Here is a 56,022-nt window from a genome sequence, read left to right as displayed (position 1 = left end):
TCGCAGCGGCCTTGAGGAACTGGCAGGGCGGCTGGCCGCGCAAGGCTGCGAGGTGCTGGCGCAGGTCACCGACGTGAGCCGCGAGCAGGACCTGATGGCCCTTCGCGACGCCACCCTGGCGCGCTTCGGTGCTGTCGACCTGCTGTTCAACAATGCCGGCGTCATGCAGACAGGTGCCAGCTGGGAACTGAGCGAGGCTCAGTGGCGGCGCATGTTGGACATCAACCTGCTGGGCGTCACCCATGGCCTGCGGGCCTTCGTACCGACGCTACTGGCCCAGGGCACGCCCGCCCATATCGTCAACACCGCTTCCCTGGCCGGGCTGCTTCCCAGCCCGTTCCTGGCCGCCTACACGGTCACCAAGCAGGCGGTGGTGGCACTGTCCGAAGTGCTGCACCAGGAACTGACGTCCCTCGGAGCGCCCATCACCGTGTCGGTGCTCTGCCCGGGGCCGGTGGCCACCAGCATCATGGCTTCCGACCAGACCGGCAGCGGCGCCGGTTCCGCCCTTGGTACGCAGTTGGAGCAGAGCATCCGCCGTGACGGCATGCCAGCCGACGAACTGGCCGAACTGGTGTTCGACGCCATCGAGCAGAAGCGCTTCTGGATTCTCCCTCACCCGGCGTTCAAGCCGGCGCTGCAGGCTCGCACGCAAAGCATCCTCGACGAGACCACCCCGGTCACCCCGGACTACATGATGGTCGACCTATAAGGAGCGAACATGGCACTCGATCCTCACATGCGGGCGTTGCTGGAACAGTTCGCCGGGGCGTTCGCCCTGGACTTCCAGGGGCTCGACGCCGCCACCTACCGCAGCATCGCCGACCAGGGGCTGGCTGCCGGCGAACAGTTGGCGATGGCCGAAGTGCGCGAACTGCGCGTGGTCGCCGACCTGCCGGCGCGGCTGTATCGTCCGAGCGCCGAGAATGGCCTGCCGCTGCTGGTGTTCTTCCACGGCGGCGGGTTCGTTGCCGGCAACATCGAGACCCACGACGACCTGTGCCGGCGTATCGCCCTGGGCAGTGGCGCCACGGTGGTGTCGGTGGGGTATCGGCTGGCGCCGGAAGCTCCTTTCCCGGCAGCACCCAATGACTGCTGCCAGGCCGTGGGCGAACTGGTGGCGCGCGCCGCCGAACTGGGCGTGGATGCCTCGCGCCTGGCCCTGGCTGGCGACAGCGCCGGCGGCAACCTGGCCATCGCCGCTGCGCGTCTGTTGCAGCACCGCGGCGGACCGTTGCCCAGCGCGCTGTGCCTGCTCTATCCGGTGACTGACCAGACCTGCGGCAGCGCTTCATACCGCGAGTTCGCCAACGGGCACTTCCTCGAGGCGGCGATGATGCACTGGTTCTGGCGCCAGTATCTGGGGCAGTGGCCGGCGCCGCTGGACGTGCTGGCCTCGCCACTGCACGCCGACGATCTTGGCGCTCTGCCGCCGACCCTGCTGATGAGCGCCGAGTGCGATCCGCTGCGCGACGAAGGCGAAGCCTTCGCCGAACGCGCACGCGCAGCGGGTGCGGAGGTCGAGCTGGTGCGCGCCGAAGGCATGCTGCACGGCTTTGCCAGCTTCGCTCCGTTCGCGCCACGCGCGCAGGCCTATCTCGATGACGCCGCGGCCTGGCTGCGCGAAGTGCTGCGCTGAGGAGCCGGACATGACACTGGACAGCCCGCTGCAACTGATCGAAGCGCTGCGCCGGGGACGGCCGGTGGTGCTGGTCGATGGCGAAGAGGAGGGCGGCGACGGCATGCTGGTACAAGCCGCTGAATTCATTGACGACGCGGCGCTGAACTTCTTCGCCGTCGAGGCACGCGGGCTGGTTTGCCTGGCGCTGACCAACGAGCGCTGCGCGGCGCTCGGCCTGCGTCCGATGACCGACAGCCCGCGTGGCGATAGCCTCGACTTCACGGTCTCCATCGAAGCTGCGCAGGGCATCAGCACCGGTATCTCCGCCGCTGACCGCGCGCGCACTGTGCAGGTTGCAGTGGACCCGGCCAGCGCCCCGGCCGACCTGGTCAGCCCCGGCCACATTTTCCCCTTGCGAGCAATGCCTGGCGGCGTGATGAGCCGTGCCGGGCATGCCGAAGCGGCCTGCGACCTGGCGCGGCTGGCCGGCCTGCAACCGGCGGCGCTGCTCGCCGGCATCCTCGACGAGAGCGGCGAGAATGCCCGTGGTGACGTTCTGCGCGACTTCGCCCGGCGCCACGGCCTGCCCATCGGCGGCATCGCCGAGCTCATCCACCACCGCATCCTCCACGAAGGCACCATCGCCCGTGGCGCCGAGTACCGCATCGATACGCGCCACGGGCCGTTCCGTGTGTGCACCTATCACGATGCCTTCAAGGACGTGCTGCATCTCGCCCTGGTGCGTGGCCAGATCGATCCGGCCAGCCCTGCGCTGGTCCGCGTGCAGGCGGTGGAGACCCTGCGCGACTTGCTCGCCGGCGAGCCGCCGCGTGGGCCGCAGCAGTGGAACCTCGAGCGCTCCCTGGCGCGCATCGCCGCCGAAGGCAGCGGCGTGCTGGTGCTGCTGGCCCAGCAGGAAAGCGCGGGCGCCGTCCTCGACCAGTTGGCGCGCGGGCCGGGAGTACAGGCGCCGAAATTTCCCCAGCGCACCCTCGGCGTCGGTGCGCAGATCCTGCGCGACCAGGGCGTGCGCAAGATGCGCCTGATGAGCTTCCCGGTACCGTACAAGGCGGTTTCGGGCTTCGAGCTGGAAGTCGCTGAGTTCGTCCCCTTCACCCAGCCCGAGGAGGCCTGAGATGACCCCGCAGGAAGCATTGGACAAGGTCCTGTCTCCAACCCGCCTAGCCGGCATGGCGCTGCGCAACCGGGTGATCAAGACCGCTACCTTCGAAGGCATGTGCCCCGGCGGCATCCCCGGAACCGAGCTGGCCGCGCACCATGCACGGATGGCGCGCGGAGGCGTAGGCCTGACCACCGTGGCCTATTGCGGCGTGTCGCCGGACGGCCTGACCTTCGCCGACCAGATGTGGATGCACGAAGGCATCTTCGATCAGCTGCGCGCGCTGGCCGATGCGGTGCACCGTGAGGGCGGCGCCATCTCCGCGCAATTGGCGCACTGCGGCTTCTTCAGCCGCACCCGACCCAAGAATATCCCGCGCCCGCGCGGGCCCAGCGCCGGCATCAACCAGTACGGGCTGTTCACGGGCGTGCCCTTCGCTGGCGCCATGGGCGAGGCGGACATCCGCAAGACCCTGGCCGAATATGCCGCTGCGGCGGCGCTGGTCAAGCGCGCGGGCTTCGACACCGTGGAAATCCATATGGGCCACGGCTACCTGCTCAGCCAGTTCCTCTCGCCGGCCACCAACCGCCGCAGCGATGCCTACGGCGGCAGCCTGGACAACCGCCTGCGTTTGCCGCTGGATGTGCTGGCGGCAGTGCGCGACGCGGTGGGCGAGGACTTCCCGATCCTCGCCAAGCTCAACCTCAGCGATGGTTTCACCGGCGGCCTGGAAATCGACGAGTCCTGCCGTGCTGCGCAGCGGCTGGCCGAACACGGCCTCGATGCGCTGGTCATGAGCGGCGGCTTCACCAGCAGCTCGCCGATGTACCTGTTCCGCGGCGAGAGCCCGCTCCGGCAGATGATCCCGCTGGAGCCCAATCCGCTGCAGCGCACGGCGATGAAATGGTTTGGCGGGCGACTGTTCTTGAGCCTGCCGTACTCCGAGATGTACTTCCTCGACCAGGCCCGTCGCATGCGCCAGGCCACCGACATGCCGCTGGTTTATCTGGGGGGCGTCAGCCAGCGCGACAGCCTGCAGCGTGCCATGGCCGAAGGCTTCGATTTTGTCGCGCTGGGGCGTGCGCTGCTGCGTGATCCGGACCTGGTCAAGCATGTTGGCAGCCAGGGCGAGGCCTATGAGAATGGTTGCAACCACTGTAACCAGTGCGTGGCGAGCATGGCGTTGCCGGGCGGTATCCGCTGCGTGCTCAATCAGCCGGACAGCTTCACGGCGGCTCGCTGATCCGCTGAAGCCAAAGGGAAAAAAGGCCTGCACCTTCTTCAGGTGCAGGCATTTTTCGTTTGGCCCGGTAGATGGAATCAGAAGTCGATAGCCAGGCTGACGCTGCCGCCCAGACCGTGGCTGTCCGCGCCTTGCAGGCCTTGCACGTCCGCGCTGATGCTGAGCGAGCCGGTGCGGGCGGTGAGGCCGGCGCCGACCTTGAACAGGTCGCGGTCATCGAAGGCCGAGACCTGCTCTACGGCAAAGCCCTGTACCGTCCCATGGCTCTTCACCTCGGGGTTGCCGATGGCGTGCTCGTAGCCCAGGTTCAAGCCCGGAGTGAGCGTCCAGTCGCCCAGGCGCGACTCACCGAATTCCAAGCCCAGTCCGCCGACCAGGCTGGTGACGGTCTTGTCGATGGCATCGACGTCCAGCGCCAGTTCGCTGCCTTTCTCGCTGAACGAGTCGAGGCGCACGTGAGTGACGCGCAGACCCAGGGTCGGCTCCAGCGTCAGGTCGCCGCCGCGGGTGCGATAGCCAAGGCTGGCCAGCGCGCTGTACAGCCCGCCGTCGGTATCGCCCTTGGCCCGGCCCAGGTTTTCTCCGAGGTCGCGGCGGCTTTCGTAGTCGACGTAGCCGGCGTCCAGGCGCAGGTCGGCGTAGGCGCCCTGGTCCAGGCTGTCGAAGGCGTAGCGCCCGCCCAGGGTGATGAAGGTGAGGTCGGCGTCGGCATCGGCACCGGAGCTGGCGACGTCGCCCTTGGCGTAGCCGAAGCCGGCACGCCCGCTGGTCTGACTGTCGAAACGGTGGGTCAGGCCGACCAGCATGCCCTGGGCGTGTTCGTTGCTGCTGGATGCGTGGGCGGAACCATCGGTACCGACGTAGCTGGCCAGGGTGCTCATCCATGGCTGGCTTTCGCCATCGCGCAATCCGCGGCCGCTGACATAGGGGGCGAGGGCGCTACCGATCTGCTGGGGTTGGCGCAGCAGGAAACTGGCGGAGTCGGCGTGGACCTGCCCGCCGACGCGTTGTTCCAGGCCGCCCAGGCTGCCGGCGTCGATGGCCGATTGCAGGTAGTAGTTGTACTGGCTGTAGGTGCCGGACAAGTCGCTGTCCTGCAGGTTGGCCAGCAGGCCGGCGCCGGCAGCGGCGTTGCCCGCGAGCGAGGCCTGGCCGGGCAGGCTGGAGAATCGCACCAGCTTGCCACGCAGTACGTAGAGGGTTTCCTGGCTCAGGCCGAGACCTTCTTTCAGATAGTTGTCGACCGAGCCGTAGCTGGCTTCGATCTGGTCCAGTCCTGCTTGCAGGAAGCTGGCTTCCACGCCCAGTAATGGCTTATAGGCTGCCGCCTGAGTCGGTGCGGCGGCACTGAGCTTGGCCAGCGTGGCGGCAATGCTGCGGGCACTGTAGGTATTGGTGGCCAGGTAGTCCTGCATGATGGTCGTCGAGTCGACGCCGGCGATGGATTGCAGCATGGCGGCCGTCCAGCCGGTGCGGTCCTTGCCGGAGGTGCAGTGGAAGAGCGCCGGGTCGTCGGCTGCCGCCAGCTCCATGAACAGCTCGCGGAAGCGCGAGCGCTGACCGGCGTCGGTGACGAAGGCACGGTTCATGTCGCGCATCCAGTTCTTCGCGGCTTCGGCGCTGCTGAGCGGCGGATTGACCTGGTCGCTGCCCATGATGTTGACGTTGCGGTAGCTGGCGCCAGCAGGAAGGGTGTCCGGCGCCTGGGCGATTTCCCCGGTGGTGCGCAGGTCGAAGACCGGGCCGATGCCCAGGCCTTCGAGAGTGGCCTTGTCGTTGCCTTCCAGCGTGAGGGCGTTGGAGCGGTAGAACACGCCCGGGCGCATGACTCCGTCATGGATGGTGGCGTAGGCATGGTCGGTGCCGGCGACGTCGCGGAAGTTGTCTGCACCGCTGAGATGCGGGGTATCGAGAGCGAGAGCATTGGCGTGCGGCAGGCAAAGCAGGGCCGCGGGGAGGAGCAATCGCGTGTTCACGTTGTGATGATCCTTATCTGGAATGCGGGCAGGACACGGGTGCGGCGGTCCGGGAGATGTCGGCGCCGATTGCGTCGTCGTTGAGTGATGCGTGATCCCCGCGCCGGGGGAGGGATGGTGAGCCGGCGCCCCGGACGGGCACCGGCTCGCCTGGCCTTATTGGCCGAGCTTGCGCAAGTTGCTGGCGGTGAAGTAGCTGGTGTCGAAGCTGGCGTCGTTGAGGCGGGCAGTGCCGCCCATGCCGTTGACCAGACGGTCGGCCAGATAGGAGCCGGCGATCAGATCGTGGTAGACGGCCACGCGGGCATGGAAGGCCTGAACCTCATAGGCATACACCGAAGTCTGTATGTTGGTGCGCCAGAGCTCGCCCTTGGCGTCGTAGTTGTCGGCAAGCACAGCGGCCCAGCTGTCCTCGTCCAGGTACAGGCGGCGCTTGGCGTAGATGTGCCGGCTGCCCGGACGCAGGGTGGCCTCGAGCACCCATACGCGGTGCAGTTCATAGCGCACGGCGTCGGGGTTGAGGTGGCCGTTCCCGGTGAGCAGCGAGTTCAGATCGACGTCCGGATCATCGAGTTTGTAGTTGTCGTAGGGGATGTACATCTCCTGCTTGCCAACCAGTTTCCACTCGTAGCGGTCCGGCGCGCCGTTGAACAGGCGGTCCTCGTCCATCACGCGGAAGCCGCCAACACCGTAGGGCGTGTCGTAGGCGATCGTTGGCGCGCGGCGTACTCGACGGGTGCCGGGCATGTACTGCCAGGACTGGGACGGATGCGCCACCGGGTTGCTGAATGTCATGTTGAGGATGATCTCGCCCTTCTTGCGCACGGGCTCCAGCGTACTGACCATCGCGTAGGCCTGGGTACCGTCGTAGGTTGCAAGGGAGCCCTTGGGGTTATCCCAGAGCGAGAGGATCTGGTAGTAGACCTTCTCGAACACGCGGTTCTGGTTGGACAGGGTCAGTGCCATCAGGTAGGTGGCCTCTTCCTTCCAGGCGCGGCTGGGCAGGTTGTGGTTCCACATCAGCTCGTAGCCGTTCTTCGGGATCGGGAACGGAGAGGCGCCATAGGCATTGGCGACACCGTAGCCACCGTCGACCAACTGGGCATTGAGGGCGTTGTACTTGATGTTCTTTTCCACTTCTTCCGAGTAGCGGAAGTCGCGGTGGCTGGGGTAGACCACCAGCTTGTAGGTCTTCGGGTAGCGCTTGAACAGGGCCTTCTGGCCTTCGGACAGCTTGCTGGCGTACTGCTCCATGTTCTGCGCGGTGATGGTGAATAGCGGCTTGTCGTCGGGATAGGGATCCGGACGCTTGTGCCCGGTGCCCTCGTATTTCACGTGAGGCGGCGCACCGCGCCATTTGCCGGTCCAGGCGGGAATGCTGCCGTCGGCGTTACCGGCTTTCTCGGCGCCCATCGGGGTCAATTCGTTGCCCAGGCGCGCGGCTTCCTCGGCGCTGACCTGGGCCTGGCTGTGAAGGCTGGCACCGGCGAGGCCGATGGACAGCAGAAAGGGCAGCAGGCGGGTTGTGCGGGTCATTTATTGTTCTCCGGTACGGGATCAGAAGCTGTACTTCGCGCTCAGCGAGACGTTGTCGCGGTCCGCCAGGTAGGTTTCGCTCGGGTTGCCGAGGAACATGTTGTAGCGGGCCTCGATGCTGAAATTGTTCAGGTAGCGCCAGGTGGTGCCGACGGCGAAGCGGTCGTCGCCTTCGCTCAGGCCGAAGCTGCCAGGCATCGAGGAACTGCCGTTCACCGCCTGGCTGTAGATGATCGGAACGCTGAGGTCCCAGCCGTTGAAGATGTTGTTGTAGTCGAGCGTGAGGTTGAGGGTGTAACCCCAGGCAGAGGTGTCGTAGTAGAGCTTGTCGGTGTTGGGTGTCCTGACCAGCGCGACACCTGCTCCGGTGGGTACGAAGATGTCGAAACTGGGCGCCTTGTCGTTGTCCAGCACGCGGTTGTAGCCCACCTCGCCGGTGAGAGTGACGTTGTCGGCGAAGCGTTGGATGCCGTAGGAGTGGATGAACGACAGCAGCGCTTGTGCGGTCTTGGCGCGTACTGCCTGTGGAGCGATACCAGTGTCCACCAGCACCGGCTGGCCGTCGCGGTAGCTCAGCTCGCCGCTGACGTTGGTTTCGCCGATCACGGAGGAGAAGCTCGCGCCGTACAGGTCGATGTTGTCGAAGTAACGCGCGCTGTACTCGGCCTGGTTCCAGTGGCTGAGCATGTCGAGCTGAGGCGACTTGTCGTGGAAGCGCACGTAGTACAGGCCGAACTCGGTGTTGTTCAACTGTTCGACGTTGTAGGTGGTGGCGAAGCCGAACTGGCCAGAGTCGCTGGGCTTGTCGTCGCCGATCCGGTGCGTTGCGCCAAAGGCATCGGTGAAGCCACCGCGGTCCATCTGATCGGAGATCGAGAAGAAACTGCCGACGCCGTCGGTCTCGGTCTTGCGCCACTGGTACTGGTAGTAGGCCTGTATGCCGAGATTGTCGGTGAGGTTGTACTGGACGAACGCCTGACCCACCGGGAGGAACTGTTCCTTGACCTCGATGCCGGGGATGTTGGATTTGGTCGCATCTACCGGACTCATCGCACCGGAGATACCGAAGCCGTTGAACAGGCTTTCGCCCCAACTCACGACCTGTTTGCCGACGCGGGCGTTGAGCGCGTGGCCGTCAATATCCCAGGTGCCATAGGCATAGGTGTCGAGGAAGCGCATGTTGTCGCCGTGCTGGTCGACAGTGTCATTGGGGAACTCGTCGGGCCTGGCGCAGCGGCCGCCAGCATAGCAGTTGGAGGTGCCGGTATCGTTGTCGTTACCGCGGTGGTAGACATCGTCGTAGAAGCCGCTGGCGCGGACGAACAGGCCATAGTCTTCGCGGAACTTGAAGTTGGCCTCGGTGAGGAAGCCGATGCGGTTGTTGATCAGCGCGCCGCGATCGAAGGCGTTGTCACCGTCGTCGCCGTTGGCGATGGCGGCGTTGCTGCCACCGTTGGACAGGGCATGGGCGCGCTTCTCGGTACGCCAGGCCAGGCTATAGCTGACGGTGGTATCCCAGTTGACCTCGAGGTCGTCGTTGAGCTGGTAGGACAGCGCCTGCGCCTCACTGGCGAGCAACAGGCCGCCCGTGCTGATCGCAAGGGCAAGGGGCAACGGCTGGAAGGCGATTCTTATTCTTGTCATCTCGTCCTCTGCTTGGGCAGGCACGTTTGTCCATACCCGGTTCTGTGTTGGCGGGAATGTGGCGAGGCTGACTATGTGGTCACCCGAATGAGCCAACATCGTCCGAAGGGACTAAGCCGGCGGGGCAGGGAGCAACCGCTCTGGCGCTAGTCTCAACGGACGATGCCGGGTGTTCGTGCGGGCGCGAACAATCGCCGGGCGAGCGTGGTTCCCAGCCACGCCAGATCCCCGGAGAACAGGCGCATGAACGCAAGGGCGAGCGACCAGCGGAGCTGCGAGTGGGACCATGAGTGCGACGTCCTGGTGGTGGGCAGCGGCGCCGGCGGCATGACCGCCGCGCTGCGCGCCCGCGACCTGGGCATGGACGTGCTGCTGGTGGAGAAGAGCGACCGCTACGGCGGCACCTCGGCGGTATCCGGCGGTGGCATCTGGATCCCCTGCAACCATCGGATCGCCGCTCTCGGCGGCCAGGATTCGGCGCAGGAAGCGATTCGCTACATCCGTACCGTGACCCAGGAACGGGTGACCGACGGGCGTGTCGAGACCTACGTCGAGCACGGCCGGCGCATGGTCGAATACCTGGAGGCCAACAGCCGGGTGCGCTTCGAGGCGCAGCCCGAGTACGCCGACTATTACCCGGAAGTTCCGGGCGGCAAGCCGGGCTACCGCTCCATGGACCCGTTGCCGTTCGACGCCCGCGAACTGGGCGAGGAATTCGCGCGGATGCGCGAGCCGTCGCCGGGCACCCTGATGATGGGCCGTGTCGCCATGACCATGAAGGAAGCCCGCGTGCTGCTCTGCCGCGGCCCCGGCTGGTTCGGCCTGACCCTGAAGATTCTCTGGCGCTACTGGCGCGATTTGGGCGGGCGCCTGAGCTCCAGGCGCGACCGATTCCTGACCCTGGGCAACGCCTTGGTCGCCGCATTGCGACGTTCCCTGCTCGACCGCCAGGTGCCGCTGTGGCTGGAAGCACCGCTGCAGGGGTTGCTGGAAGAGGGCGGCCGGGTAGTGGGCGCCGAACTGCTGCACCAGGGACGTCCGCTGCGGGTGCATGCCCGGCGGGGGGTGGTCATTGCCGCCGGTGGTTTCGAGCGTAACCAGGCAATGCGCAGCCAGTACCATCCGCAGCCGTCACAGAGCCAGTGGAGCGCCACGCCGCCATACAACCGCGGCGACGGCATCCGCGCCGGCCAGGCATTGGGCGCCGCCACTGCGCTGATGGAGCATGCCTGGTGGGCGCCAACCACCCACGTCGAAGGTGAAGAGAAACAGCGTGCGCTGTTCGTCGAGCGCACCCTGCCGGGCTGCGTGCTGGTGGATGCCGCCGGCCAGCGCTTCGTCAACGAAGCCGCGCCCTACACCGATATCGTCTATGCCATGTATGGCCACAACACCGAGCAGGCGCGCAGCGTGCCCTGCTGGCTGGTGTTCGACGCCGAGTTCCGCCGCAAATACCCCTGCGGCGCCTTGTTGCCCGGCTACGCACAGCCCGACAACCGCCTGCCCAAGCACTTGCAGGGTTACTACTACAAGGCCGACAGCATCGGCGAACTGGCGGCGGCCATCGGCGTCGACGGCGACGGCCTCGCTTGCACCCTGGAGCGTTTCAATCGCTACGCGGCGCTGGGCCAGGATCCGGACTTCCACAAGGGCGAGTCGGCCTTCGACCGCTATTACGGCGACCCTGCCGTGCAGCCCAACCCGTGCCTGGCGCCGCTGCTCAAGGCGCCGTTCTATGCGGTGCAGGTCAATGCCGGCGATATCGGCACCAAGGGCGGCCTGCTCACCGACGTGCATGCCCGCGTGCTGCGCGAAGACGGCAGCGCCATCGACGGCCTGTACGCCATCGGCAACTCCGCCGCTTCGATGATGGGCACCACCTATCCGGGTGCGGGCTCCACCATCGGCCCGGCGATGACCTTCGGTTTCCTCGCCGCCGAGCACATCCAGCAACAGGCCGAGAAGGCTTGCGCCCGCACAACCCAGGAGGCTTCGAACAATGGCTGAAAAAACTCCCCGTATCGCCCTGGTCACGGGCGCCAGTCGTGGTGTCGGCAAAGGCATCGCCCAGGCGCTGGGCGCCGCCGGCATGACCGTCTACGTCACGGGCCGCTCATTGAGCTCCGGTTCCGCCACGCTGCGCGGCCAGGTGATGCATGGTTCCATCCATGAAACCGCGGCGGCTATCGACTCCGCCGGCGGCAAGGGCATCGCCGTGCAGTGTGACCACGGCGACGATGAGCAGGTACGCGTGCTGTTCCAGCGCATCGAGGCCGAGCAGGGCCGGCTGGACCTGCTGGTGAACAACGCCACCTTCATCCACGAGCAACTGATCGAGCCCGGTCCGTTCTGGGAGAAGCCGCTGGAACTGGTGGACATCCTCGACATCGGCCTGCGCTCGTCCTATATCGCCAGTTACTACGCCGCACCGCTGCTGCTGCGTGCGCCAAAGGCACTGGTGGCCTTCGTTTCCTCGTTTGGCGCCGGCTGCTACATGCACGGTCCGGCCTACGGGGCGCAGAAGGCTGGCGTGGACAAGCTGGCGGCAGACATGGCCATCGATTTCGAGAACAGCGCAGTCGCGGCTGTTTCCCTCTGGCTCGGCCCACAGCTGACGGAACGTACCGCCATCGCCGGCCAGGCCAAGGCCGAGCAGTACGAAGCCTTCCTGGCGATGGCCGAGACGCCGCAGTTCAACGGCCGGATCATCCGCGCGCTGCTGGACGACCCCAAGCTGTCGGAGCTTTCCGGGCAGACCCTGGTCAGCGCGGAACTGGCGCTGCGCTACGGCATCAAGGACAGCGACGACCGCCAGCCGCCGTCCTGGCGCGACCAACTCGGCGGACCGCGCATGCAGCATCCGGCGCGGGTGGTCTGAGCCCGTGCGGCGGGGGGGATTGCGCAGATCTTCGCCGGTAGCCGTTAGGCGATGAGCCGAAAGAACCGGACCCGATCTCATCGCGTCTGGTTTTTTCGTGAAGCAGGTTCAGGCGATAGTGCAACACCTTGCGTCCCTTGCAGGAGCGGGTGGGGCGGAACGGGTCCCTGGGATTTTCTCCTTCGACATCCGCACCCCACGGCACCAGGTCGATACGTTGCTGGACCGCCTGCTCTCTCACACAGTGTCTTGCGAGGTAAGCCTCTCCTGCGCGAAGCCGACCGAGTCGAAGATGGCGACTTGCTCAGCGTTGTCGCACCCCGGCATCTACCTGAAGTCCAAGGGCCTGATTACGGCGGTATACCTCGGTCGATAGCGGAGCTGAGCCGGATTCCATAAGTCTTCGTCATGGGAGATTGCCTGTTGTCGATGACTCAACTTTTTCTTTGGAATTACATCCGGGCGACTTCAGAAGCACATAGGCAAGACAAGGCAGCAGGATAAGCGCACCCACCATGTTCCAGACGAACATGAATGCCAGCAGGATGCCCATGTCCGCCTGGAACTTGATAGGCGAGAACGCCCAGGTGGCAACACCAATGCCCAGGGTCAGGCCGGTTAGCACCACGACTCGCCCGGTGAAGCGCAGCGCTTTGCCATAGGCTTGGGTCAGGGTATCGCCCTGGCGCAACCAGGACAGCGTCACCGTCATCACGTAGAGCGCATAGTCCACACCGATGCCTACCCCCAGGGCGATCACCGGCAGGGTCGCCACCTTCACTCCGATGCCCAGCGCCACCATCAGCGCTTCGCAGAGGATCGAGGTCAGCATCAGTGGTAGCAGCGCACAGAGCACCGCCCGCCAGGAGCGGAAGGTCAGCAGCGAAAGCAGGGCCACGGCGGCGTATACCAGCAAGAGCATTTGCCGGTCTGCCTCGCGCACGACCTTATTGGTCGCCGCGGCGATGCCGGCGTTGCCCGCAGCCATGAGGAATTTTGCAGACGCTCCGGCATGCTCGGCGTTAAACCGCCCGACCTCGGCGACCACGCTGTCGAGCGTTTCCGACTTGTGATCCCGCAGGTAAACGTAAAGGCTGAGCAGGTCGCAGTTCTGGTTGAACAGGTCGCGCGGGGCCCGGGTCACCACTGCGCCCAGGGTGCCTGCATTGGGCAGTAGTTCGTACCATTTCAGGCTGCCCTCGTTGTAGCCCGTCGTGGAGCGCTTGGCGAGTGCAGCCAGCGAGGCGGTCGACTCGACCCCGGGTAGCTGGCGCAGGCGCCACTCCAGCGCATCGACCAGGCGCAACGTGCCGTATTCGGCACAGCCGCCGGCGGGCGTGCTGACCATCACCACGAAGATGTCGCTGCTGGCTGCATAGTTGGCCACGATGAACGCGTTGTCGCGGTTGTACACCGAGTCGGCCCGCAACTCGGGCGCTCCGGGGTCCAGGTCACCGGTTTTCAGGTGTTGCCCTACGTACAGACCGCCCAGTCCGAGCGCCGCCGCGAGGAGCAGCGTTGGCAGCGCATAGCGGCGCGTGGTGAAGGCTCCGATCCGGCTCCAGATGTCACCCTCAACAGTCTCGGCGTGGGTGATGCTGCGCCGTGCGGCTGCCGGGTTCACCCCGGTGTAGGACAGCAGGATCGGCAGCAGCACCAGGTTGCTGAAGATCAGCGCCGCCACCCCGATGCTGGCCGTCACCGCCAGGTCCTGGATCACCGGAATGTCGATGACCATCAGAACCGCAAAGCCAACGGCGTCGGCTAATAGTGCGGTCAAGCCGGCGAGGAACAGACGGCGAAAGGTATAGCGCGCGGCTGCCAGGCTCTGCGCACCGCGTCCGATGTCCTGCATGATGCCGTTCATCTTCTGCGCGCCATGGCTGATGCCGATGGCGAACACCAGGAATGGCACCAGGACCGAATAGGGATCCAGTTCGTAGCCCAGAGAGGGCAACAGCCCCAGCAACCAGACCACCGCGATCAGGGAGCAGAGCACTACCAGCAGTGTGCTGCGCAGGCAGCGAGTGAATCCGTAGAGCACCACAGCCGCAATCGCCAGGGACACAGCAAAGAACACCAGCATCTGCTGCAGACCATCGATCAAGTCACCCGCTACCTTGGCGAAGCCGGTCACGTGAATGCGGATATCGTCGCTCTGGTATTTCGCCCGCAAAGCTTCGATCCGCCCGGAGAGCTTGTGGTAGTCCAGCCGTTCCCCTGTCGCAGGATCGTTTTCCAACAGCGGCACCAGCAACGCGCTGGACTTGAAGTTCGTCGCCACCAACTGGCCGATTTCCCCTGAGCGGGCCACGTTCTCCCGCACGCGGGCCAGGCTGGTCGCCGTGCCGTCGTAGTCCCCCGGCATCACCGGGCCGCCATCGAGTCCGTCCTCGGTTACCGCAATCCAGCGTGTGGCTGGCGTCCACAGGGACTTCATGAACGACCGGTCCACGCCAGGCAGCAGGAATACCTCATCGTTGATCGTCTGCAGGGTTCGCAGGTAACCGGCATCGAAAATGGATCCGGCACGGGTCTCGACCACGATGCGCAGCGTATTGCCGAGCCCTTTCAGGTCAGCCTTGTGCTGCAGGTAGTTGACGATCATCAGGTCACTGGTGGGGATGTTGCGTTCAAAGCTCGCCGTCAGGCGTAACTGGCCGGCCTGCCAGGCGAGCACGGCGGTGATCAGGGCGCAGAGCAGCACCACGGCCAGACGATGATTGAACAGCGCGCGCTCGAGCCATGAGCCGGAGTGTGCATCGAAGCCGCCGAGCTCTCGTGCTTGCGGTTGGTCGACAGGCTGGATGAGGGAGGTCATCGTCCGCTCTCCATCGACAGGGTGGCAGGGCCGCCAAAACCGCTCAGCACCAGGGTGTCACCCATCGTCGTCGCACCAGTCAGCGGTCGAGGGGCGGGGGAGGGCACAGGGGTGAAGCTCGCGCCGTCGTCGTGACTGCGCAGCACCTCCCCGGTCTGGCTGACCAGCACCACGCTGGCGTCGGGCAGTACCGCGCCGCCCGCCAGGCTGTTGCTGGTATCCGTGGCAGCCTTGATCCAACTCTGTCCGCCGTCGTCCGAGCGGTAAGCGGCGCCGCGAAGGCCGAAGGCCAACAGGGCATGGGTTGGCGTCTCCAACAGGCCGAAGAACGTCCCCTGGTAAGGCGGGGACAGGCGCTGGAAATGCTCGCCGCCGTCCTCCGAGCGCAGCATCAGACCTTGCTCGCCCACGATGAAGAGCGCCTTGCCCACTGCTTTCATGGCATAGAGATGGAGGCTCTCGGGATTGGCCGTTCGGTGCTGCCACGCTTGCCAGTGGCGACCGCCGTCGTCGGTCTTGAATATCAGGTTGTAGGCACCGACCACGAAGCCGTGTTGCTCATCCCGAAAGTACAGGTCGAGCAGCGGCTTGTCTGGGCCATCCTCGACCAACTGGCGGGCCTCGCGCACCTGCCGAGCGGCTGCATCGGCGTTCACGACCGGCTCGTCCATCAGGCGCTGGGCAGCTTGCAGGGCCAGCCGAGCCGCCTGCACGCCATCGAGTTGCTTGTGCCAGGTCAGGCCGCCGTCAGTGCTGTGCAGTACCACTCCGGCGTGCCCTACTGCCCAACCCGACTTCGGGGTGGCGAATTGCACTGCGACAAGCGACACCTGGACGGGAACCTGAGCCTGGCGCCAACTCGCCCCCTGGTCGTCCGACAGGAGAATGATTCCGCGTTCGCCTACGCTCACGAGTCGGTTGCCCGCCCTGGTCACCGCGAGCATGCCGGCGCCGGTCGCCTGTGGTGCGATGAGGGCTGCCGTTTCGTACGCCGGCAACGTGGTGTCCACCGATGGCGCCGCAAGGGCGGCACCGGTCATGAGGGTAGCCAGTGCCACGGCCAACGGCCTGGTTAGCATGTGTGTCCTGTTCATGTCAGTCAGCGCACCGCATCGCCAACGAGGGCTTCAGGTGTGAACCTGCGGTCGGGCTGTGGCGGGATGACCTTGAACTGCACCGGCATCTCGTTGGGTGCCACGTTGTACACGTAGGCATCGGCCAGCAGGTTGTACACGCCGAACGACATGGTTCCGACCACCCCGGGCAGATCGGGGGCCAGCAGCATCAGCGAGTAGGAAACCTTCCACAGCTTGCCCTGGGCATCCCAGCTGTCGGCCAGCACCGCGTTCCAGCTGTCTTCGTCCAGGTACAGGCGGCGCCGGGGGGCTACATGGCGCTTGCCGGGAGCCAGGGTTGCCTCGACGACCCAGACGCGGTGCTTCTCCCAACGCACCAGATCGGGGTTGAGGAATTTCGCCCCGAGCAGATCATCCAGCTTCGCCGACATGGCCCGGTTGTTGTTGTACGGCACCAGCATTTCCTGCTTGCCGACCAGCTTCCACTGGTAGCGATCGAGCACGCCGGAGAAGACCAACGCATCATCGAAGTTCGCCACCCCCGAGGTCACGAAATCCGGCGTGTCGTAGCCGATGTTGGGGGAGCGGCGGACGCGACGTTGGCCAACCAGATACTGCCAGGAGCGAATGGGGTCCTGCGCGGTTTCGGATACGTGATAGCGGCCCAGCCCGCTTTCCCCGGCCTTGTACGACGGAGCGGTGGGGTTCTGCAGGACCAGCCAGTAGTCGCCCTGGAAGCTCCCCGGGGTCCCGTCCTTGAAGTAGTAGGGGTACTGGTTCCATTCATCACCGCGGGTGGCCAGCACCCGGGAGCCGTCGGCATTGACCACGAAGGTCTGGAACGGCGCATAGGTCGCCTCCCCTTGCCAGGCGAGCTTGTGGTTCCACATGGCCTCGGACCCTGACTTGGGGATTGGGAAGGGTATGCCGCCGTAGGCCCCTTGCAGGCTCACTCCGTCATTGGTGGTCGTGGCGCTGGTGGCGTTACGGAAAGTGTTGGCATAAACCCAGTCCGGCGCCGACGCACTGCGGTGGGTGGGGTACACGTCGAGCCGCAAGCCCGGATACTTCCCCAGCATGGCCTTGACGCCTTCGCTCAGGAGGCTTGAGTACTGATCAAGGTTCTGCGCGGTGACCGCATACAGTGGTTTTTCACCCGCGAAGAAGTCCGGGCGCGGCTGGCCGCTCTGATAGCCTGGTGGCACCTGGGTGAAGCCGCCGTCCCATGCCGGGATGCCGCCGTCCTGGTTCCCCGCGCGCTCGGCCCCCAGCGGCGTGAGGAGGGTCTTGAGGGTTTCGGCTTCCTGGGGGCTCACCGCCGCCGAAGCGCTTGGCGCAAACCCGCCCAGCAATGGCAGGGACAATGCGGCAGCGGTCAGAATCACTTTCCTGTTCATGGCCATCTCCTGTGGGTCAGAACGTGCGCCGCACGCTGAAGGCAACGAAGTCACGGTCCCTGAGCAGTTGCGAGGACTCCGGGCCGTAGTAGTGGGTGTAGTTGCTGGTGAATTTCCAGACCTGCTTGTAGGTAGCGTTGAGCCCCAGACTCAGGTCGCCCCCGCGGTCCGGGCCAAAGGCCGGGTCAACGGCAGAATTGCCATGGGTGAATCCGACGCCCATCGGCACGCTGAGGTCCCAGTTGGGGATGACCCGCAGGTACTGCGGCTCGAACACCGTGCGCATCCCCCACGCGTCGCGATCGCGCGTCGGGTCCAGCGCCGCGCTGTTGCGCGTCACGCTGGTCATGCGATTCCAGGCCAGCTCCGTGGAGAGCATCGCGCTTTGCGAGAGGAAGTTCGGCGGCAGGGAGTAGATCGCCGAGACCTGGGCATGGGCGGAATTGCCTGTGGCGTACGGCACATTCCCATGGCCCACCGGGGGCAGGGGCCCGGCCAGACTGACCAGCGGCGTGTCTCGGCGCACCGACGCCTCGCCGGCAACGTTGGCGCCGAGGAGCACGGTACTGAAGCTCGCGCCGTACATCTTGATACCTTCCCCGTAGAGCAGCCCGTACTCGCCGATCTTGCCGATCCCTGGGTCCAGCAGTTCCGGGGCGATCAGCGCGCCGTTGGCCGCCAAAGCGGGCCGCAGGTACACCTGGGGATTCTTGTCGTGATAACGCAGCGCGTAGAGACCGAACTCGAAATCGCCATCACCCGGGCGGATACGCACCGATACCCCACCTTGCCCGGAATCGCTCGCCTGTTTGTCGGAGCCGCGGTAGAAGGCCGCGCCGGGGCCGACCAGCAAGCGCTCGCCACCGATATCGAGGATGTCTGCCGCGCTGAAATAACTGCCGGCGCCGGGCAGCCGATTGCGGCGCCATTCCAACTGGTAGTAGGCGGCGAGGGTCAGCATGTCGTTGACCTGCAACTGGCCGGACAGCTGATTCACCGGCATGAACAGTTCCTTCGCCGGCGTGTTGGGCACGCTTGCAGCCTTGACCGCGTCGATAGGCGCCTGGCCTGCGGCAATGCCATTACTGGCGTAGAACAAGCTCTCGCCCCATAACAGCGTGTGTCGACCGACGCGTCCAAGGACATCCATATCCCTGAAGGTGCCCTTGCCATAGACGTAGGCATCGAGCAATTCAGCTTTCTGTCCGTGAAGGTCACGGGTCTCGCTGCTGAAATGATCGTGCGGGACCGAGGACGCGTTGTTGGTGGAGGACGCGTTGTTGGTGGAGGGCGAGTTGTTATCGTTGTCGTGCTGGTAGACGTCGTCATACCAGGCTGCTCCGCTGATGCGGAAGCCGACGTTGCGATAGGAGGCGTCCAACTCCGAGAGCAGGTCGAATCGATTCGATATCAGGCCTCGGCTGAAGTTACGGTCGCCATCGTCGCCGTTGATATTGTCCAGCAGTTGGGCATCCGCATGGCGTACTCGAAACGCATTGGAATACTTGACGGTATTGTCCCAGCGCAGCTTGAACTCTTCGTCGCCCGTGTTGAACTCGAAAGCATGGCCAAGGCCGGGCACGAGGCAGAGCATGGCGGCGAGGGGGGCGAGCGTGGCAGTACGTAGGATCGGTAGGGTCATGGTCAGGGCCGTTGCAGGGTCATGACGCGCAAGCGCGTCCCTACCACCTGCGGCAGGTCCGCAGGCGGAGTCAGGAAAACAGGAGCGAGCGTGGGCTGCCGGCGCGACTAGACGCCGTAGCCGCCGTCTACGGACAGCGTTTGCCCAGTGGTGTAAGCCGCCCGATTGGAGGCGAGGAAGGCCACGGCGTCGGCGACTTCGTCTGCCCGACCCCAGCGCTTGAGACACAGACCGTGCTGCACCGCTTTGCGCCATTGCCCATCGAAGGTGCCGTCCTGCTGCAGACGCAGGAAGATGCCGGTTTCGATGACCCCTATCGCGACGCTGTTGGCACGGACGCCGAAGCGTCCTTCTTCCTTGGCGATGCCCTTGAGCAACGAGTCGATGGCGGCCTTGGGGGCGACGGACAGGACATCACCCTCCGGCCAGCGATACTGACCGGCCGAGCTGATGTGCACATAGGAGCCGCCGCCGTTGGCCTTGAGATGCGGCAACGTCGCCTGAACGATGGCGAAGAAACCGTTGAGGTCTGCGTCGACCACCCGGCGCCAGTCAGCCACCTCCAGATCGCGGATCTTCGATTGCGAAATGTCGGACCCGGCGGCGATGACGACCGTGTGGATGCGCCACTCGGCAAGCAGGGCCTGGAGCGTGCACTGGACGTTGGGCAGGTCGCTCATGGACATCTGGCAAGCCCGCGCACGCCGCCCCTGAGCCTCGACACTCGCGACGACCTGCGCGGCACGGGCCTCATTGCGGTGATAGGTCAGGACGACATCGGAACCCAGTTCTGCGAAACGGTTACTGATGGCCTCACCTATTCCACCGCTACCGCCGATAACCAATACCGCTCCTTCAGGAAACTCCTTGCTCATCGTAGACACCGGACACTCCTTATTATTTTTATGTTTGATCGCCGTCCAAAAACTAGCCTTGCCCATATCGCTCTCGCATCATCCGTTCGGACTAAATGGGCCGACACCACTCGGCTGTGTAACGGCTGCTGGAATGGCCGGAGCAAAAAGGGACGGAGTTGCTTTCCCCGAAGCAGCACCGTCTACATCGGACAGCCGATTGCAGCCGCCGAGAAGATGCATTGCAGAGTGGAGCTTCGTAGAGGCGCTACGTTGCTGTCCTAAGACAATCCTGCCCGCAGCAATGGCTCCAGCAGCGCCCGCATGCTGCGCCAGTGCGAGCCCTCCCAGAACACCTGATCGCACTGGTCGCAAACGAGAAAGAACTGGTGTCGCTGGGCAACCTTCGGTGGGACTCGCGGCAGGGCCTGTTCCGCCGACAGTTCACGCAGTGGATGGTTGCAGCGCAGGCAGCGACTGAAGGGCCGGGCGCTGCGGGCCAGGTCCAGCCGCTCGAAGATTTCCACCAGTTGCTCCCGCGGCTTGCGCGCGTGCAGGTAGCAGCCGTGGCTGATGATCCGCCGCTTGAGCAGTTCGCGGTCGCGGGTGAGCACGATGCGCCCCTGATGCGCGCTGATCTCGGCGATCTCGCCGTCGTTGAAGGCATTCTCGTAGAGCGTGTCGAACCCGCTCATGCGCAGCAGGGCCGCGAGACCGCCCAGGTGGGCGTCGGCGACGAAGCGCAGTACCCGCAGGGGGCTGGCCCGTACGCGCAGCAGCGGGCTGATGTCCAGGCGTTCGAACATGGGGTAGACCGCCAGGCGGTCGCCATCGAGGATCGCGCGGTCGAAGTCCACCGACTCGCCATCGAGCAGGATCAGCTCCACCTCGGTGTGGGGTATGCCCAGGGCCTCGATCATGTGCTTGACCGTCGCCCCGTCCGGGCAGGCGCAATCGAACTCGCGCCGGCGTCGGCTGGCGGGCAGGAAGTCGTTGAGCTCCTCGTAGAAGCGGAAGGTGGCGTGGTTCATGCCGATCAGTATGGCAGCCGCGAGAGGGCGGAGCGTGAGTGCCGCCCGGAATGCGGAGCTAGAGTGGGTACTGGCTTGTGAGCACTACTCCCAACTGGTCGAAGTCGATGAAGCGCTGGCAGCTGTCCATCATCACCGCGAGGTTGTGCTGGAACTTCGCTTCGTCACCCGGGGCATCGAAGAAGGCCATCGGGTTGGTCATCGCCGCTGGCGGGAAGCATTCCTCGACAATTGCCGCCAGCGGCGTGGCGCCGGGAGTGAGCACCTGCACCACCAGGTTCTGCACGTAGAGGAAATTGTCCTGGGTGTCGATGGCTACCCGCGTGTGATGGTTCTGCCAGATATCCAGCCACGCTGCGTGGGTCAGGCGCGGCGGCAGCTGCAGGAAAGCCAGTTGGGAGAATCCGTGGGTGCGCTGGCCAGCGTTGACGGGGAAGCGGGTGTTGCGGATCGGCACCGATTCGCAGACCAGGTAGCCGGCTATCCGCGCGCAGGCAGCCTGCAGGGCTTCATCGTACGGGAGGCGGAACTCGGCCACGGCGCTGTCGAGCCAGAAGCTCAACACTGCCTGGGGTAGGGCGCCGGCCTGTTCCTGGCGCAGGCTGTCGGCCGGACGCACGTCGGCGTCATCCAGGTTGAGTTGCAGGTTGCGCGCCCCCAGCTGGGTCAGACGCTCGGCCAGCTCGGTGCGCAACTGCCGGAAGAAGTCCTCGGCGTCGGCGTGACTGTCACGCCAAAGTAGGTAGATGACTTTCTGCATGGCAAAGCTCCTCGTGTTCGACATGACCCGCTTGGGGGAAGAGGTGTCACCATGCATGGGGTGCTGGCCGACGCCATCGTCTGTGTGGACTAGCCGACCGGTGGGGCGCCTCCTACCGGCTGCCGGGTGTGCAGGCCGGGGAGGAAACACCGAGGGCTTCATCGCCAATTCGCAGGGACATCCCCGTTCTTCGTGTGGGCTTTGGGGCTGGACGGGCCGCGGAAGCCGACGGCCGGGTCGTAGGCTGAAAAGCCCAGGTGGGCGTTCGGCATGCCGACCGTGGGGCAGCGGATCAGCGGTCGTGCCGGGGCCCGCGGAGGCTGCTAATCCTGTTCTGTGGAGGTCGTCGGATGAGTGTTGGTCGACGTGGCTCGCGGTGTCGGGGCGCCGCGCGCATGCACGTTGGGAAGGGTGGCGGTCTTCTTCCGGTGCAGTGGCTTCCGCACCATCGACCGTCGCCCATGCATACGACAGGAGCTGAACCATGGCTACCTTCATTTCCCTGGTGAGTTTCACCGACCAGGGCATCCGCAACGTCAAGGACTCGCCGGACCGCTACGCTGCCTTCAGGGCAATGGCCGAGCAACTCGGCATCTCGGTAAAGGCCGCCTACTGGACGACGGGCAGCTACGACATGGTGCTGATCGTGGAAGGCGCGGAGGACGTGGCTACCACGCTGCTGCTACAGGTGGCGTCGCTCGGTAACATCCGGACGCAGACCCTGCGCGGCTTCTCGGAACAGGAGTTCCGCGGGCTGATTGCCGCAATGCGCTGAGGCAAAGCGCAAACGGGGCGACCCGAACTGGCGCCGCCCCGTGCACGCCCTGTCCGACCCGTCATGAACGGGTCGGACATTGACTCAGGCCTTCTGCTGGTTGCGGAAGTACGGAATCACTTTCTCGCCGATGTTCTTCAGCGTTTCCAGTTGCGCCCACTGCGGTACGGTGCCCATCTGGCAGATGAAGAGGATTTCATCGGCGCCGGCGTCGATCAGACGCTGCACGTAACCGATGCAGTCGTTCACGGTGCCGTAGGCATGGTTGGGGTTCATCATCGCCATGGTCGGGTCGGAGAAGTCCACGGTCACTTCCTCGGAGGCAAAGCGCGAATGGATCACGGCCTGGCCATTGCCGTCGATGTAGGTATCGTCCTGCCACTTGGCCGGGTCCGGGCGTTCTCCGCCGGCGTACCAGTAGGCCAGCGATTCCATGAAGTAGCGCTGGCCACGGATGCCGATGGCGCGGGCCTTCTCGTTGTCGTCCAGGACGATGGCCGGGCACAGCGCGGCGATGTGCCGGTTGGGGCGGAAGCCGACCTGGTTGGCTTCGTCACGGCTGTCCCAGGCCTCGTGGTACACGGCGACTTTCTTGGCGATCTCTTCGGGACCGCCGAAGCCTAGCACCAGCGCGCCCATGCCGCGGCCGCCGGCGTTCTTCAGCGATTCGGTGTTGGTGCAGGCCAGGTACATCGGTGGATGCGGGTCCTGGTAAGGCTTAGGGTGGATCGGCCGCTTGGGGATCTTTACGAAGTCGCCGTTATGCTCGATTTCGTCCTGCACGAACATCTTCGGTATCAGGTACATGGCCTCGTCGATCTGCGGCTGCAGGGCGGCCAGGTCGTAGCCGAAGGTGCCGGCTTCCTGTTGGGTGCCGCCCTTGCCGACGCCGAAGTGCACGCGGCCCCTGGACAGCAGGTCGAGGGTGGCGATGCGCTCGGCGACCTTCACCGGGTGGTTCATCGCCGGCGGCAGGCAGACCACGCCGTGGCCGATGCCGATGCGCTCGGTCTTGCCGGCGACGAAGGCCAGCATGGTTTCGGGAGCGGACATGTGCGAGTAGTTGGTCAGCGCGGTGTGCTCGACGCACCAGAAGGTGTCGAAGCCGAGTTTGTCGGCCAGCACGGCCTGTTCGACGGTGTCGTCGAAGACGCGACGGTCGCCGTCACGGGTGCTGTCCAGGGTCTGGGCTTCGTAAATCAGAGAGAATTTCATGGGATGCGTCCCTTGTTGGAGTCGGCGGCTGACGGGTTCAGCCTCGTGGGCCATGTTCGGTGTTCGCCAGCGCCTCGGAATCGCCCGAATGGACTACGCCTAAACGGGTCAGAGGAAGAAGTCCGCGGACTCCATGCCCATGCTCACGCCACCCAGGTTCCAGGCGTACTTGGCCGGACTGTTGGCGACGTGAGCGCGGCCGGTATGGATGTCGCGGAAGACCCGGTTGATCGGATGCTCGCGGAAGATGGTGGAGGCGCCGCTGTTGAACATGAGTGAGCCGGCCGCGCGGGCGCATTTGTCCGCCACCAGGGCCGAGTCGTAGCGCATCTTCACCCGCTCGGGCATGGTCAGCGGCTCGCCGTCGCGGGCGCGCTGCATCATCAGCTCGAAGTTGCGCAGCAGCACGGTGCGGCACTCGTCGGCCACCACCATGGCGTCCGCCAGCGCCTGCTGGGCGCCCGGGTCCTGGCCCATCTTGCGGCCGTCGTTGACGCCGATGCGGGCACGGTTGTGCTCGATGAACAGGTTCACTGCGCCCCGCAGCGCGCCGATCGCCGAGGAGGACACCGCGCGCACGAAGATCTGTCCGAACGGCAGGCGGAACAGCGGCGAGGTGTTCACCGCATTGCCGGGGCTGTTCTGCATGAAACCGTCGAGGGCTCGATGGGTACGGTAGTCGGGGACAAAGGCGTCTTCGACGAGAACATCGTGGGAGCCGGTGGCTTCCAGACCCATCACGTCCCAGTTGTCGACGATCTGGTAGTCGCTGCGCGGTACCAGGAAGGTGCGATAGTCCGGCGCGCCGCCCGGTTCGGCCGGCGGCACCATGGCACCGAGGAAGGCCCACTGGCAGTGCTTGCTGCCGCTGGAGAAGCCCCAACGCCCAGACAGGCGGAAGCCGCCTTCCACTGGAGTGACCTTGCCCACCGGCATATAGGAAGAGGAGATCAGCACGCTGGTGTCGTCGCCCCAGACGTCCTGTGCGGCGCGGTCGTCGAACAGGGCCAGCTGCCAGTTGTGGATGGCCACCACGCCCAGTACCCAGGCGGACGACATGCAACCCTCGGCGAGGGTCATCTGCACCTCAAAGAAGTCCTTGGGCTCCAGCTCGTAGCCACCCCAGCGCGCCGGCTGGAGGATGCGGAAGAAACCGGCGTCGTGGAAATCACGGATGGTTTCCTCCGGCAGCTGGCCCTGGCGCGCGGCATCGGCGGCGCGTTCGCGCAGCACCGGTACCAACTCGCGGGCGCGCTGATGGAGACGCTGGCGGATCAGTTCCTGGTCGAGCATCTTGTTGTTCTCCTGTGATCGCCCCGCAGGGCCTGTGCTCGGCCACCACGCAGCTACGCAGGGGGCCTTCGCAGGCATTTGAACAACGCAAAACCGGCCAGGCATCCCACAAACGGACCATATACGTCCCACCGTTTCGCGCCGGGGTGACTAGTCCCCTCGGACGATGTTACGCCCTTGGCCCGGACACAGAATTCGTCGCACGACAACAGGCCCCAGCGAGGCATCGTGCGATGAGCCAAGACAACCTGAAAGCCGACATGATCCAAGCGATGCGCCGGCTGGCGAAGTCGGTGACCATCATCACCACCAGCGATGGCAGCGAACGTTTCGCCATGTCCGCCACCGCCGTCGATTCGCTGTCCACCGAGCCGCCGTCGCTGCTCATCTGCGTGAACAAGACCGCCTCGCTGCACCGCGTGCTGGATGCCGGCGCGGACTTCTGCGTGAACATCCTCGGTCAGGAGCAGGAGCACCTGTCGCACTTGTGCAGCGGCCCGGTGAAGGGCGAAGGCCGCTTCGCCAGCGGTGACTGGCGCTGTTCCGAGTGCGGCGTACCATACCTGGCCGACGCCCAGTCCAGCGTAATCTGCGACCAGGATGGAAAATTCAGCTACGGCACCCACACGATCTTCATCGGACGCATCCGCGAGATTCGCAACAACCCGCGCATCACCCCCTTGATCTATGTAAACGGCACCTACACCACTGTCGCCGCCGTGCAGCCGGTGAACGTGGCGGCAGCGGGTTGAAGACCATGGGGGCAGCCAGCCGGGCGATCCCGGGGTGCCGATCCCGGGGCTCTACAGTGCCGGCCGAAACGCCGTGGGCGTTGCCTCCAGCCTTTACGTATCCGGCCTGTCGATTGCCGACCGCGTGTATTCCGGCCGTCGCGCCGCTGCCCATACGGCAGCCGGCGTGCAGGTTGCCACCCCCGAAACCGTCTGAAGGAAAACAAGCATGAATCGAGTACAAGGCAAAGTCTGTATCGTTACCGGCGCTGCCAGCGGTATCGGTCGCGAGGATGCTCTACTGCTGGCCGCCGAAGGCGCCCGCGTGGTGATCACCGATCTCAATGAAGAGGCCGGCTGTGCCGTGGCTGCCGAGATTGGCGGTGACGCGCTGTTCATCCGTCATGACATCGCCAGCGAAAGCGACTGGAAGAACGTGATATCGACCACCGTGGAGCGCTTCGGTCGCCTCGATGTGCTGGTCAACAACGCCGCCATATTGGCCATGGCCAGCATCGAGGACACCAGCCTGGAGCTGTGGCGCAAGGTCCAGACCATCAACGGCGACGGCTACTTCCTCGGCTGCAAGTACGCCATTGAAGCGATGAAGGAAACCGGCGGCGGCTCCATCGTCAACATGTCCTCGTTGGCAGCTCTGGGCGGCATGCCCGCATTCTGCGCCTACTCCGCCTCGAAGGGTGCGGTGGCAGCCATGACCCGCTCCATCGCTGTGCACTGCAAGCAGCAGGGCTATCGGATCCGCTGCAACAGCGTGCATCCGGACGGCGTCAACACCCCCATGACCCAGGCCCTTGCCGGCGGCAAGCCGATTCCCCAGGACGTGCTCGATGCCGATCCGAAGAACCGCATGTGCGCACCGCGGGATATTGCCAACGTGGTGCTGTTCCTCGCTTCGGACGAGTCGCGCTTCGTCAACGGCGCCGAGCTCCGCGTGGACAACGCCCAACTGATCAGCGGCGCAGCCTGACGGGGCGTGGCAATGGGCAGTGCGCAGACTCCGGCGCCGCAAGCGCAGCCATCCGCCGCCGGCACCTTCCGCCTGGAAGTGACCGAGGTCATCGAGGAAACCGCCGACGCGTGCTCGCTGGTGCTGCGTGTACCAGCGGAATTGGCTGGGCGCTTCACGTACCGTGCCGGGCAGTTCCTCAGCTTTCGTGTGGTGCTCGATGGCAAGACCCTGACACGCTGCTACTCCATGTCCAGCACGCCAGGGCTGGACGAGACATTGCGGGTCACGGTCAAGCGTGTGGCCGGTGGCCGGGTGTCGAACTGGATGAACGAGCGTGTTCGTCCAGGCGATGAGCTGGAAGTGCTGCCGCCCGCCGGCCATTTCCATCTCGGTGAACAGACCCGCGACCTGCTGCTTTTTGGCGGCGGGTCGGGGATCACCCCGGTGTTCTCCATCCTGCGCGAGGCGCTGGCCCATCGCGATTGCCGCATCCGCCTGGTGTACGCCAACCGCGACGCGGATTCGGTGATCTTCCGTGATGCGCTGCGTCGCCTGGTCTCCGAGCATGGCGAGCGTCTGCAGGTGATCCACATGCTGGACAGCCTCCAGGGCTTCCTCGCCGCCAGCGATGTGCGCCATCTGCTGCGGGGCTGGGAGGGGGCCGAATGCTTCATCTGCGGCCCCGGTCCGTTCATGGACACGGTGGAAAGCACGCTGTTGCGCGAAGGTGTCGATTCCGCGCGTATCCACGTCGAGCGCTTCGTTTCGCCGCCCGATCCGGACGAGCTGGAAAAGGCCAGCGAAGAGGTCCGCAGCGCGGCCGCCGAATCCGGTGCGGAAAGCCTGGTGGTGACGCTCGATGGCGTCGAGCACCAGGTGCCCTGCATCCCCGGTGAAACCCTGCTGGAAAGCTGTCGCCGTGCCGGGCTGGCACCGCCGGCCTCCTGTGAGGAGGGCTTCTGCGGTGCTTGCATGTGCAAGGTGGAGCAGGGCGAGGTGCTGCTGCCGCGCAACGACGTGCTCAGCGCAGCCGAAGTTGCCGAAGGCTGGACCCTGGCCTGCCAGGCCCGCGCCGGTAGTCGCGAAGTACGGGTGCGCTTCCCGGATTGAATCGTTTTATTGAGTGGCCCTCGAGAGTGGGGCTTGTCTCGCCCCATATTTCACCCGGCTTAGGCCGGGTTCTTTTTTGGCGGGGACATGGGCGCTCGCTGGGTGGTTAGTCCCAATGGACGATCTCCCACCGCCGGGGCGCCGCTAGACTCCGGCGCACAGCAAAATAACAAGACCGAGGTGGGCAATGGGTCGACTGCAAGGCAAGGTCGCGGTGATCACTGGCGCGGCATCGGGTATTGGCCTCGCATGCGCGCGCTGCTTCGCCGCGGAAGGCGCGCAGGTGGTCGGGCTGGACGTAGGCACGGCGCCTGCCGAGATCCCCGGCCTGTTCATGGCCCTGGACGTGCGCTGCGAGAGCAACGTCGAGCAGGTGATGGGTGAAGTCGTTTCGCGCTACGGCCGCCTCGATGTGCTGGTCAACGCAGCCGGCGTCGCCAGTCGTGGCAGCGTCACCGGTTCCTCCACCAGCGAATGGCAGCGCGTGCTGGACATCAACCTCACCGGCAGCATGTTCACCAGCAAGCACGCCGTGGCGCAGATGGTTGCCCAGCGCGGTGGCTCGATCATCAACATCGGCTCGATCTTCGGCCTGCAGGGGTGCGACGGCAACGTCGCCTACAACGTCGCGAAGGGCGGCATCAACCAACTGACCCGTTCCATGGCCATCGACTACGGCCACGCCAACGTGCGCGTCAATGGCCTCTGCCCGGGCCTGATCGAAACCCCCATGACCCGGATGGTGCGCGAGCAGGAGGCCTTCCACGCTTTCTTCGCCTCGCAGCACATGCTCGGCCGCGCCGGGCAGCCGGAGGAGGTGGCCAGGGCCGCGCTGTTCCTCGCCTCCGACGACGCCTCCTTCGTCAGTGGGCAGATGATCGCCGTCGACGGCGGCTTCTCCGCCGGCCGCCGTTTCGCGCCTCCGCAGGCCTGAGCCTTGAGGCTACGGGCCGCGCTACGCCGGCCCTTCTTCGGTTTTCGTTCATGAGTTTCCTGCCATGACCAGCCCACAATCCGCCCTGACCATCCCTCAACTGATGAGCGCCGCGGCGATCACCTACGGCGAGCAGCCGGCCATCGAGGACGGTGATGTCCGCCTGAATTACCGCGAGCTCGACCAGTGGCGCCAGCGTGCGGCCCGCGCACTGTTGGCACTGGGCATCGACCACGGCGAGCGGGTCGCGGTGTGGGCGCCGAATCACTGGGAATGGATAGTCGCCGCCACTGCGTTGCACAGCGTGGGTGCCGTGCTGGTGCCGCTGAATACCCGCATGAAGGGCGCCGAAGCCGGCCTGGTGCTGCGCGAGAGCGGTGCCAGTCTGCTGTTCGTCATTGGTGACTTCCTCGGCACCGATTACCCGGCGCTGCTGTCCAGCGAGGACCTGCCGGCGTTGCGCCAGCGGGTGATCCTGCGCGGCGAGCATCCAGGTGCGCTGGGCTGGGACGAGTTCCTGGCACTGGCCGAGACGGTCGATGACGCGCGCCTGGCCGAGCGCCAGTCCCGGGTCGCCGCCGATGACCTGTGCGACCTGCTGTTCACCTCCGGCACCACCGGCAAGCCCAAGGGCGTGATGACCGCCCACGGCCAGAACCTGCGGCTGATACGTGACTGGAGCGAAATGGTCGGCCTGCGCCAGGGCGACCGCTACCTGATCGTCAATCCGTTCTTCCACAGCTTCGGCTACAAGGCCGGCTGGCTGGCGGCGCTGATGTGCGGCTGCTGCATCCTGCCGCAGGCGGTGTTCGACGTGAACGTCCTGCTCGAACGGGTGGCCGCCGAGCGCGTCACCGTGTTGCCCGGCCCGCCGACGCTATATCAGTCGCTTCTCGCCCATCCGCGCCGCAGCGACCATGACCTCAGTTCTTTGCGTGTCGCCGTCACCGGCGCTGCCTCAGTGCCGGTGGAAATGGTCCGGCGCATGCGCAGCGAGCTTGGCTTCGAGACCATCGTCACCGCCTACGGCCTGACCGAGACCTGCGGCTTCGTCACCATCTGCCGTCCCGGCGACGATGCCGAGACTGTCGCCACCACCAGCGGCCGTGCTTTCCCTGAAGTGGAAGTGCGCTGTGTGGACGCCGAGGGCAGGAGCGTGCCGGCCGGTGAGCCGGGTGAAGTGGTGGTGCGCGGCTACAACCTGATGCAGGGCTACTTCGGCAACCCCAAAGCGACCGCCGAGACCATCGACAGCGAGGGCTGGCTGCACACCGGCGACGTCGGCGTGCTGGATGAGCGCGGCTACCTGCGCATTACCGACCGTCTCAAGGACATGTTCATCAACGGCGGTTTCAACGTGTATCCGGCGGAGATCGAGCAGACCATCCTCTGCTACCCGGGCGTGGCCCAGGCGGCGGTGATCGGCATCCCCGACGAGCGCCTGGGGGAGGTGGCCATGGCCTTCCTGCTGCCGGCCGCCGGGCAGTCCATCGACCTCGACGCCTTCCTCGCCTGGTGCCGCGAACGCATGGCCAACTACAAGGCCCCGCGCCGCGCCATGCTGCTCGACGCCCTGCCGCTGAACGCCGCCGGCAAAGTCACCAAGGCCGCCCTGCGGGAGCTGGCGGCGAGCTGATACAACCGAATCCTTTGGTTGGTCATACCCCGCGGGGAAACTTCCCCGCGGGGCTTTTTTTTCCCGAAGGAAGCATCCTGTATCAGCCTGCAGCGCCCGCGACATGCGCCCTTCGGCGCTAGTCCCATTGGACGATGTTGTTAGCCGCTCGCGCTGTTTGAATCCTCATCACCGGCCACTCCGCCAGCGGAGCGGCGATGACGATGAGGAGAACACCCATGGATATCCGCGGACTGGGCTACGTGACCGTCCTGGCCAGTGACCTGGAGCGCTGGCGCAGCTTCGCCAGCGACGTGCTGGGCATGATGGTGGACGCCGCTGCTCCCGAGGGCGCGCTGTACCTGAAGATGGATGAGCGTCAGTTCCGCGTGCTGGTGTTGCGTGACGAGCGCGACGGCTACGGCGCCAGCGGCTGGGAAGTGGCCGGCAAGGCCGCCTTCGAGCAGGCCATCGCCGAGCTCAAGCAGGCCGATGTCGAGGTAACCCGTGGCAGCTCCTCCGACTGCGCGCTGCGCAAGGTCCAGGAGCTGGCGCTGTTCCGCGATCCCGACGGCAACCGTCACGAGCTGTTCTGGGGCCCGTGCCAGGACTTCCGCCCGTTCGTCTCCCCGGCGGGTGTCAGCGGTTTCGTCACCGGCTCCATGGGCATGGGCCACGTGGTGCTGCCGGCGCCGGCCTTCGAGCGCTGCCGGGATTTCTACGAGCAGGTGATGGGCTTCGGTCTCTCCGACCTGATGAGGGTGCGTTTCACTCCCGATCCGCAGGAGCCGGAGAAGCGCATCCACTTCATGCACTGCAACAACGCCCGCCACCATTCCCTGGCGATCTTCGAGTGCCCGATCCCCAGCGGCTGCGTGCACATGATGCTGGAGACCGCCTCGTTCGATGACGTCGGCCGTGCGCTGGACCGCATGCACGCCAGCGGCGTGAAGCTCTCGGCGACCCTCGGCAAGCACACCAACGACCAGATGGTGTCGTTCTACATGCAGAGCCCCGGCGGGTTCGACATCGAGTACGGCCACGGAGGCCTGGAAGTGGACTGGCGGCAGCACACGCCCTTCGAAAGCACCGCGGTCAGCCATTGGGGCCACGACTTCAGCGTTGGCCGTCAGTAAGGAGCGCAGCATGGACAAACGCATGACGGCGGCCGAAATGGTCGCCCAGCTGCGCGATGGCATGACCATCGGTATCGGTGGCTGGGGCCCGCGCCGCAAGCCCATGGCGCTGATCCGCGAGATCGTTCGTTCCGATCTGAAAGACCTCACCATCGTCGCCTACGGCGGCGCGGACGTCGGCATGCTCTGCGCCGCTAGCAAGGTCAGGAAGCTGGTATTCGCCTTCGTCTCGCTGGACTTCATCCCGCTCGAACCCTACTTCCGCAAGGCGCGCCAGGCGGGTGAGCTGGACGTGATGGAGATCGACGAGGGGATGCTGCTGCTGGGCCTGCGCGCGGCCGCCATGAAGGTGCCGTTCATTCCGACGGCCGTGGGCCTGGGCACCGATGTGCTCAAGCACAACCCGCAGATCAAGCTGGTCGCCTCGCCCTACGCCGACGGCCGCGACTGGGTCGCCATGCCGGCGCTGAAGCTGGACGTGGCGCTGGTCCACGTCGACCGTGCCGACGCCCGTGGCGTGTGCCAGATCGACGGGCCGGACCACTACATGGACGACCTGTTCGTCCGCGCCGCAGCGAAGATCTTTGTCAGCTGCGACGAACTGGTGGAGTCCGCGCACTTCCACGCCAACCCGCAGGCGGCACGCACGGTGTTCTGGGAGCGCAATCTCACCGACGGCGTGGTGCACGTTCCCGGCGGCGCCCATCCCAGCTCCTGTGCGCCGCTGTATGGCTTCGACGTGGCGCACTTCCAGCGCTACAACGCCTCGGCCCAGGAAGAGGGCGGCTGGCAACGCTATTACGACGAATTCATCCGCGACGGCGAAGCCGCCTACCTGGACAAGGTGGGTGGCTTCGAGTCTCTCCGCAAGCTGCCACTGCCGGTGTTCTGACCATGACTGACGCAACCGCTTCCTGCAGCCTCGCCGAGCTGCTGATCTGCGCCGCCAGCGAGTGCTGGCGCGGCGACGGCGAAGTGCTCGCCACCGGCATCGGCGTGGTCCCGCGCCTGGCTGCTTCCCTGGCCATGTTGACCAGCAACCCTGACCTGCTGATGACCGATTCCGAGGCCTTCATGGTCGCCGAGCCGGTGCCGCTGGGCGCGCGCAACGGCTATGTGCCGAAGTTCGACAGCTGGATGGGCTTCTCGCGCATCTTCGACAACGTCTGGGGCGGGCGCCGCCACGCGCTGGTCGGCCCGACCCAGATCGACCGCTTCGGCCAGGCCAACATCTCCTGCATCGGCGACTACGCCAAGCCCAAGGCGCAGATGCTCGGCGTGCGCGGCTTCCCGGGTAACTCCATCAGCCACGCCAACTCCTTCTTCGTGCCGGCGCACAGCCGCCGGGTGTTCGTCGAAGGCGAGGTCGACATGGTCGCCTCGGTCGGCTACAACCTCGCGCGCCTGGCCCGTGGCTGGTCTCTGGACGATATCGATATCCGCCTGATCGTCACCAATCTCTGCGTGCTCGACTTCGGCGGCCCGCAGCGGCAGATGCGCGTGCGTTCGCTGCATCCGGGCGTGGAACTGGCGCAGGTGCTGGACAACACCAGCTTTGACCTGGCCCTGCCGGCGCACATTCCGACCACCGCCATGCCCACGGCGGAGCAGCTGGAAATCCTCCAGCGCCTTGACCCGCACAACCTGCGCGCCCGCCAGCTCAAGGACAATCCGCCAGCGCTGCGCTGCACCGAGGGAGTGCGGCCATGAGCCGGTGCGACGAGGTCGTGCTCTACGAGGTGCAGGGCCCGGTGGCCCTGGTCACCATGAACCGCCCCGAGTACCACAACGCACAGAACTCGAAGATGACCTACGCGCTGGACGCGGCCTTCCGCCGCGCCTGCGACGACGATGCGGTCAAGGTCATCGTGCTGCGCGGCGAGGGCAAGCACTTTTCCGCCGGCCACGACATCGGCACCCCGGGCCGCGACGTCAACGAAAGCTTCGACCGCGCGAGCCTGTGGTACGACCACGTGAACAAGCCGGGTGGCGAGTTTCTCTATGCCCGCGAGCAGGAGGTCTACCTGGGTATGTGCCGGCGCTGGCGCGAGATGCCCAAGCCGACCGTGGCCATGGTGCAGGGCGCCTGCATCGCCGGCGGGCTGATGCTGGCCTGGGTCTGCGACCTGATCGTCGCCAGCGACGATGCCTACTTCCGCGACCCGGTGGTGCGCATGGGCATTCCCGGCGTCGAATACTTCGCCCACGTGCATGAACTCAGCCCGCGCATCGCCAAGGAACTCCTCTTCCTCGGCGAGCGCATGCCGGCCGACCGCGCCTGGCAGCTGGGCATGGTCAACAAGGTGGTGCCGCGCGACGTGCTGCTGGACGTGACCCTGGACATGGCCCGGCGCATCGCCGAGATGCCGCGCCTGGGCCTGCAGCTGGCCAAGCAGGCGGTGAACAACGCCGAGGACCTGATGGGCAAGCGCGCCACCATGGACATGGTGTTCGGCCTGCACCACTTCGCCCACGCCCACAACGAACTGGTCAGCGGCGACCGTCTGGGCGGCTATGACGCCCGCGCCATGGCCAGCTCGCAGCGCGAGCCGGCGGAGGGCGACCGATGAGCCCGGACCTGAGCACCCGCATCACCCAGCTGCTTGGTTGCCGCTACCCGATCATCCAGACCGCCATGGGCTGGGTGGCCGACCCGCGCCTGGTGGCGGCGACCTGCAATGCGGGCGGCTTCGGCTTCCTCGCCGGCGCCACGATCGAGCCGCAGCAGATGGAAGCGGCGATCCTCGAAACCAGGTCGCTGACCTCGGCACCGTTCGGCGTCAACTTCCACATGTACCAGCCCAACGCCGCCGAGATCGTCGAGCTGGTGCTGCGCCACGGGGTGAAGGCGGTCAGCTACAGCCGCTCGCCGGGCAAGCAGATGGTCGCCCGGCTGAAAGAGGCCGGGGTGATCTGCATGCCTACCGTCGGAGCGCTCAAGCATGCGCAGAAGGCCGTGGAGCTTGGCGCGGACATCGTCACCGTGCAGGGCGGGGAGGGTGGCGGGCACACCGGCTCGGTGCCCACTTCGCTGCTGCTGGCCCAGGTGCGTGAAGCGGTGCAGGTGCCGGTCGTGGCGGCCGGTGGCTTCCACGATGGCGACGGGCTCGTGGCCGCGCTGGCACTGGGCGCCGAGGGTGTGGCCATGGGCACGCGCTTCCTGATGAGCCAGGAAAGCCCGGTGCCGGACGCCACCCTGGCGCGCTACCTGGGCGTGAAGGACCCGGCGAAGGTTATCGTCAGCCGCGCTCTCGACGGCCTGCCGCATCGGATGATCCGCAACGAATTGCTCGACGCCCTGGAAGCCGCCGGCCCCTGGCGCCGCCTGGGCCTCGCCGTGCAGTGCGCGCTGGCCTACCGTCGCCACTCTGGCATCAGCCTGGCGCAAATGCTCCAGGCCCTGCGCAACCGTGGCGAACTGAGCCTTTCCCAGGCGCTGCTGGCCGCCAACGCACCCATGGTGATCCAGAAGGCCATGGTCGACGGCCACCCCGAAGACGGCGTGCTGCCGGCCGGCCAGGTCGCCGCACTGTTGGGCAGCCGCCCGACGTGCGCCGAGATCATCCAGAACATCGTCACCCAGGCGCAGGCGCGGCTCACCGAGCTGGCCCGCCGGGTGGAGCCGCACCCCAACCAGGAGAGCCTCCATGCAGCCGTTTCGCGTTGAGATCCACGAGCACATCGCCGAGCTGGTGTTCGACCGCCCGCCGGTGAACGCCTTCGATTGCGCCGGCTGGGCGGCCATCGCCGCAGAACTTGAGCGCCTGGGCCGCGACGACGCGGTGCGGGTCATCGTCATCCGCGCCGAAGGGCGGGGCTTCTGCGCCGGTGTCGACATCAAGGAGCTGGCTGCCGACGGCAACCTGATCGTCGCGGTGAACAAGGGCAACTACGACAGTTTCAAGGCCGTGCACCGCAATCCCAAGCCGGTGATCGCCGCCGTGCATGGATTTGTCCTGGGGGGCGGTATCGGTCTGTGTGGCGCGGCGGACATTGTCGTCGCCAGCGAATGCGCGACCTTCGGCGTGCCCGAGGTGGACCGTGGCGCCATGGGCGGCGGCGCGCACTTGCAGCGCCTGTTCCCGGCGCAGAAGGTGCGCCACATGTACTTCACCGGCGAGCCAATCGACGCCTACGAAGCCTACCGCCTGGGCGCGGTGGAGCGCGTGGTTCCGCGCGACAAGCTGCGAGACGCGGCCCTGGACGTGGCGCGCAAGGTCGCCGCCAAGAGCCCGGCCATGATCACCCTGGCCAAGGAAGCGCTGACCGGCATCGAGGACGGCAACCTCGAAGACAAATACCGCTGGGAGCAGGGCTTCACCCTGGAAGCCTACCGCTCGCTGGACTCCCAGGAAGCGCGCGACTCCTTCGTGCAGAAGCGCGAAGCGCAATTCAACTGATCACAGGCGACAGCCCATGGACCTGAACTACAACAACGAACAACGGGCCTTCCGCGAGGAAGTGCGCGCCTGGCTGGCGGCCAACGTGCCGAAGCACCCTTTGCCCTCGTACGACACCGAGGAAGGCTTCCGCTTGCACCGCGAGTGGGAAGCCCGCCTGCACGACGGCCACTGGGGCATGGTGACCTGGCCGCAAATCTACGGTGGCCGCGGCTGCGACCTGATCCAGTGGCTGATCTTCGAAGAAGAGTATTACCGCGCCGGCGCCCCCGGCCGGGTCAACCAGAACGGCATCTTCCTGCTCGGTCCGACGCTGATGGAGTTCGGCACGCAGGAGCAGAAGGCGCGCTTCCTGCCGCGCATGGCGTGTGGCCAGGACGTCTGGGCGCAGGGCTGGTCGGAGCCGGATGCAGGCTCCGACATGGCGGCCATCCGCTCGCGTGCCGAACGAGTCGGCGACCATTACGTGATCAACGGCCAGAAGACCTGGTCGACCCGTGCTGTCTGGGCCGACTGGCTGTTCGGCATGTTCCGCACCGACCCGGCCTCCAGCCGCCACCACGGCCTGACCTTCATCCTGGTGCCGCTGGATTCGCCGGGTATCACCGTCCGCCCGATCGCCCAGCTCGACGGCCTGCCGGGCTTCGCCGAAATCTTCTTCGACGACGTCAAGGTGCCAGTGGAGAACGTGCTGGGTGGCGAAGGGCAGGGCTGGCATGTGGCGATGTCCACCGCCGGCTTCGAGCGCGGGCTGATGCTGCGCTCCCCGGCGCGCTTCCAGGAAACCGCGCGGCGCCTGCTGCAGCTGTACCTGGAAAACCGCGAGGCGGCCAACCGCGATCCGGCCATCGGCGAGGCGGTCATGCGCGCCTGGCTGGACGCCGAGGCCTACACCCTGAGCACCTACATGACCGCCTCGCGCCTGCAGCAGGGCGGCCGCATCGGCCCGGAGTCCTCGACCAACAAGATCTTCTGGTCGGAGCTGGACCAGCGCATGCACGAAACCGCCCTGAGCATCCTCGGCGCCCGCGCCGAACTATTGCCCGGTGAGGCGCTGGCTGCTGACGTCGGTCGCTGGCTGGATGGCTTCCTGTTCTCCCTGGCCGGCCCGATCTACGCCGGCACCAACGAAATCCAGCGCAACATCATCGCCGAACGCATGCTCGGCATGCCGCGCGCCTGAGGAGCCGGGACATGGACTTCACCTTCAATCACGATCAGCTGAGCTTCCATGACAGCGTGCGCGCCTTCCTTACCAACCAGATGACCCCGGAGCGCCAGCGCGAACTCTGGGACAGCCAGACCGGGCGCAGCGATGAACTCTGGGCGCAGCTCGCCGAACTGGGCCTGACCGCCCTGAACCTGCCCGAGGCCTATGGCGGCTTGGGGCTGGACGAGACCGACTGGGTGCTGCCGGCGCAGGAGTGCGGCTACGCCGCGCTGGCCGAGCCGCTGCTCGACACCGCGCTGGTGGGCGCGCCGCTGCTGGCTGCACTCGGTGACGAGCACGAAGCGTTCAAGGCGGACTGGCTGGGGCGCATCGCTTCCGGCAAGACGCGCCTGGCGGTCGGTCATCCGGACAACCTGCTGGTGGCCGACGCTCATGTCGCCGACCTGCTGATCCTCGGCAGCCAGGACGAAATCCACGCCGTTTCGCGCCAGGCCGTGCAGCTCACCCACAACGCCGTGCTGGACCCAGCGCGCCGGCTGTTCAGCGTGAGCTGGACACCCAGCGCTACCACCCGCATGGCCAGCGGTGAGCCGGCCCGCGCACTGTGGGCTGCCGCCTTCGAACGTGGCGCCCTGGCTTGTGCCGCGCAGCAGCTGGGCCTGGCCAAGCGCATGCTGGACCTGGCGGTGGACTACAGCTTCGAGCGCAAGCAGTTCGGCAAACCCATCGGCAGCTTCCAGGCGGTCAAGCATCTGATGGCCAACGTCGCGGTACTCATCGAGTTCGCCAAGGCGCCGCTGTGCCGCGCCGCGCAATCCCTCGCCGAGAACCATCCGCAGGCCGCGCTGCACGTGTCCCAGGCGGCCCTGGCCTGCTCCGAGGCCGCGCAACTGGCGGCGAAGAACGCCATCCAGGTACACGGCGCCATGGGTTACACCTGGGAAGTCGACCTGCAGTTCTACATGAAGCGCGCCTGGGCCCTGGACAAGGTCTGGGGTGATCGCAGCCTGCACAAGGCGCGGCTGTGCCGGGCGCTGTTCGGCGGGGCGATCAGCGCCGGTGCCGGCCACACCTTCGCCGTTTGAGGGGAACGAAATGGCAGAAGCCTACATAGTCGACGCCCTGCGCACGCCCACCGGCAAGCGCAGAGGGGGGCTGTCGCATATCCACGCCGCTGATCTGGGCGCCCATGTGCTGCGCGAGCTGGTGCAGCGCAACGGTATCCCCGACGCGGACTACGACGACGTCATCTTCGGCTGCGTCGACACCATCGGCCCGCTGGCCGGTGACATCGCCCGCACCTGCTGGCTGGCGGCTGACCTCGACCAGGGCGTGCCCGGCACCACCATCGACCGCCAGTGCGGCTCGTCCCAGCAGGCCGTGCACTTCGCTGCCCAGGCGGTGATGAGCGGCACCCAGGACGTGGTGGTCGCCGGCGGTGTGCAGACCATGACGCAGATCCCGATCTCCTCGGCCATGACCGCTGCCGAACCGCTGGGCTTCAGCGATCCGTTCAGCGGCTCCGCAGGCTGGGTGAAGCGCTACGGCGTCACGCCACCAAGTCAGTTCCGTTCGGCGCAGATGATCGCCGAGAAGTGGAAGCTCAGCCGCGAGGCGTTGGAAGTCTATTCGCTGGAGTCGCACCGCCGCGCGCTGCAAGCCATCGAGGCTGGCCATTTCGCCCGCGAGATCGTCCCGCTGGCCGGCGTGCAGCACGACGAGACGCCGCGTCAGACCAGCCTGGTGAAGATGGCCGAGTTGGAAACCCTGTTCGGCTGCGACCGTGTCACTGCTGGTGTGTCGAGCCAGACCTGCGATGCCGCCAGCGCGATGCTGATCGTCTCCGAGCGCGCCTTGAAGCGTTATAACCTGACCCCGCGTGCGCGTGTCCACCACATCAGCGTGCGCGCCGACGATCCGGTATGGATGCTCACCGCGCCGATCCCGGCCACCGCGTACGCACTGAAGAAAGCCGGCATGCGCCTGGAAGACATCGACCGGGTGGAGATCAACGAAGCCTTCGCCTCGGTGGTCATGGCCTGGCTGCAGGAAACCGGTTACCCGCACGAACGCACCAACGTCCACGGCGGCGCCATCGCTCTCGGCCACCCGCTGGGCGCCACCGGCACCCGCCTGATGACCACGCTGCTCCACGAACTGGAACGCAGCGGCGGCCGCTACGGCCTGCAGACCATGTGCGAAGGCGGAGGCATCGCCAACGTGACCATTATCGAAAGGCTGTAACGCGACCGCTCTCCCGGGGCGCGACGTGCATGGGCTGAACGACAGGTCATCCTGCTGCTCGGGCGACACCTCTCCGGCCAGGGAGCGCTTGGGGGAGAGGGCGCTTGCCAGCGTGCATTCAACATTCAGGAGTACTTCATGCAAATCTGCAAAGACCGGGTCGTGATCATCACTGGCGCCGGTGGCGGCCTTGGCCGCGCCTATGCGCTGGCCCTGGCCGCCGAAGGTGCCAAGGTCGTGGTCAACGACATCAACCGCGAAGCCGCGGCTGGCGTGGCCGCCCTGATCCGCGACCAGGGCGGCGAGGCCATCGGCGACAGCCACGACATCACCCACTACGCCGAAGCCGGCGAGATTGTCCGCGCTACCCTCGATGCCTTCGGTGACCTGCACGCGGTGGTCAACAACGCCGGCATCTGCCGCGACCGCATGTTCGCCAGCCTCACCGAGGCCGACTGGGATGCGGTGATGAACGTGCACCTCAAGGGGCATTTCTGCATCGCCAGCCACGCCGTGCATCACTGGCGCGATCAGGCCAAGGCCGGCGCGAAAGTGCGCGCGCGCATCATCAATACCAGCTCCGGCGCCGGCCTGCAGGGCTCCATCGGCCAGTCCAACTACTCGGCGGCAAAGGGAGGCATCGCCTCCCTGACCCTGGTGCAGGCGGCGGAACTGGCGCGCTACGGCATCACCGCCAACGCCCTGGCCCCGGCCGCGCGGACCGGCATGACCGAACAGGTGTTCGCCGAGGTGATGAAGAAGCCCGAAGACGGTTTCGACCACTTCGCCCCGGAAAACGTCGCACCGCTGGTGGCCTGGCTTGTCAGCGAAGACTCCCAGCACGTCACCGGCCGCCTGTTCGAGGTCGAAGGCGGCAAGCTCTCCATCGGCGACGGCTGGCGCCGGGGCCCGGAACGCGACAAGGGCGCGCGCTGGCTGCCGGCGGAGGTCGGCGGCGTGGTGGAAGAACTGATCGAACGCGCCGTGCCGGCGCAGAAGGTGTACGGCAGTTAAGGGGCAGCTCTTCGCAGGAGCGAGCTTGCTCGCGAACCAAACCCCGCTTCGGAGCCGTTCGCGAGCAAGCTCGCTCCTACAGGTGCCCCAACTCCTCGCGTGTCCTTCCCACGTCCATTCGGACGATTCCCGCCAGACCATCTCCCGCCAGACTGCCCTGCATCTGAACCCACAGGGCTGCTTCCCATGGAATTTGCCTTCACCGACGAGCAGGAGATGATCCGTGATAGCGCGGAAAGCTTTCTCGCCGATGCTTCACCCTCCAGCGCTGTGCGCGCGGCCATGGGCGCCGGCGGTCATGACCTGGCACTCTGGCGGCGCATTCGCGACGAACTCGGCTGGCAGGCGCTGCTGGTGCCCGAGGCCCACGGCGGGTTGGGGCTGGGTTTCGTCGAACTGGCCATCGTGCAGGAGCAGCTCGGTCGACGCCTGGCCTCGCTGCCATTCTTCACCAGCGCCGTGGCGGTCTGCGCTTTGCGCCTGCTGGGCGATGACGAACAGCAGACGCGCTGGTTGCCGGTGCTGGCCGAAGGCAGCCTGAGCGCCGCCCTGGCGCTAGGCGCCGAGGGCGCGCCCGATATCGGAGCGGTGCAGGTGGTGGCGAGCAGGGAAGGCGAAGGGTTCGTCCTGGATGGCCGCCTGCGCCCGGTGCTCGATGGCCACAGTGCCGACCTGCTGCTGATCCCCGCGCGCCTGGCAGGCAGCCGGAGTGAGGAGGGCATCTGCCTGTTCGCCGTTCCCGCGATCAGCAACGGCCTGCGGCGCCGCGCCCTGCCAACGCTGGACCAGACCCGCCAGCTTGCCGAGGTCGAGCTGGAAGGGCTCTACCTGCCCGCCGACGCCTTGCTGGGGACGCTTGGCGCTGCCTGGCCGGCTCTGGACAAGGTTCTGCAACTGGCCGCCATCGCTCTGGCCGCCGAGCAGGTCGGCGGTGCCCAGCAGGCGCTCGACCTGACCGTCGCCTACACCTGCGAGCGCCAGCAGTTCGGCCGCCCGGTGGGCAGCTTCCAGGCGCTCAAGCACCGCATGGCGGACATGATGCTGCAGGTGGAGTGCGCGCGTTCCGCGCTCTACTACGCCGCTTGCGTGGCCCAGGAAGCGCTGGGCGGGCAGGGCGGCTCCGCGCTCGCCGCCGAGCTGCCGCTGGCCGCCGCGCTGGCCAAGTCCCGCGCCTCGGAAGCCTTCTTCCATTGCGCCGCCGAGTCGATCCAGCTGCACGGCGGGGTCGGTTTCACCTGGGAATACGACCCGCACCTGTATTTCAAGCGCGCTCGCGCCGGCGAAGCTCTGCTCGGCACGCCGGCCTGGCACCGCGAGCGTATTGCTGCTGCCATTCTGGAGGACCGCCCATGAAGATCGGATTCGACGCCGACGACGAGGTCTTCCGCGCCGAGGTTGCCCAGTGGCTGGCGGACAATTTGCGTGGTGAGTTCGAGCCGCTGCGTTTCCATGGCGGGCCGGGTGACGAACACAGTTTCCCCAAGGAGCGCAAAGCCTGGGAACGCAAGCTTGCCGAGGGCGGCTGGACCTGTGTGGGCTGGGCGAAGGAACACGGCGGACGCGGCCTGTCGATCAACCAGCAGGTGATCTTCCACGAGGAATACGCCCGCGCCGGTGGGCCCGGCCGCATGGGGCACATCGGCGAGGGCCTGGCCGGTCCGACCATCGCCGCTTTCGGCAGCGACGAGCAGAAGCGCCGGCTGCTGCCGGGCATCGTCAGCGGCCGTGAGTTCTGGTGCCAGGGGTATTCCGAGCCGGGCGCCGGCTCCGACCTGGCCGCCGTGAAGACCCGTGCCACCTTCGACGCCGAGCGCAACCTATGGCGCATCAACGGGCAGAAGGTGTGGACCTCGCTGGCCCACGAATCCGACTGGTGCTTCGTTATCGCCCGCAGCGAGCAGGGCAGCGTCGGCCATCACGGCCTGGCCTTCCTGCTGGTGCCGATGAACCAGCCGGGCATCAGCGTGCGGCCGATCGAGCAGCTCACCGGCACGTCCGAATTCAACGAGGTGTTCTTCGACGACGCCGAGACCGCTGCCGAGAACCTGCTCGGCGCGCCGGGCGACGGCTGGAAGATCGCCATGGCGCTGCTGGGCTTCGAGCGCGGCGTGTCCACCCTCGGCCAGCAAATGCAGTTCCACAACGAGCTGGACGAGATCATCCGCATCGCCCGCGCCAACGGCGCCGCCCGCGACCCGTTGCTGCGGCAGCGCCTGGCCGAGGCCTGGGGCGGGCTCAAGGTGCTGCGCTACAACTCGCTGCGCATGCTCTCCGGCGCGCAGGACGGCAGCCTGCGTCCCGAGGCGCTGATCTACAAGTTGTGCTGGTCCGACTGGCACGTGCGCCTGGGCAAGCTGGCCATGGACGTGCTCGGCGCCGAGGCGGAAATCCTCGATGGCGGCCCCTACCAGCTGAACCGCCTGCAGGGCCTGTTCCTGTTCAGCCGCGCCGACACCATCTACGGCGGCAGCAACGAGATCCAGCGCAACCTCATCGCCGAGCGCGCTCTCGGCCTGCCCCGAGAACCCAAGGTGCCCCGCCAGGCCCCGCAGTAAGGAGTGGAGATCCGCCATGCTCAAACCCGAATACGTATCCGGTCGTGGCCTGCTGCGCGGCAAATCGGTGCTGATCACCGCCGCCGCGGGCGCCGGCATTGGATTTTCCGCTGCCCTGCGTGCCGCCGAGGAAGGCTGCCGCGCGCTGATGATCAGTGACATCCACGAAGGCCGCCTGACCGAGGCGGTGGAGCGCATCCGCCAGGCCTGCGGGCTGCAGGCGGTGTACGGGCAGGTCTGCAACGTCACCAGCGAGGAGCAGGTGCGCGCCCTGGTGGCCGCCGCCGAGGAACGCCTGGACGGCGTCGACGTGCTGATCAACAACGCAGGCCTGGGCGGCTCGCGCACGCTGGTGGAGATGACCGACGAGGAGTGGCAGCGGGTCCTGGACGTGACCCTTACCGGCACCATGCGCATGACCCGCGCCATGCTGCCGTACATGATGCAGCGCCGCGCCGGCGCCATCGTCAACAACGCCTCGGTGCTCGGCTGGCGCGCGCAGAAGGAGCAGAGCCATTACGCCGCGGCCAAGGCCGGGGTGATGGCGTTGACCCGCTGCGCGGCTGTGGAGGTGGCCGAGTACGGAGTGCGCATCAACGCGGTGAGCCCGAGCATCGCCCTGCACGACTTCCTGCGCCGATCCGCGCCGCAGGAACTGCTGGACACGCTGGCTACCAACGAGGCCTTCGGCCGCGCCGCCGAGGTCTGGGAAATCGCCAACGTGATGATGTTCCTGGCCAGCGACTACAGCTCCTACATGACCGGCGAAGTGCTGTCGGTCTCCAGCCAGAGGGCCTGACATGGCACGTGTCTTCGAGCATCCCGACGAACTGCTGGCCTGCGTCGGCGAAGTCCTCGGCGAGAGCGAGTGGCTGACCGTCGAGCAGTCGCGCATCGATCAGTTCGCGCAAGCCACCGGAGATCACCAGTGGATTCACGTCGATCCGGTCCGCGCAGCCAGTGGCCCCTATGGCACCTGCATCGCCCACGGCTACCTGACGCTGTCGCTGGTCAACCTGTTCCTGCCGCAGATCGTCGAGGTGCGCGGCATTTCCATGGGCGTGAACTACGGCTGTGACCGCGTGCGCTTCCCCAACGTGGTCAAGGCCGGCGCCCGCGTGCGCGGCCGCGCCGAGCTGGTCGCCGCCGAGGCGGTGAAGGGCGCCGTGCAGTCCACCGTGCGCGTCAGCGTCGAGATCGAGGGCGAAGACCGCCCCGGCTGCGTGGTGGACACCATCAGCCGTTACTTCGCACTTTGAAGAGCTACCCCGTCTGAGGAGCTGCTCGTAGGGCGGATAACGCTGGCGCGTTATGCGCCCTACGAAGGCTGAAACCCGGAACTACCTGAGGATTCGCCATGAGAGAAGCCGTCATCGTCTCCACCGTCCGTACCGCCATCGGCAAGGCCTTCCGTGGCGCCTTCAACGACACCGAGGCCCCCGCCATGGGGGGCGCGGTGGTGGCCGAGGCGGTCCGTCGTGCAGGCGTCGAGCCGGGTGAAGTGGAAGACGTCATCATCGGCGCCGCCGCGCAGCAGGGCACTCAGGCCTACAACCTCGGCCGTCTCTGCGCCACTGCCGCTGGCCTTCCGTCGAGCGTGGCCGGCATGGCGGTGGAGCGCCAGTGCGCCTCCGGCCTGATGAGCATCGCCATCGCCGCCAAGTCCATCGCCTGCAACGAGCTGGACATCGCCGTGGCCGGTGGGCTGGAGTCCATCTCTTTGGTGCAGAACAAGCACAAGAACGCCTACCGCAACCAGTCGCAGGCCGTGCTGGAGCGCGACCCGGCGGCCTACATCCCGATGATCGAGACCGCTGAGATCGTCGCCGCCCGCTACAACATCAGCCGCGAAGCGCAGGACGCTTACTCGCTGCTCAGCCAGCAGCGTACCGCCGCCGCCCAGCACGACGGCCTGTTCGCCGACGAGATCCTGCCGATGCGCGCGCAGCGCCTGGTGGTGGACAAGGCCACCGGCGAGAGCCGCCACGAATCCGTGCTGATCGACCGCGACGAATGCAACCGCGCCGACACCACTCTGGCCAGCCTCGCCGCGCTGGAGCCGGTGTGGCAGGGCGGCCAGTGGAGTGGCGCGGGGCGCTTCATCACCGCCGGCAATGCATCGCAACTGTCCGACGGCGCCTCGGCGTCGCTGCTGATGGAAGCCCGCGAGGCTGAGCGCCGTGGCCTGCAGCCGCTGGGCATCTACCGTGGGCTGGCGGTGGCCGGCTGCAACGCCGACGAGATGGGCATCGGCCCGGTCTTCGCGGTCCCGAAACTGCTCAAGCGCCACGGTCTGAAGGTGGACGACATCGGCCTGTGGGAGATCAACGAAGCCTTCGCCTGCCAGGTGATGTTCTGCCAGGACAAGCTGGGCATCCCCGGTGAACGCCTGAACGTCAACGGCGGCGCCATCGCCATCGGCCATCCATTCGGCATGTCCGGCGCGCGCATGGCCGGCCACGCGCTGCTGGAAGGCCGTCGCCGTGGTGTTCGCTACGTGGTGGTGAGCATGTGCATCGGCGGCGGCATGGGCGCTGCCGCGCTGTTCGAGGTGGCCTGATGGACGCCCAACTGATCCGCTTGCGCATGGCGCGCTACGTGGAGCTGGTGGATGCCGGTGACGTCGACGGCATTCTGTCGCTCTACGCCGATGACGCGGTGGTCGAGGACCCGGTGGGCGCCAAGCCCCTGGTCGGGATCGAGGCCATCGCCCGTTTCTACCGCGAGGGCCTGGGCCGCTCCGAGGCGAGCGCCCAGCTCACCGGGCCGGTGCGGGTCACCGGCAACGGCTGTGGCGCCATGCCGTTCCGCGTCGACCTGAACTGGAATGGCGAGGCGTGCAGTCTGGATGTGATCGACGTGATGGAGTTCGACGAGCAGGGGCGCATCTGCTCGATGAAAGCCTATTGGGGTGATCTCAACGTAGAAAGGAGGCAGGAATGAACCTGGAGCAACGTATCGCGCGCCTGGAGGCGATCGAATACATTCGCCAACTCAAGCACCGTTATCTCAATGCCTGTGACCTGAAGGATGTGGAGGCGATCCGTGCCTGCTTCGCCGGTGGCGAGGTGCTGATCGACTATGGCCCATTGGGTGTGTTTCGCGACCGTGAGCCGTTTCTCGCGCTGTACCAGGAACTGGCATGCGTACCGCGGGTGATCGACCTCCACCATGCGGCCAACCCGGAGATCGAGCTGGAGGATGCCGACAACGCCACCGCACGCTGGGCTCTGCATTACCAGAACTGCGATGGCGAAACCGGTGCCACCCGCCAGCTCGGCGGCTTCTATCAGGACCGCTACCGTCGCGTCGACGGCCAGTGGCGGATCGTGGAAACGACTTTCCGTGCACATTTCGAGGTGGTGCGGGACGGCGCTGTCTGATGGTGTAGGCGTAGGGCGTACAACCGCTCACGGTTGTACGCCGATACACCCAAGCTGTGGTCGAGCGTCCTGCAGGAGCGGACTTCGTCCGCGATCCGGGCCGGGCGCAGGGCTACCGCGGACGAAGTCCACTCCTACGCACAGCCAATCGTCGGCCTCGAACGGGGCGTGGCCAACGTCAATCGGTGTAAGCCCCCCGGCGGCGGTTGCCAGCCCGTAGCGCGGACCGGGGTGGAATTCGTCGCCTGCGGCACCATGCTCAGGTTGCGCAGTCGGGCCCTGGGGAGAGCCTCCGGGGTGCTCGAGAAGCTTTATCCCTGCACCGCGTCGAGGAAGGCCGGTCGCTCGCCGCCACCGTGTACGGCGATTTCGGCGCCGCTGACATAGGACGCCAGCGACGAGGCCAGGTACAGGCAGGCATCGCCAATATCGCCCGGCTCCGCAAGGCGTCCCAGCGGAATGGTGTCGGCCACGCGCTGCACACTGTCCTCGTTGCCGTAGTGCAGGTGGCTCTGTTCGGTGCGGATCAGCCCACCGATCACCGCGTTCACCCGTACCATCGGCGCCCATTCAACCGCCAGAGAACGGCTCAGGTTGAGCAGCCCGGCCTTGGCCGCTCCATAGGCAGCTGTGCCGGGGGAAGGGCGGGTGGCGCTGACGCTGCAAATGTTGATGATCGCACCGCCGCCTGCCTGCTTCTGCATGCGCTGGTTGGCCAATTGGCAAAGGTTCAGCGGGGCCAGCAGGTTGAGCCGGACTATGGCCTCGGAGAAGCGCGGCGAGGCTTCGGCCGCATCGGCGTAGGGTGCGCCGCCGGCGTTGTTGATCAGTACGTCCAGGTGTCCGTGGCGCTCGTCGATGGCGGCCATCAGCGCCTGCAATTGCTCGAAGTCGCGCACATCGCAGGGCACGAACCAGGCTTCACGCCCATCGTGGCTGGGCAGTTGCTCGGGCGCTTCGCGGCCGCAGATCACCACTACGGCGCCCTGTTCCAGGAAGCGCTGGCTGATACCCCGGCCCACGCCTTTGCCGCCGCCGGTGATCAGTACCACCTGACCGCTGAAATCCAATGTTCGTGTCATGTCCGCACCTCGATGGGAAAGGCTTGCAGCCTAGGTGCGGCTTTGCCTGGCGTACACGTCCGAAGGGACTATGCGCGGGCTCCGCAATCACCTGCTGGAGCAGGCCAGGCCCACGATTCGCAAACAACGTCCGCGCCTACGATTACACCGTTCCCGTAGTCCTCTCGGACGATGTGCCACTTGGCAAGGCACCGAAATAATCCCAGCACTTTCCCCTCCCTGGAGCGCCGCCATGACCGCCTTGCCGCAAGGACACTTCGTCACCCTCAACGGCGGACTCCGATTGCATTACCTGGACACCGGCAGTGGCGACGCCATGCTGTTCATCCACGGCAGCGGCCCCGGTGCCAGCGGCCACAGCAACTTCAAGCAGAACTACCCGGACTTCGCCGCCGCCGGCCACCGCGTACTGGTCCCGGACCTGCCCGGCTACGGCGCCAGCGACAAGCCGGAAACCGACTACACGCTGGACTTCTTCGTCGAGGCAATGTTCGGCTTGCTCGACGTGCTGGCCATCCAGCGCTGCACCCTGGTGGGCAACTCCCTGGGCGGTGCCATCGCCATCAGGATGGCCCTCGACCAGCCGCAACGCATCACGCGCCTGGTGCTGATGGCACCGGGCGGGCTGATGGAGAAGGAGCAGTACTACCTGCAGATGGAAGGCATCCGGAAGATGGGTGCGGCCTTCGCCAACGGTGAACTGAACGATGCCGATGGCATGCGCCGCCTGCTCTCGCTGCAGCTCTTCGACGCTTCGCTGATCAGCGACGAGACGGTCAACGAGCGCGTTGCCGTGGTCAGGGAACAACCGCGCTGCGTACTGACTCGCATGCAGGTGCCGGACCTGGCGTCGCAAGTTTCCCAGTTGCGCTGCCCGATCCTCGGCTTCTGGGGCATGAACGACAAATTCTGCCCGTCCAGCGGGGCGCAAACGCTGATGGACGCCTGCAGCAACATCCGTTTCGTACTGCTCAGCGAGTGCGGGCACTGGGTGATGGTCGAGCACCGCGCGCTGTTCAACCGCGAAGTGCTGGCTTTCCTCGAGGAGACTCCGGCATGAGCGAGCAACTCCAGCAGCAGTACGCCGACGAACTCTACCGCGCGCTGGTCGAAGGCTGCAGCGTGGCGCCGCTGACCGAGCGCTGGGCGCAGATCGGCGTCGAGGACGCCTACCGTATATCCCATCTGATCCTGGAGCGGCGCCTGGCTGATGGCGACGAACTGGTCGGCAAGAAGATCGGTGTTACCTCTGAGGCCGTGCAGCGCATGCTCGACGTGCACCAGCCGGACTTCGGTTTCATCACCCGTCGGATGTGGTTCGCCAACGGTGCCGACATCTCGCTGTCGGAAAACCGACTGATCCAGCCGCGCGCCGAGGGCGAGATCGCCTTCCGCCTCAAGCGCGACCTCAAGGGCCCAGGCGTCACCGAGGCCGACGTGCTGGCCGCCACCGAGTGCGTGATGGCCTGCTTCGAGATTGTCGACTCGCGCATCAATGACTGGCGCATCCGCATCCAGGACACCGTGGCCGACAACGCCTCCTGCGGCGTGTTCGTGCTCGGTGAAATGGACCGCGACCCGCACGAGCTGGACCTGCCCAACCTGCGCATGCGCGTGTTCAAGAATGGCGCGCCGATCAGCGAGGGCCTGGGCTCCGCGGTACAGGGCAACCCGCTCACCGCCGTGGCCTGGCTGGCCAACACCCTGGGCGCCTTCGGTATTCCCTTCAAGGCCGGCGAAATCATCCTCTCCGGCTCGTTGGTGCCGCTGGAGCCGGTGAGGGCGGGCGACCGTTTCGAGCTGGACATCGACGGCCTGGGCAGCGCCCGGGCGTCCTTCCGTGCATAGGAGTCATCCATGAGCAAGAAACTTCGGGCCGCGATCATCGGCCCCGGCAACATCGGCACCGACCTGCTGATGAAGATGCGCCGGTCCCAATGGATCGAACCGGTCTGGATGGTCGGTGTCGACCCGTCTTCCGACGGCCTGGCGCGTGCCCGTGAGTTCGGTCTGAAGACCACCGCCGACGGCGTCGACGGCCTGCTGCCGCACGTGCTGGACGACGATATCCGCATCGCCTTCGATGCTACCTCCGCCTACGTCCATGCTGAGAACAGCCGCAAGCTCAACGCGCTGGGCGTGATCATGGTCGACCTGACCCCGGCCGCCATCGGCCCGTTCTGCGTGCCGCCGGTGAACCTGGCCGAGCACGCCGGCAACCTGGCGATGAACGTCAACATGGTCACCTGCGGTGGCCAGGCCACCATCCCGATGGTGGCGGCGGTCTCGCGGGTGCAGCCGGTTGGCTACGCGGAGATTGTCGCCACCGTGTCCTCCCGCTCGGTCGGTCCGGGTACGCGCAAGAACATCGACGAGTTCACCCGCACCACGGCCGGTGCCATCGAGCAGGTGGGCGGGGCGAAGCAGGGCAAGGCGATCATCGTCATCAACCCTGCCGAGCCGCCGCTGATGATGCGCGACACCATCCATTGCCTGACCGCCGGCACGCCCGACCAGGCGGCCATCTGCGCCTCCGTACACGAGATGATCCGCGAGGTGCAGCGCTATGTGCCGGGCTACAAGCTGATCAACGGCCCGGTGTTCGATGGCAACCGCGTCTCGGTGTACCTGGAAGTCGAAGGCCTGGGCGACTACCTGCCCAAGTCCGCCGGCAACCTCGACATCATGACCGCCGCCGGCCTGCGTACTGCCGAGATGATCGCCGAACAAGCCCATCAGGGCGCCCTGCAACTGCCGGCCCGCTGAGGAGAAACGACCATGAACCTGCAAGGCAAGCACGTGCGCCTGCACGATATGAGCCTGCGTGACGGCATGCACGCCAAGCGCCACCAGATCAGCCTGGAGCAGATGGTTTCCGTGGCCGCGGGCCTCGACGAAGCTGGTGTGCCGCTGATCGAGATCACCCACGGCGACGGCCTGGGCGGTGCCTCGGTGAACTACGGCTTCCCGGCCCACACCGACCGCGAATACTTCGAGGCGGTGATTCCCAAGCTCAAGCAGGCCAAGGTCTCGGCGTTGCTGCTGCCGGGCATCGGTACCGTCGAGCACCTGAAAATGGCCCACGGCTGCGGCGTTTCCACCATCCGCGTGGCGACCCACTGCACCGAGGCGGACGTCTCCGAGCAGCATATCGGCATGTCCCGCGAGATGGGCCTGGATACCGTGGGCTTCCTGATGATGGCGCACATGGTCAGCGCCGAGCAACTGCTGGAACAGGCGCGGCTGATGGAAAGCTTCGGCGCCAACTGCATCTACTGCACCGACTCGGCCGGCTACATGCTGCCCGACGAAGTCAGCGAGAAAATCGGCCTGCTGCGCGCCGAACTCAAGGCGCACACGGAAGTCGGCTTCCACGGCCACCACAACATGGGCATGGCCATCGCCAACTCCCTGGCCGCCGTCGAAGCCGGTGCCGCGCGCATCGATGGCTCGGTCGCGGGTCTGGGCGCCGGCGCCGGCAACACCCCGCTGGAAGTCTTCGTGGCTGTGCTCAAGCGCATGGGCGTGGACAGCGGTATCGACCTGTACCGCATCATGGACGTCGCCGAGGACCTGGTGGTGCCGATGATGGACCACCCGATCCGCCTTGACCGCGATGCCCTGACCCTGGGCTACGCGGGTGTCTATAGTTCCTTCCTTCTATTTGCCAAGCGGGCAGAAGCGCGTTATGGCATTTCAGCTCGTGAGCTTCTAGTGGAGCTTGGGCGGCGAAAGACTGTCGGCGGTCAGGAGGACATGATCGAGGACCTTGCGCTTACTATGTCGAACATGAAGAAGTCAAAACTGGGGACTCTTCCGACATAACCTTGCTTGGCTTGCGTTCCTCAGGGCGGCTTTCGTTATTAAAGCTTGCCCTTTTGTTGGCGGTTGGGCGGCCAATCCGCACGGTTGCTCATGTGTCCGGTAGCCGAGGCGTCTTCCATCACCAGTTCCAGATACGGGTTGTTTGGGAGGGGCTGCTCTGCGAATACGCTCGACAGATCATCGAGCAAAGAGCTATGCAAATTACGGGACCTGTGCGGGCCCGTCACGGTGCAGGTCCAGATGTTCAGCCCATCGGTGTGCTTGCGATGGATCTGCAGCTTCTCGAACTGCTTCTGCCCCCGTTGCCAGTCGTTAAGCTGCGCCTCCCTGGCCGTGAGGTCAGCGAAAGACGTTGCCATTTCTGTCCTCCTAGTCGGGATGTTCACGTGACCTATTGATTTTGTTCAAAAAATAGTCATCGGCACGTTCCTTGCGTCTTTTCTTGCGGAGGGGGTTGCCAAGGTACCCGGACTAGTCCATAATGCAGCCCATCGATTCGACGGGCTTGAAAAAATCCTTAAGAATCAGATAGATAGAGCTAGATTAGCGGGTTTCTCCCGCTCAGAATTTTGACGGTTTGCGATGCGAGCCGTTTGCCTTACGGCTGAGTAGCAGAGTGGTTATGCACCGGATTGCAAATCCGTGAACGCCGGTTCGATTCCGACCTCAGCCTCCAAAAGAAAGCCCCGTAGATTAACGTCTTCGGGGCTTTTTCTTTTGACTCATGAAACCACCTGAAACGGTTTGTTTTGGAACGCGTTCCATAACTTTCCTATTTCGCGGGCTTCGCAACGGCCCCGACTCGGCGGTAAACCCGCTCTGTAATTCCCTCCTTTGAATGGCCCAGTAGCACGCTTGCGTCGGCCACGTCTCGGATTTCGCTCGCCGCTTTCGGTCGGATATCACGGAACTGGAACTGGCGAATGCGCTCGGCCAACTCCTTGTCTCCCGCCTCATCGGCCTTCGCGGCCGCCTTGGACCTAGCCTCATCCCAGCGATTCCTGAGCATCGGCCAGGAAACCCTCTTCCCGCTTCGGTTCAGTACCAGGAACGGCGACAGAAACTCCCCATTCCCTTGTGAAATCCGCTTCAGCAGCTTCCCCAGCGAGTTCGGCTCGCCATTCGTCTCCGTCTGGATGCGCAGGCGCTTGCTGGTCTTGCCCTGGGTGACCAGCAAATAGCCGTCGACCACATCATCCCGGCGCATGCTAAGCACGTCGGCCGGGCGTTGTCCGGTCAGGTACGCCAGGTCCATGGCATCGCGCAGTTCATGACAGGCGGCGGTGTATACGGCCTTCCATACCGTGTCGTTGGCGTAGTAGTCGCGCGGCTTCTCCGTGTTCTTACGGACGCCATGGCATGGGTTTGCCTGCTTGCACAGGCCCCATTCCCTGGCGGTATTGAATACGTGACTGAGCAGGGCGATTTCCCGGTTCGCCCTGGTCTTGGCCTCCCTCGCATCTCGGTACTGAGCGATCATCGACGGGGTGATGTCTTCGACGTCAACTTCATCGAAGACGCGGCGCAGGCGGCTCATCTCAGACTTGTTATCAGATTGGGTACGCGCCGCTTTCTTGGGGATGATGTCTCGCTCGTACCTATCGAAGATGGCACGCATCAGCGTTGCTTCGCCCGGGATGGCCGTGGATTCAAGCTCCGCCCATTTCCGCCGGGCCTCATTCAGATCCTCTCCGAGCAGGATGTCCTTTCCGTCTGGTGTGCGGTAGTAGTACCGACTCCAGACTTTGCCGTTCTTGCGGGTTCGGTTGCGCTGGTAGACGTTGATGGGTAGGTGGCGGTTTTCCGGCTTGCGGGGTCTCATTCATTGATCCGCGAGAAGTCAGGGGCACGTTTCGGCCTGGCCTGCTGGGCCGGCGTCGAGCTTGTCGAGTGCGGGATTATGCCGAGCTTCATGCGGGCGTAGAGGCGGCCAACCAAGGGACGCTTTCCGCGGCTCTCGACATAGACCCAGTGGTGACGGTCAAGCCAGCGCCGTTGCCAGGCGCGCAGCTTGTAGCCGGTGATCTCGGCCAGTTCCTCGTCGGAGAGGATTTCGCTTTCCATGGGCAATACCTCATCGCCCTGGTATTCGGTGGCGATTGGTTGGGGATGCTTTGAGTCAGGGAGTTTTGGGAAGCGGGGAGGGGCGTACTTCGTGGATTGGCTTTCAGTCGGTCGCTGATATCCAGCCCTTTGCCCTCATCTTTTCGGCCTGCCGCTCTAGCCAATCGAGCTGATCGTAGTAATCGCGTTCCGAGCCGTCGGCATACTGTTTTGGATTGATTGAGCGGTGTTCAGAAAGCTCGCGTAAGAGACGGCGGCCACGTTCTCGACGGGCGTCCCAAATGCCCGCGCCGACATCAAGCAGGTGCTGATCGTTTTCGCCATGGCGACGGTAGTGGTTCGCCAGCTCCAGAAAAATCTCGAAGTGCTTGGGGTCAAAGTTGCCGATGGAATCGCCGCGGAACTGGCCGAGCGATCCGTTGTAGCAGCTCAAGGCGAAGTCCTGCAGAGCGCCGGCGGCGCTGTAGGACTGGTGAAGCAGAATGTCGCGATACTTCAGAAAGGGGGATTCATTCGGCATGGAGCATTCCTTCTTTGCGTTGGTTTCCCGGATGCCACCCACTGGATGGCATCGAGGAAACGGTGTTGCTCCGCGTTCGCCTACTGGGCTTCTACAACCCGCGGTTGGTACGATTTGATGTCATTCCCCAAGCCGCGGCGCCGATTCCGCACGGCGAAGCCTGGTTTCTGCCCCATTGCCGCCGGGGTGTGGCGGTGTGCGCTGCATGCCGGGTCGTTCTCGCGGTTCGGGCATCTCGCTCTGGATCAGCCGTTCCGGTCGCCCTGAATACCTAAGGGTCGCCATCTCGTTCGCAGGCCCCTCATTGGCCTGCACTGATCTCCGGTCACCGTAGAGGCAGCGCGGTCTGTTGTTGTGTGTTGTGGTGGTCACGTTGTTAAAGAGCGAGCGCTACTTTCTAGGCGCCGGCTTAGGTTAAATATCTAAAAGTCGCTCTTTCAAACATATTTAGTTGAAAGGATAAATGATCTGAATCTTCCCATTCGGGATGTTATCGATTCCTACAAAAAAGCCCGCTTAAGGCGGGCTTTTGTTGATGATCAGCGACGTGGCGGGTGTCTTAGAGTCGACCACCAAAAGACGCGGCCGAGCATAGTGATCTGCGAAAACTCTTCCCCGCGGATTACCTCATCGGGATACTCGTCGGAGTTCTCGCTGCGAACCCGGATCGCCCCACCAGGTAGCCTGTAGAGATACTTCACCCGTAGCATGCCTTCCTGGTTGAAGGCATAGATTTCCCCATCCACAACCTGTTTGAAGGACATGTCGAAGGCAATCGCTACCCCGTCAAGAATCAGCCTCTCCATTGAGTGACCCTTGTTTCTGGCGACTGCGGCGAAATAAGGCTCGACTCCCACAGCCTTGAGAGTCTCCTTGGAAAAACGTAGCTTCCTGTCCATGACTTCGACCGTATCGATGATCCCATCCTCACTCTCCACTTCGGCGTAGTAAGGAAGCTCCACTACGTCGTTGGATGCATGTTCGTCGGCATCCCAGGGCGCAACCAGGCCGTTTACGTCGCCCAGGGCTTGTAGCATTGGGTCTCTTTGAGGACCTAATCCGAGGCATAGCCACTCGGCACGAAAACCTGTAGCTCTCGCAAGAGCAAACATATTTTCGTCCCTGATCGATTTGGGGCCTTTCGTCCACTGCGTGACAGCGGCGGGCGCTACCTGGCACTGCCAAGCAATTACATTCCTCTGCTTGCCGCTCTGCTCAATGGCGTAGCGAATGCGCTCGTGTTTTTCCATGTCAGGCTCTTTGGGAAAACTTGATTTATATAACTTTTGATCGAGGAATTGGATATGGGTATATGCAGTCCTGCAACTTATCTAAAAATCGTGAATTGTGCGACGTTAACTAGATCATGGTTTGCCCAAGAGGTCGCCCATCGACGCTTCCTCGCTACGTCGTTGAAGGTCAGTGTCGTCTGACCACCGATTGAATCCACAGCCAAAAGCGGACACTCACTAACGATGACTCCGCCTCGATTATCAGAAGCCTCGCAGGCACCTGCATGGGTTTACAGGGCGCTAGCTCCTCTCTTCCAAGCCAGCCTTTTCCCTTGTTTTTCGAGAAGCGCTGGGTGGAGTGCCATGCCAGCGCTTATAGGCCTGAGAAAAGGATGACTGATCGCTGTAGTCCAGCGCTTCTGCGATCTGAGCCATGGAGAAGGCTCCGGAGTTGAGCATGTCATCGGCCAATTCAATCCGCAGCTCAGTAAGCAATTCCCTGAAGCTGGTTGCTTCTTCCTGGAGGTGACGGCGAAGGGCTCGCTCGCTCATGTGGAGTTTGCTGGCAAGTGTTGGAAGATCCAGCATGCCCTGGCCGCTGAAGGCGCGCAGGTACGTCTTCGCAATGGCGGCGATCCCCTGCCTGGTACGGCGCTTCTGAATCAGAGCGTTGCAGAGCTGCTCGCACGACGCCGACGTCAGGGGATTCCCCAGTGGCAGCGGAGTCTGCAGGTAGGCGGGGTCGAAAACCAGCGCGTTCAGCGCGCTGTCGTACTCGATGGCGATGTTCCAGTCGCTGGGCAAAGCTCCATCGTTCCGTCCTGGTTTGGCGCCGGTATAAAGAAATCTGCCCACGTCGAGCTCACGGACCTGCAGGCTGCGTATCAGCTTATGGGCTGCCGCCATGTCGCGTTGAATGATGAACGACCTTATGGGTTCCGGGGCGACGGGCTCCCCGAATAGCAGAGCCATTTGCCCCAGGAGTGGCCGGGCTGTTATCGGGCATAAGGCGTAGGTCAGTGGCAGGAACCTCAGCGCCAGTTCCATGGCCTCCTGGACGTTCCTGCTGCTAAGCAGGGCGAAACCCCATACGCCATAGGTGGTGATGCTGTACTCCCAACCGACCTGAATGCCCAGTAGCGGATGAGCTCCAA

Annotated in this window: 52 protein-coding genes and 1 tRNA gene (2 of these 53 running past the window's edge); 34 read left to right on the top strand and 19 right to left on the bottom strand. The window is 65.4% G+C overall.

What is annotated here, in order from left to right:
- The 4 genes in view from AC3B6A_RS15300 to AC3B6A_RS15285 are tightly spaced (at most 10 nt apart) and all read left to right on the top strand, a layout consistent with a single transcriptional unit that may run on beyond the window.
- A protein-coding gene (locus AC3B6A_RS15300) for an SDR family NAD(P)-dependent oxidoreductase (RefSeq protein ID WP_488398059.1) crosses the window boundary here: on the top strand, positions 1-712 show its 3' portion. It extends 119 nt beyond the left edge of the window; the window shows 712 of its 831 coding nt (coding positions 120-831); its start codon lies beyond the left edge, outside the window; it ends in the stop codon at positions 710-712.
- 9 nt (positions 713-721) lie between these two features.
- Entirely contained in the window at positions 722-1,639 is a 918-nt protein-coding gene (locus AC3B6A_RS15295) for an alpha/beta hydrolase (RefSeq protein WP_488398058.1), read from the top strand.
- A gap of 10 nt (positions 1,640-1,649) precedes the next feature.
- Positions 1,650-2,756 carry a 3,4-dihydroxy-2-butanone-4-phosphate synthase gene (locus AC3B6A_RS15290; RefSeq protein WP_488398057.1) on the top strand — a complete coding sequence of 369 codons (1,107 nt, stop codon included), beginning with the start codon at positions 1,650-1,652 and terminating at the stop codon, positions 2,754-2,756.
- 1 nt (position 2,757) lies between these two features.
- Complete coding sequence (locus tag AC3B6A_RS15285; RefSeq protein ID WP_488398056.1) at positions 2,758-3,984, top strand: NADH:flavin oxidoreductase; 1,227 nt, start codon at positions 2,758-2,760, stop codon at positions 3,982-3,984.
- A 77-nt stretch (positions 3,985-4,061) separates the two neighbouring features.
- Here the strand turns inward: AC3B6A_RS15285 and AC3B6A_RS15280 are convergent, their stop codons facing one another.
- The 3 genes from AC3B6A_RS15280 to AC3B6A_RS15270 all read right to left on the bottom strand — a co-directional run bounded on the left by AC3B6A_RS15280 (position 4,062) and on the right by AC3B6A_RS15270 (position 9,140).
- The gene (locus tag AC3B6A_RS15280) at positions 4,062-5,960 is read right to left on the bottom strand and encodes a tyrosine-protein phosphatase (RefSeq protein ID WP_488398055.1); all 1,899 of its coding nucleotides are present in this window, start codon (positions 5,958-5,960) and stop codon (positions 4,062-4,064) included.
- Between the two features lie 156 nt (positions 5,961-6,116).
- Positions 6,117-7,496, bottom strand: a complete 1,380-nt coding sequence (locus AC3B6A_RS15275; protein WP_488398054.1) for a DUF1329 domain-containing protein — start codon at positions 7,494-7,496, stop codon at positions 6,117-6,119.
- A 21-nt stretch (positions 7,497-7,517) separates the two neighbouring features.
- Complete coding sequence (locus tag AC3B6A_RS15270; protein ID WP_488398053.1) at positions 7,518-9,140, bottom strand: DUF1302 domain-containing protein; 1,623 nt, start codon at positions 9,138-9,140, stop codon at positions 7,518-7,520.
- Positions 9,141-9,383: 243 nt separating this feature from the next.
- Between AC3B6A_RS15270 and AC3B6A_RS15265 the strand changes: the two genes are divergently transcribed.
- Positions 9,384-11,147, top strand: a complete 1,764-nt coding sequence (locus tag AC3B6A_RS15265) for an FAD-dependent oxidoreductase (protein WP_488398052.1) — start codon at positions 9,384-9,386, stop codon at positions 11,145-11,147.
- Complete coding sequence (locus AC3B6A_RS15260) at positions 11,140-12,018, top strand: SDR family NAD(P)-dependent oxidoreductase (RefSeq protein WP_488398051.1); 879 nt, start codon at positions 11,140-11,142, stop codon at positions 12,016-12,018. The genes AC3B6A_RS15265 and AC3B6A_RS15260 overlap by 8 nt, the downstream gene beginning before the upstream one ends.
- 406 nt (positions 12,019-12,424) lie before the next feature.
- Here the strand turns inward: AC3B6A_RS15260 and AC3B6A_RS15255 are convergent, their stop codons facing one another.
- From AC3B6A_RS15255 to AC3B6A_RS15225, 7 genes are all read right to left on the bottom strand, one after another.
- Positions 12,425-14,839 (bottom strand): efflux RND transporter permease subunit, encoded by a 2,415-nt coding sequence (locus AC3B6A_RS15255; protein ID WP_488398050.1) that lies wholly within the window; start codon positions 14,837-14,839, stop codon positions 12,425-12,427.
- Entirely contained in the window at positions 14,836-15,879 is a 1,044-nt protein-coding gene (locus AC3B6A_RS15250) for a WD40/YVTN/BNR-like repeat-containing protein (protein WP_488398049.1), read from the bottom strand. The genes AC3B6A_RS15255 and AC3B6A_RS15250 overlap by 4 nt, the downstream gene beginning before the upstream one ends.
- 59 nt (positions 15,880-15,938) lie before the next feature.
- Positions 15,939-17,312, bottom strand: a complete 1,374-nt coding sequence (locus tag AC3B6A_RS15245; RefSeq protein WP_488398048.1) for a DUF1329 domain-containing protein — start codon at positions 17,310-17,312, stop codon at positions 15,939-15,941.
- A gap of 16 nt (positions 17,313-17,328) precedes the next feature.
- Positions 17,329-18,954, bottom strand: coding sequence for a DUF1302 domain-containing protein (locus AC3B6A_RS15240; RefSeq protein WP_488398047.1), 1,626 nt, complete (start codon positions 18,952-18,954; stop codon positions 17,329-17,331).
- Between the two features lie 107 nt (positions 18,955-19,061).
- Positions 19,062-19,829, bottom strand: a complete 768-nt coding sequence (locus AC3B6A_RS15235; RefSeq protein WP_488398046.1) for an SDR family NAD(P)-dependent oxidoreductase — start codon at positions 19,827-19,829, stop codon at positions 19,062-19,064.
- Between the two features lie 260 nt (positions 19,830-20,089).
- Positions 20,090-20,839, bottom strand: a complete 750-nt coding sequence (locus AC3B6A_RS15230) for a Mut7-C RNAse domain-containing protein (protein ID WP_488398045.1) — start codon at positions 20,837-20,839, stop codon at positions 20,090-20,092.
- 58 nt (positions 20,840-20,897) lie between these two features.
- Positions 20,898-21,599, bottom strand: a complete 702-nt coding sequence (locus AC3B6A_RS15225; protein WP_488398044.1) for an EthD domain-containing protein — start codon at positions 21,597-21,599, stop codon at positions 20,898-20,900.
- Between the two features lie 484 nt (positions 21,600-22,083).
- Between AC3B6A_RS15225 and AC3B6A_RS15220 the strand changes: the two genes are divergently transcribed.
- Entirely contained in the window at positions 22,084-22,374 is a 291-nt protein-coding gene (locus AC3B6A_RS15220) for a GYD domain-containing protein (protein WP_488398043.1), read from the top strand.
- A gap of 84 nt (positions 22,375-22,458) precedes the next feature.
- Here the strand turns inward: AC3B6A_RS15220 and AC3B6A_RS15215 are convergent, their stop codons facing one another.
- Both AC3B6A_RS15215 and AC3B6A_RS15210 read right to left on the bottom strand, forming a co-directional pair.
- Positions 22,459-23,589, bottom strand: a complete 1,131-nt coding sequence (locus tag AC3B6A_RS15215) for an LLM class flavin-dependent oxidoreductase (protein WP_488398042.1) — start codon at positions 23,587-23,589, stop codon at positions 22,459-22,461.
- Between the two features lie 108 nt (positions 23,590-23,697).
- Positions 23,698-24,882: a flavin-dependent monooxygenase gene (locus AC3B6A_RS15210; protein ID WP_488398041.1), complete on the bottom strand. Its 1,185-nt coding sequence runs from the start codon at positions 24,880-24,882 to the stop codon at positions 23,698-23,700.
- Between the two features lie 233 nt (positions 24,883-25,115).
- Here AC3B6A_RS15210 and AC3B6A_RS15205 point away from each other — a divergent pair, with 233 nt between their 5' ends.
- The 22 genes from AC3B6A_RS15205 to AC3B6A_RS15100 all read left to right on the top strand — a co-directional run bounded on the left by AC3B6A_RS15205 (position 25,116) and on the right by AC3B6A_RS15100 (position 46,145).
- Positions 25,116-25,634, top strand: a complete 519-nt coding sequence (locus AC3B6A_RS15205; RefSeq protein ID WP_488398040.1) for a flavin reductase family protein — start codon at positions 25,116-25,118, stop codon at positions 25,632-25,634.
- Between the two features lie 208 nt (positions 25,635-25,842).
- Positions 25,843-26,601: a glucose 1-dehydrogenase gene (locus AC3B6A_RS15200; RefSeq protein ID WP_488398039.1), complete on the top strand. Its 759-nt coding sequence runs from the start codon at positions 25,843-25,845 to the stop codon at positions 26,599-26,601.
- A 12-nt stretch (positions 26,602-26,613) separates the two neighbouring features.
- Positions 26,614-27,693 (top strand): 2Fe-2S iron-sulfur cluster-binding protein, encoded by a 1,080-nt coding sequence (locus tag AC3B6A_RS15195; protein ID WP_488398038.1) that lies wholly within the window; start codon positions 26,614-26,616, stop codon positions 27,691-27,693.
- Between the two features lie 187 nt (positions 27,694-27,880).
- On the top strand, positions 27,881-28,627 hold the full coding sequence (locus AC3B6A_RS15190; RefSeq protein ID WP_488398037.1) for an SDR family NAD(P)-dependent oxidoreductase: 747 nt from the start codon (positions 27,881-27,883) through the stop codon (positions 28,625-28,627).
- 64 nt (positions 28,628-28,691) lie between these two features.
- Positions 28,692-30,263, top strand: a complete 1,572-nt coding sequence (locus tag AC3B6A_RS15185; protein WP_488398036.1) for a FadD3 family acyl-CoA ligase — start codon at positions 28,692-28,694, stop codon at positions 30,261-30,263.
- Positions 30,264-30,481: 218 nt separating this feature from the next.
- A complete protein-coding gene (locus AC3B6A_RS15180) occupies positions 30,482-31,378 on the top strand; it encodes a VOC family protein (RefSeq protein WP_488398035.1) in 897 nt (298 codons plus the stop codon).
- Between the two features lie 10 nt (positions 31,379-31,388).
- The gene (locus AC3B6A_RS15175; RefSeq protein ID WP_488398034.1) at positions 31,389-32,270 is read left to right on the top strand and encodes a CoA transferase subunit A; all 882 of its coding nucleotides are present in this window, start codon (positions 31,389-31,391) and stop codon (positions 32,268-32,270) included.
- A 2-nt stretch (positions 32,271-32,272) separates the two neighbouring features.
- On the top strand, positions 32,273-33,088 hold the full coding sequence (locus tag AC3B6A_RS15170) for a CoA-transferase subunit beta (RefSeq protein WP_488398033.1): 816 nt from the start codon (positions 32,273-32,275) through the stop codon (positions 33,086-33,088).
- Complete coding sequence (locus AC3B6A_RS15165; protein ID WP_488398032.1) at positions 33,085-33,948, top strand: enoyl-CoA hydratase; 864 nt, start codon at positions 33,085-33,087, stop codon at positions 33,946-33,948. The genes AC3B6A_RS15170 and AC3B6A_RS15165 overlap by 4 nt, the downstream gene beginning before the upstream one ends.
- The gene (locus tag AC3B6A_RS15160; RefSeq protein ID WP_488398031.1) at positions 33,945-35,045 is read left to right on the top strand and encodes an NAD(P)H-dependent flavin oxidoreductase; all 1,101 of its coding nucleotides are present in this window, start codon (positions 33,945-33,947) and stop codon (positions 35,043-35,045) included. Before AC3B6A_RS15165 ends, AC3B6A_RS15160 begins: the two co-directional genes overlap by 4 nt.
- Complete coding sequence (locus AC3B6A_RS15155) at positions 35,026-35,778, top strand: enoyl-CoA hydratase family protein (protein WP_488398030.1); 753 nt, start codon at positions 35,026-35,028, stop codon at positions 35,776-35,778. Before AC3B6A_RS15160 ends, AC3B6A_RS15155 begins: the two co-directional genes overlap by 20 nt.
- A gap of 16 nt (positions 35,779-35,794) precedes the next feature.
- Positions 35,795-36,961 carry an acyl-CoA dehydrogenase gene (locus AC3B6A_RS15150; RefSeq protein WP_488398029.1) on the top strand — a complete coding sequence of 389 codons (1,167 nt, stop codon included), beginning with the start codon at positions 35,795-35,797 and terminating at the stop codon, positions 36,959-36,961.
- Positions 36,962-36,972: 11 nt separating this feature from the next.
- A complete protein-coding gene (locus AC3B6A_RS15145) occupies positions 36,973-38,034 on the top strand; it encodes an acyl-CoA dehydrogenase family protein (protein ID WP_488398028.1) in 1,062 nt (353 codons plus the stop codon).
- Positions 38,035-38,044: 10 nt separating this feature from the next.
- Positions 38,045-39,193, top strand: a complete 1,149-nt coding sequence (locus AC3B6A_RS15140; protein WP_488398027.1) for an acetyl-CoA C-acetyltransferase — start codon at positions 38,045-38,047, stop codon at positions 39,191-39,193.
- A gap of 138 nt (positions 39,194-39,331) precedes the next feature.
- Positions 39,332-40,207, top strand: coding sequence for an SDR family oxidoreductase (locus AC3B6A_RS15135; protein WP_488398026.1), 876 nt, complete (start codon positions 39,332-39,334; stop codon positions 40,205-40,207).
- Positions 40,208-40,393: 186 nt separating this feature from the next.
- Positions 40,394-41,560 (top strand): acyl-CoA dehydrogenase family protein, encoded by a 1,167-nt coding sequence (locus AC3B6A_RS15130; RefSeq protein ID WP_488398025.1) that lies wholly within the window; start codon positions 40,394-40,396, stop codon positions 41,558-41,560.
- Entirely contained in the window at positions 41,557-42,762 is a 1,206-nt protein-coding gene (locus AC3B6A_RS15125) for an acyl-CoA dehydrogenase family protein (protein WP_488398024.1), read from the top strand. Before AC3B6A_RS15130 ends, AC3B6A_RS15125 begins: the two co-directional genes overlap by 4 nt.
- A 16-nt stretch (positions 42,763-42,778) precedes the next feature.
- Entirely contained in the window at positions 42,779-43,561 is a 783-nt protein-coding gene (locus tag AC3B6A_RS15120; protein WP_488398023.1) for an SDR family oxidoreductase, read from the top strand.
- A 1-nt stretch (position 43,562) separates the two neighbouring features.
- Positions 43,563-44,021 carry a MaoC family dehydratase gene (locus AC3B6A_RS15115; RefSeq protein WP_488398022.1) on the top strand — a complete coding sequence of 153 codons (459 nt, stop codon included), beginning with the start codon at positions 43,563-43,565 and terminating at the stop codon, positions 44,019-44,021.
- 98 nt (positions 44,022-44,119) lie between these two features.
- Positions 44,120-45,322 (top strand): acetyl-CoA C-acyltransferase, encoded by a 1,203-nt coding sequence (locus tag AC3B6A_RS15110; protein ID WP_488398021.1) that lies wholly within the window; start codon positions 44,120-44,122, stop codon positions 45,320-45,322.
- A complete protein-coding gene (locus AC3B6A_RS15105; RefSeq protein ID WP_488398020.1) occupies positions 45,322-45,705 on the top strand; it encodes a nuclear transport factor 2 family protein in 384 nt (127 codons plus the stop codon). The genes AC3B6A_RS15110 and AC3B6A_RS15105 overlap by 1 nt, the downstream gene beginning before the upstream one ends.
- A complete protein-coding gene (locus AC3B6A_RS15100; RefSeq protein WP_488398019.1) occupies positions 45,702-46,145 on the top strand; it encodes a nuclear transport factor 2 family protein in 444 nt (147 codons plus the stop codon). Before AC3B6A_RS15105 ends, AC3B6A_RS15100 begins: the two co-directional genes overlap by 4 nt.
- A gap of 311 nt (positions 46,146-46,456) precedes the next feature.
- On the opposite strand, the gene AC3B6A_RS15095 is transcribed toward AC3B6A_RS15100, so the two are convergent.
- Positions 46,457-47,227, bottom strand: coding sequence for an SDR family oxidoreductase (locus tag AC3B6A_RS15095; protein ID WP_488398018.1), 771 nt, complete (start codon positions 47,225-47,227; stop codon positions 46,457-46,459).
- A gap of 232 nt (positions 47,228-47,459) precedes the next feature.
- Between AC3B6A_RS15095 and AC3B6A_RS15090 the strand changes: the two genes are divergently transcribed.
- From AC3B6A_RS15090 to dmpG, 4 genes are read left to right on the top strand one after another with little or no spacing between them, the layout of a single operon-like run.
- Positions 47,460-48,287, top strand: coding sequence for an alpha/beta fold hydrolase (locus AC3B6A_RS15090; protein WP_488398017.1), 828 nt, complete (start codon positions 47,460-47,462; stop codon positions 48,285-48,287).
- On the top strand, positions 48,284-49,075 hold the full coding sequence (locus AC3B6A_RS15085) for a fumarylacetoacetate hydrolase family protein (RefSeq protein ID WP_488398016.1): 792 nt from the start codon (positions 48,284-48,286) through the stop codon (positions 49,073-49,075). Before AC3B6A_RS15090 ends, AC3B6A_RS15085 begins: the two co-directional genes overlap by 4 nt.
- A gap of 9 nt (positions 49,076-49,084) precedes the next feature.
- Entirely contained in the window at positions 49,085-49,993 is a 909-nt protein-coding gene (locus tag AC3B6A_RS15080) for an acetaldehyde dehydrogenase (acetylating) (protein WP_488398015.1), read from the top strand.
- 12 nt (positions 49,994-50,005) lie between these two features.
- On the top strand, positions 50,006-51,052 hold the full coding sequence (gene dmpG / locus AC3B6A_RS15075; protein ID WP_488398014.1) for a 4-hydroxy-2-oxovalerate aldolase: 1,047 nt from the start codon (positions 50,006-50,008) through the stop codon (positions 51,050-51,052).
- Positions 51,053-51,090: 38 nt separating this feature from the next.
- Here the strand turns inward: dmpG and AC3B6A_RS15070 are convergent, their stop codons facing one another.
- Entirely contained in the window at positions 51,091-51,411 is a 321-nt protein-coding gene (locus AC3B6A_RS15070; protein WP_488398013.1) for a conjugal transfer nickase/helicase domain-containing protein, read from the bottom strand.
- 243 nt (positions 51,412-51,654) lie between these two features.
- Between AC3B6A_RS15070 and AC3B6A_RS15065 the strand changes: the two genes are divergently transcribed.
- Positions 51,655-51,728, top strand: a tRNA-Cys gene (locus tag AC3B6A_RS15065).
- Between the two features lie 96 nt (positions 51,729-51,824).
- On the opposite strand, the gene AC3B6A_RS15060 is transcribed toward AC3B6A_RS15065, so the two are convergent.
- The 5 genes from AC3B6A_RS15060 to AC3B6A_RS15040 form a co-directional block, all read right to left on the bottom strand.
- Positions 51,825-52,874, bottom strand: a complete 1,050-nt coding sequence (locus tag AC3B6A_RS15060; RefSeq protein ID WP_488398012.1) for a phage integrase — start codon at positions 52,872-52,874, stop codon at positions 51,825-51,827.
- A complete protein-coding gene (locus AC3B6A_RS15055; protein ID WP_488398011.1) occupies positions 52,871-53,116 on the bottom strand; it encodes a DUF4224 domain-containing protein in 246 nt (81 codons plus the stop codon). The genes AC3B6A_RS15060 and AC3B6A_RS15055 overlap by 4 nt, the downstream gene beginning before the upstream one ends.
- Before the next feature lie 103 nt (positions 53,117-53,219).
- Positions 53,220-53,636 carry a hypothetical protein gene (locus tag AC3B6A_RS15050; RefSeq protein ID WP_488398010.1) on the bottom strand — a complete coding sequence of 139 codons (417 nt, stop codon included), beginning with the start codon at positions 53,634-53,636 and terminating at the stop codon, positions 53,220-53,222.
- 539 nt (positions 53,637-54,175) lie between these two features.
- Positions 54,176-54,886: a S24 family peptidase gene (locus AC3B6A_RS15045; RefSeq protein ID WP_488398009.1), complete on the bottom strand. Its 711-nt coding sequence runs from the start codon at positions 54,884-54,886 to the stop codon at positions 54,176-54,178.
- A gap of 282 nt (positions 54,887-55,168) precedes the next feature.
- A protein-coding gene (locus tag AC3B6A_RS15040) for an AraC family transcriptional regulator (protein ID WP_488398008.1) crosses the window boundary here: on the bottom strand, positions 55,169-56,022 show its 3' portion. Its footprint extends 187 nt past the window's final position; only the last 854 of its 1,041 coding nucleotides appear in the window; the start codon falls outside the window, past its right edge; the stop codon is at positions 55,169-55,171.

The sequence above is a fragment of the Pseudomonas sp. B12(2026) genome, assembly GCF_057767015.1.
Note: the sequence above shows the minus strand (reverse complement) of the source record. Positions and strands in the feature narration are given on the sequence as shown.

Bases quoted from the DNA above. Each gene is read 5' to 3' on its own strand.
- AC3B6A_RS15295 (WP_488398058.1), top strand. From the start codon at position 722: ATGGCACTCGATCCTCACATGCGGGCGTTGCTGGAACAGTTCGCCGGG.
- AC3B6A_RS15290 (WP_488398057.1), top strand. From the start codon at position 1,650: ATGACACTGGACAGCCCGCTGCAACTGATCGAAGCGCTGCGCCGGGGA.
- AC3B6A_RS15285 (WP_488398056.1), top strand. From the start codon at position 2,758: ATGACCCCGCAGGAAGCATTGGACAAGGTCCTGTCTCCAACCCGCCTA.
- AC3B6A_RS15275 (WP_488398054.1), bottom strand. From the start codon at position 7,496: ATGACCCGCACAACCCGCCTGCTGCCCTTTCTGCTGTCCATCGGCCTC.
- AC3B6A_RS15270 (WP_488398053.1), bottom strand. From the start codon at position 9,140: ATGACAAGAATAAGAATCGCCTTCCAGCCGTTGCCCCTTGCCCTTGCG.
- AC3B6A_RS15265 (WP_488398052.1), top strand. From the start codon at position 9,384: ATGAACGCAAGGGCGAGCGACCAGCGGAGCTGCGAGTGGGACCATGAG.
- AC3B6A_RS15260 (WP_488398051.1), top strand. From the start codon at position 11,140: ATGGCTGAAAAAACTCCCCGTATCGCCCTGGTCACGGGCGCCAGTCGT.
- AC3B6A_RS15255 (WP_488398050.1), bottom strand. From the start codon at position 14,839: ATGACCTCCCTCATCCAGCCTGTCGACCAACCGCAAGCACGAGAGCTC.
- AC3B6A_RS15250 (WP_488398049.1), bottom strand. From the start codon at position 15,879: ATGACCGGTGCCGCCCTTGCGGCGCCATCGGTGGACACCACGTTGCCG.
- AC3B6A_RS15245 (WP_488398048.1), bottom strand. From the start codon at position 17,312: ATGAACAGGAAAGTGATTCTGACCGCTGCCGCATTGTCCCTGCCATTG.
- AC3B6A_RS15240 (WP_488398047.1), bottom strand. From the start codon at position 18,954: ATGACCCTACCGATCCTACGTACTGCCACGCTCGCCCCCCTCGCCGCC.
- AC3B6A_RS15235 (WP_488398046.1), bottom strand. From the start codon at position 19,829: ATGAGCAAGGAGTTTCCTGAAGGAGCGGTATTGGTTATCGGCGGTAGC.
- AC3B6A_RS15230 (WP_488398045.1), bottom strand. From the start codon at position 20,839: ATGAACCACGCCACCTTCCGCTTCTACGAGGAGCTCAACGACTTCCTG.
- AC3B6A_RS15225 (WP_488398044.1), bottom strand. From the start codon at position 21,599: ATGCAGAAAGTCATCTACCTACTTTGGCGTGACAGTCACGCCGACGCC.
- AC3B6A_RS15220 (WP_488398043.1), top strand. From the start codon at position 22,084: ATGGCTACCTTCATTTCCCTGGTGAGTTTCACCGACCAGGGCATCCGC.
- AC3B6A_RS15215 (WP_488398042.1), bottom strand. From the start codon at position 23,589: ATGAAATTCTCTCTGATTTACGAAGCCCAGACCCTGGACAGCACCCGT.
- AC3B6A_RS15210 (WP_488398041.1), bottom strand. From the start codon at position 24,882: ATGCTCGACCAGGAACTGATCCGCCAGCGTCTCCATCAGCGCGCCCGC.
- AC3B6A_RS15205 (WP_488398040.1), top strand. From the start codon at position 25,116: ATGAGCCAAGACAACCTGAAAGCCGACATGATCCAAGCGATGCGCCGG.
- AC3B6A_RS15200 (WP_488398039.1), top strand. From the start codon at position 25,843: ATGAATCGAGTACAAGGCAAAGTCTGTATCGTTACCGGCGCTGCCAGC.
- AC3B6A_RS15195 (WP_488398038.1), top strand. From the start codon at position 26,614: ATGGGCAGTGCGCAGACTCCGGCGCCGCAAGCGCAGCCATCCGCCGCC.
- AC3B6A_RS15190 (WP_488398037.1), top strand. From the start codon at position 27,881: ATGGGTCGACTGCAAGGCAAGGTCGCGGTGATCACTGGCGCGGCATCG.
- AC3B6A_RS15185 (WP_488398036.1), top strand. From the start codon at position 28,692: ATGACCAGCCCACAATCCGCCCTGACCATCCCTCAACTGATGAGCGCC.
- AC3B6A_RS15180 (WP_488398035.1), top strand. From the start codon at position 30,482: ATGGATATCCGCGGACTGGGCTACGTGACCGTCCTGGCCAGTGACCTG.
- AC3B6A_RS15175 (WP_488398034.1), top strand. From the start codon at position 31,389: ATGGACAAACGCATGACGGCGGCCGAAATGGTCGCCCAGCTGCGCGAT.
- AC3B6A_RS15170 (WP_488398033.1), top strand. From the start codon at position 32,273: ATGACTGACGCAACCGCTTCCTGCAGCCTCGCCGAGCTGCTGATCTGC.
- AC3B6A_RS15165 (WP_488398032.1), top strand. From the start codon at position 33,085: ATGAGCCGGTGCGACGAGGTCGTGCTCTACGAGGTGCAGGGCCCGGTG.
- AC3B6A_RS15160 (WP_488398031.1), top strand. From the start codon at position 33,945: ATGAGCCCGGACCTGAGCACCCGCATCACCCAGCTGCTTGGTTGCCGC.
- AC3B6A_RS15155 (WP_488398030.1), top strand. From the start codon at position 35,026: ATGCAGCCGTTTCGCGTTGAGATCCACGAGCACATCGCCGAGCTGGTG.
- AC3B6A_RS15150 (WP_488398029.1), top strand. From the start codon at position 35,795: ATGGACCTGAACTACAACAACGAACAACGGGCCTTCCGCGAGGAAGTG.
- AC3B6A_RS15145 (WP_488398028.1), top strand. From the start codon at position 36,973: ATGGACTTCACCTTCAATCACGATCAGCTGAGCTTCCATGACAGCGTG.
- AC3B6A_RS15140 (WP_488398027.1), top strand. From the start codon at position 38,045: ATGGCAGAAGCCTACATAGTCGACGCCCTGCGCACGCCCACCGGCAAG.
- AC3B6A_RS15135 (WP_488398026.1), top strand. From the start codon at position 39,332: ATGCAAATCTGCAAAGACCGGGTCGTGATCATCACTGGCGCCGGTGGC.
- AC3B6A_RS15130 (WP_488398025.1), top strand. From the start codon at position 40,394: ATGGAATTTGCCTTCACCGACGAGCAGGAGATGATCCGTGATAGCGCG.
- AC3B6A_RS15125 (WP_488398024.1), top strand. From the start codon at position 41,557: ATGAAGATCGGATTCGACGCCGACGACGAGGTCTTCCGCGCCGAGGTT.
- AC3B6A_RS15120 (WP_488398023.1), top strand. From the start codon at position 42,779: ATGCTCAAACCCGAATACGTATCCGGTCGTGGCCTGCTGCGCGGCAAA.
- AC3B6A_RS15115 (WP_488398022.1), top strand. From the start codon at position 43,563: ATGGCACGTGTCTTCGAGCATCCCGACGAACTGCTGGCCTGCGTCGGC.
- AC3B6A_RS15110 (WP_488398021.1), top strand. From the start codon at position 44,120: ATGAGAGAAGCCGTCATCGTCTCCACCGTCCGTACCGCCATCGGCAAG.
- AC3B6A_RS15105 (WP_488398020.1), top strand. From the start codon at position 45,322: ATGGACGCCCAACTGATCCGCTTGCGCATGGCGCGCTACGTGGAGCTG.
- AC3B6A_RS15100 (WP_488398019.1), top strand. From the start codon at position 45,702: ATGAACCTGGAGCAACGTATCGCGCGCCTGGAGGCGATCGAATACATT.
- AC3B6A_RS15095 (WP_488398018.1), bottom strand. From the start codon at position 47,227: ATGACACGAACATTGGATTTCAGCGGTCAGGTGGTACTGATCACCGGC.
- AC3B6A_RS15090 (WP_488398017.1), top strand. From the start codon at position 47,460: ATGACCGCCTTGCCGCAAGGACACTTCGTCACCCTCAACGGCGGACTC.
- AC3B6A_RS15085 (WP_488398016.1), top strand. From the start codon at position 48,284: ATGAGCGAGCAACTCCAGCAGCAGTACGCCGACGAACTCTACCGCGCG.
- AC3B6A_RS15080 (WP_488398015.1), top strand. From the start codon at position 49,085: ATGAGCAAGAAACTTCGGGCCGCGATCATCGGCCCCGGCAACATCGGC.
- dmpG (WP_488398014.1), top strand. From the start codon at position 50,006: ATGAACCTGCAAGGCAAGCACGTGCGCCTGCACGATATGAGCCTGCGT.
- AC3B6A_RS15070 (WP_488398013.1), bottom strand. From the start codon at position 51,411: ATGGCAACGTCTTTCGCTGACCTCACGGCCAGGGAGGCGCAGCTTAAC.
- AC3B6A_RS15060 (WP_488398012.1), bottom strand. From the start codon at position 52,874: ATGAGACCCCGCAAGCCGGAAAACCGCCACCTACCCATCAACGTCTAC.
- AC3B6A_RS15055 (WP_488398011.1), bottom strand. From the start codon at position 53,116: ATGGAAAGCGAAATCCTCTCCGACGAGGAACTGGCCGAGATCACCGGC.
- AC3B6A_RS15050 (WP_488398010.1), bottom strand. From the start codon at position 53,636: ATGCCGAATGAATCCCCCTTTCTGAAGTATCGCGACATTCTGCTTCAC.
- AC3B6A_RS15045 (WP_488398009.1), bottom strand. From the start codon at position 54,886: ATGGAAAAACACGAGCGCATTCGCTACGCCATTGAGCAGAGCGGCAAG.